Below are 57,671 nucleotides of genomic sequence, written 5' to 3'. Positions count from 1 at the left end.
CACAGATGCTCGGAGAGCACCTCCATGACCCGGCCGTCGCGGGCGAGGTGCTCGTCGGTGGCGAGCGTCTGTGCCTGCCAGGCCTTGCCGGTGACGTCGTAGAGCGCCGCCAGGCGGTTGGACGCGGTCTCGTCGGGGCCCACGACACGGAAGTCGCGGCGCTCCGCGGTGGCGTCCATGACCGCTTCCAGCAGCCCGCCCAGCACCCGGGTCGGCTCGTGCAGCGCGCTGCCGCGCTTGTCGACCTCCACCGCGTACCGCTCCAGCGGCGGCAGCGGCAGGTCCCGCACCAGCAGCCCGCCGTTGGCGTGCGGCGAGGCACCGAGCCGGCGCGTCCCCTCGGGCACACACGCCAGCACGTCCGGGCGCGGCCGGCCTTCCTCGTCGAACAGCTCCTCCGGCCGGTACGAGCGCAGCCACTCCTCCAGCTGCCGCAGATGCCCGGCGTCGTCCCGTACGCCGGGCAGCGGGACCTGGTGGGAGCGCCAGGTGCCCTCGACGGGCTGCCCGTCGACCTCGTGCGGACCGGTCCAGCCCTTGGGGGTGCGCAGCACGATCACGGGCCAGCGGGGGCGCTCGGTGACGCCCTCGTCGCGGGCCCGGCGCTGGATCGCGGCGATCCGGTCCAGGGCGCTGTCCAGGGCGGCGGCCAGCGCCTGATGGACCGTCGCCGGGTCGTCGCCGGTGACGTGGAGCGGGTCATGGCCGTAGCCGTGCAGCAGGGCGTCCAGCTCGTCCCGGGGGATACGGGCGAGCACCGCCGGGTTGGCGATCTTGTAGCCGTTGAGGTGCAGCACGGGCAGCACCGCGCCGTCGTGCACCGGGTCCAGGAACTTCGTGGCGTGCCAGGACGCGGCGAGCGGCCCGGTCTCCGCCTCGCCGTCGCCGACCACACAGGTGACCAGCAGCTCCGGGTTGTCGAACGCCGCGCCGTAGGCATGGGTGAGGGAGTAGCCCAGCTCGCCGCCCTCGTGGATCGAGCCCGGCGTCTCCGGCGCGACATGGCTGGGCACCCCGCCGGGGAACGAGAACTGCCGGAACAGCCGGGCCATGCCCGTGCCGTCCCGGCTGACGTCGGGGTAGGTCTCGGAGTAGGTGCCGTCCAGCCAGGAGTTGGCCACCACGGCGGGCCCGCCGTGCCCCGGCCCCCATACGCACAGCGCGTCCAGGTCACGGGCCTTGATGACGCGGTTGAGGTGGGTGTGCACCAGGTTCAGGCCGGGCGAGGTGCCCCAGTGGCCCAGCAGCCGGGGCTTGATGTGCTCGGGGCGCAGCGGCGTCTCCAGCAGCGGATTGGCCATCAGATAGATCTGCCCGGCGGACAGGTAGTTGGCGGCCCGCCAGTGGGCGTCGAGCCGGCGCAGCTCGGCGGCGTCGAGGGGGCCCGCCGTCGCCGGGGCCCCTGTCGTTCCGGCCGGGGATTCCGCGTCGTGCATGCTCAGCTCCTCCTTGAGGGGGCGTGCATCGGGCGTGTCACCGCGGGCACGGTGCGGGCGGCGGCCCGGGGCAGGGCGGTACCCCGGCCGTGCGCCCGGACGGCCGTGCCCGGTGTCAGTCGGGTGGCTCGGGCGCCGGGGGGTCGCCCGGCTCCGCGCCGGGCGGCTCCTTTGGGGCCGGTGCCGGCTCGTCCGGTTCCGGCGCGGCGGGGACCGGCTTGCCGGGGCCCGGGTCGTGCGGCACCGGTTCGGGTTCGCTCGGCACCGGCCCCGGCCCCTCGGGCTCCGGTTCGGTGGTCATGGCGTCAGCGGTCATCAGGGTCATAGCGCTCTCCTTCCTCCCCATCGTCCGTCCAATGCCCGGGGGCGGCCCGTTCAGGACATCAACGCGGGGGCGTGCGCAGGAGCCGGGCGCCGGCACGGGGGAGACCGCCGGGCGGGCGAACGGCCGGTCAGGAAGGGCGCGTTACGGCGGGGCGGGCCCGTGGGCGGCTCAGTACACGTCGCGGACGTAGCGCTTGTCGGCGGCGAGCTGTTTGACGTAACCGGCGGCCGCCTCCTCCGGCAGGCCGCCGTGTGCGACGGCGATGTCCCGCAGCGCACGGTCGACGTCCTTGGCCATCCGGGACGCGTCACCGCACACATAGAAGTGGGCGCCGTCCTGGAGCCAGGACCACAGCTGGGCACCGTGCTCGCGCATCCGGTCCTGGACGTAGACCTTGGCCCGCTGGTCGCGGGAGAAGGCGGTGTCCAGCCGGGTGAGCAGCCCGTCGCGGCGCAGCCGGTCCAGGGCGTCCTCGTAGTAGAAGTCCGTGGCGCGCCGCTGCTCACCGAAGAACAGCCAGTTGGGGGCGCGGTGCCCGCGGGCGCGCCGCTCTTCCAGGAAACCGAGGAAGGGCGCGACGCCGGTGCCGGGGCCCACCATCACCATCTGGGTGGCCGGATCGGCCGGCGGACGGAAGTGGGCGCTGCGCTGGACGAAGACCGGGGCCGGGCTGCCGGGCGCGGCATCGGCCAGAAAGGTGGAGGCCACGCCCTTGCGCGGACGGCCCTGCCGGTTCTCGTAGCGGACCACGGACACCGTCAGCCGGAGCAGACCGGGATCGGTCAGCGGGCTCGACGAGATGGAGTACAGGCGGGGCTGCAGACGGGGCAGCAGGCCGGCCCACTCCGCCGCGCCGGCCCGGACCGGGTACTCGGCCAGGACGTCGACGGCCTGCCGGCTCCAGGTCCACTGAGCCAGCTCGCCCTTGTTGTCGGGCCGCAGCAGCTTCCTGAGGACCCGGTCACCGGTGCGTTCGGCGACGAGCCGGAGGAGCGCCGGGGTGATCCTCGTGAGGTCGAGATGGCGGTGCAGGGCCTCGCCCAGCGGCACCGCGCCCGGACCCTTGAGGTCGACGGCGGTGGCGGGGTCGAGCCCGGTGACGGCCAGCCACTCCGCGACGAGGTCCGGGCAGTTCCGGGGCAGCACCCCGAGCGCGTCCCCCACCTCGTACTCCAGTGGGGTGCCGTCGCCGTCCCGGGTGTCGAAGGTGAACTGCCGCACCTCCTTGGTGGCCCCGGCCCGGCTCAGCAGGTCGTTGCCGACGAGGCGGGCGGTGGCGGGGGCGGCCTTGGAGGGCCGGGAGGCCTTGCCGGGTGCCCGGTCCGGCTCCGGGGGAGCCGGGACGGCCTCCGGCGCGGCGGCCACGGCGTCCGCCTCCCCGCCGGTGTCCTCCTGCGCACCGCCGTCCTGCTCCGGGCCGGCGTCGTCCAGGGCCGTGAGGACCTGGTCGAGCCACTGGCCGGCCGGCTGCTCGTAGTCCGGTTCGCAGTCCGTACGGGGCGCCAGCCGCTCCGCGCCCAGCTCCGCCAGCCGGGCGTCGAGCCGGCGGCCGTGGCCGCAGAAGTCGTCGTACGAGGAGTCGCCCAGCGCGAGGACGGAGTAGCGCACCCCGTCCAGCCGCGGGGTGTCCGGCGCGTTGAGGGTCTCCCAGAAGTCCGTCCCGTTGTCGGGGGCGTCGCCGTCGCCGAAGGTGCTGGTGACGATCAGCAGATCGGCGCCGCGCGGCAGGGCGGCCGGTGCGCTGTCGGCCATGCTCAGCAGCGTCGCCGTCCGTCCGCTGCCGGTCAGCCGGCGGGCCGTGTCGGCCGCGACCTCCTCCGCGTTGCCGGTCTGGGAGGCCCACAGGACCAGGACCGTACGGGCGGACGCGGCGTCGGCCGCGTCGGCGGGAACCTCCGCCGGGTCCGCCGCCGTCGCCTGCCGGGGGGCCGGAGCGCGCGAGAACATCCCGGCCAGGACGCCGTTGACCCACAGGGCGCTCTCCGGGCTGAACGGGGCGTGCGCGGGCAGCACCGGAGTGCCGGCGGCGGGCCCCGAGTCCAGCCCGGTGAGAAAGCCGGACAGATAGCGCCGTTCGTGCGCGGCCAGCACCGGCGGGGCGGCCTCGCCGAGCCCGAACACCCCGGCCAGCACCGCCGTCGCCCCGCCCGCTTCGCCGTCCCGGCCGGAAGCGGCGCCGCCCGCGTCGTCCGTCCGCCCGGCGCCCGGATCGCCCTGCGGCTGCCCCGGTGCGGCCGCGACCCGGGCCAGCGACACCGCGCAGGCCTTGAACTCGGGCTGGAAGGAGACCGGGTCGACCGCGTCATGGGTCACCGCGTTGACGCTGAGGTACTCCCCGAACAGGTCGTTCCAGTGGAACGGCGCGAAGCAGTCGCCCGGCCGTACCCGGTCGGTCACCACGGCGGGCAGCACCGCCCGGCCGCGCCGCGAGGCCACCTCCACCGTGTCGCCCTCCGTCAGGCCCAGCGCCGCCGCGTCCCGCGGATGCAGCTCCACGAACGGACCGGGGTTGAGCCTGGTCAGCTTGCCGACCTTGCCGGTCTTGGTCAGGGTGTGCCACTGGTGGGGCAGCCGGCCGGTGTTCAGCACGTACGGGTAGTCGTCGTCGGGCAGCTCCGCCGCCGGGAGGTGCGGCCGGGCGAAGAACACCGCCCGGCCGGTCGCGGTGGGGAAGGAGAGCCGGGGCCGGGTGCCGTCCGGGCGCTCGTCCAGGGTCTGGCTGACACCGTCGTTGAGGTAGCGCACCGGATTGCGGTCCGGCCCGTCGACGGCCGCGCTGGGCCACTGCACGGGGGTGTCCCGCAGCCGCTCGTAGGTCACTCCGCGCAGGTCATAGCCGGTCCGCGGGTTCCAGGCGCGTTTGATCTCCTCGAATATCTCCTCCGCGCTGTCATAGGTGAAGGCGTCCTCGTAGCCCATCTCGCAGGCGATCCGGGCGATGATCCGCCAGTCCGGCCAGGCCTCGCCCGGCGGGTCAGCGGCCTGCCGTACGAGCGTCAGACTGCGCTCCGAGTTGACCATCACGCCCTCGGACTCGGCCCACATGGCGGCGGGCAGCACGACATCGGCGTACGCGTTGGTCTCGGTCTCCGCGAAGACGTCCTGCGCGACCACGAACTGCGCCGCCTCCAGCCCCTCGATGACGGTCCGCCGGTTGGCGACCGAGGCGACCGGGTTGGTGCAGATGATCCAGCACGCCTTGATGTCGCCGTCCGCCATCCGCCGGAACATCTCGACCGTTCCCCGGCCGGGCTCGTCCGCCCGCAGCGTCCCGGGACCGAGGCCCCACAGCTCCTCCACGAAGGCCCGGTCCTCGGCCACCAGCGTGGACCGCTGGCCGGGCAGCCCCGGCCCCATGTAGCCCATCTCGCGGCCGCCCATCGCGTTGGGCTGGCCGGTGAGCGAGAACGGGCCGCTGCCGGGGCGGCAGATCGCACCGGTCGCCAGATGCAGGTTGACCAGGGCGTTGGTGTTCCAGGTGCCATGGGTGCTCTGGTTCAGGCCCATGGTCCAGCAGCTCATCCAGTCGTCCGCGGCACCGATCCACCCGGCGGCCCGGCGGAGGTCCTCCTCCGGTATCCCGGTCAGCTCCGCGACCCGCGCGGGCGGATAGTCCTGGAGGAAGGCCGGCATCGCCTCCCAGCCCTCGGTGTGCTCGGCGATGAACTCCGGGTCGGTGGCGCCGTTTTCGACCAACAGGTGCAGCAGGCCGTTGAGCAGCGCCAGGTCCGTGCCCGGCGCGATCTGCAGGAACAGGTCGGCCTTGGCCGCGGTGGCGGTGCGCCGGGGATCGACCACGATCAGCTTGGCGCCCGCCTTCACCCGCTCCATCATCCGCAGGAAGAGGACCGGGTGGCAGTCGGCCATGTTGGAACCGATGACGAGGAAGACGTCGGCGTGCTCGAAGTCCTGGTACGAGCCGGGCGGGCCGTCCGCCCCCAGGGACAGCTTGTAGCCGCTGCCCGCGCTCGCCATGCACAGCCGGGAGTTGGACTCGATGTGCCGGGTGCGGACGAAGCCCTTGGCGAGCTTGTTCGCCAAGTACTGCGCCTCCAGCGTCATCTGGCCGGAGACATACAGCGCGAGGGCGTCCGGACCGTGGGTGTCGACGATCTCGCGCAGCCGCCCGGCGGTCCGCCGGACCGCCGCCGCCATCGGCTCGGCCGCCGGTTCGTCGCCGCGCTCCGCGCGCACCAGGGCGGCCGACAGCCGCCCCGGCGCGGCGAGCAGCTCGGCGCTGGTCGCGCCCTTGGTGCACAGCCGTCCGCCGTTCGCCGGGTGGGCCTTGTCACCGGCCGCCCCGCGGACCGTCCGCCGCCCCTCCGGGTCCGTCGCGACATCCAGCACGATCCCGCAGCCGACCCCGCAGTACGAGCACGCCGTCCGTACCTGCGTGATGCTCTCTGCCAGCGGTTCCGGTGCGGTCACGGACGGTCCCCTTCGTGGTCGGAAGCTCGCTCCGACCCTACGAACGGCCCGTTAACCGGGTGTCACGGCAAGCGATCACCCGTCGTTACGGCGGCCACACAGTCACCCGGGGCGCACCGTGAGAACCGGGTCGCCGCAGCTCAGGGCAGCAGTTCGGTCAGCGGCACGGCCGGATCGGCCAGCCGCTCGGGGTCCACCGCCCGCCCGCTCGTCACCAGCGCCCGGATCGGCTCGGTGACGTCCCAGACGTTCACGTTCATCCCGGCCAGCACCCGCCCCTCGGTGAGCCAGAAGGCGATGAACTCACGGGCACCGGGGTCCCCGCGGAGGACGACCCGGTCATAGCCCTCCGGTTCGACATAGCCGGTGTACTCCATGCCCAGGTCGTACTGGTCGGTGAAGAAGTAGGGCAGCCGGTCGTAGCGGACGTCCTGTCCCAGCATGGCCCGGGCGGCGGTCCGCGGCTGGTGCAGGGCGTTGGCCCAGTGCTCGACGCGCAGATGCCGGCCCAGGAGCGGGTGGTAGGCGTTGGCGACATCGCCCGCGGCGAAGACGTCCGGGTGGGAGGAGCACAACCGCTCGTCCACCACGACGCCGTTGTCCACCTTGAGCCCCGCCGCGGCGGCCGCCTCGCTGTTGGGGGTGATCCCGACGCCGACGATCACCGCGTCGGCCCCGACAAGGCTGCCGTCCGCCAGCCGGACGCCGTCCACCACGCCGCCCGTGCCGGTGATCTCCGCGACCTGGACCCCGCAGCGCAGCTCGACCCCGTGGTCGGTGTGCAGGGTGGCGAAGACCCGGGCGACCTCGGGGCCCAGCACCCGCAGCAGGGGCAGCGCCGCGGCCTCCAGCACGGTCACCTCGGCGCCGGCCGCGCGGGCGGCGGCGGTGGTCTCCAGCCCGATCCAGCCGGCGCCGATCACCACGATCCGGGAAGCGGACCCGAAGACCTCCTTGAGGCGGTCGCTGTCCGCCAGCCGCCGCAGATAGTGCACACCGCCGAGGTCGGCGCCGGGCACCGGCAGCGGGCGCGGACTGGAGCCGGTGGCCAGCAGCAGCTTGGCGTAGCCGAGCCGGCTGCCGTCCGCGAGCGTCACCTCGTGGCCGGCCGGGTCGAGGGCGGTGACGGCCTGGCCCAGCCGCAGTTCGACCTCGTGCTCGGCGTACCACTCGGCCGGATGGACGAAGACCGACTCCCGCTCCTCGCTGCCCAGCAGATAGCCCTTGGACAGCGGCGGCCGCTCGTACGGCCGCTCGCGCTCGTCGCCCAGCAGCACCAGCGGGCCGTCGAAGCCCTCCTCGCGCAGCGTCTCCGCGGCCTTGGCACCGGCCAGCCCCGCGCCCGCGATCAAGAATGCCGTGTTCCGGTCCATCTCCCGCTCAGCTCCTTCGGACGATCGGATATCCCGTCATCCGTTCCCGGCCGGGGCCCCGGCCGGTACCGCCGATGGTGTTGCCGTCACTCCCGGCCCGCGGTCCGCGCCAGATGCCCGCGCAGCGCCCGCGCCGTCAGATCACGGTCCTCGCCCACGACGAACGCCGTGACACCGTCGGCCCGCCACTGCGCGCGGCGCTCCGGCGTGGTGGACATGGCGCAGAACGGGACGTCATGGCGGGCGCAGGCCGCACGGAGGGTACGGACCGCCTCCTGGACACGGGGGTGGCGGACCTCCCAGGGCACCCCGTACGACTGCGAGAGGTCGCCGGGGCCGGGCAGCACGAGGTCGACGCCACCGGGGGCGAGGATCTCGTCGATCGCCGTGACCCCCTCGGCGTCCTCCAGCAGCGCGATGACCATGATCTCCGCGTTGGCCCGGCGCAGGTACTCGGCCGGGTCGATCCGGCCGAACCCCGGGCCGCGCCCGCCGTTGAGGGACCGCATCCCCTCGGGGGCGTAGCGGGCGGCCCGGATCGCGGCGTCGATGTCCGCGCGGCTCCGGACGTGCGGGACGACGATGCCCATCGCCCCGGCGTCCAGGGCGCGCAGCACGGCGCCGGGGTCGTCCTCGGGCACCCGGACGAAGGGGGTGAGCCCGGTCGTCTCGGCGGCCCGGATGAGGTTCTCCAGCCGCTGCGGGTCCACGAGGGTGTGCTCGGTGTCCAGGATGACGAAGTCGTACCCGGCGCAGCCGATCATCTCCACCATCGTGGGCTCGGGAAGCGTGCTGAACAGCCCGTACACCTCCTCGCCCGCACCGATCCTGCGCCGGACCTCGTTGGGGCGCAGCACCTCAGGCCTCCCCTGCCGCGCCGGACTCCGCACCGTCGAGGAAGTGGAAGCCGGGGCGCGGATGCATCAGGAAGTCGTGGTGCGAGATGTTCCAGGCGTACGCCCCGGCCACCCCGAACACCACCCGGTCACCGGCCCGCAGCCCCGGCGCCGGGACGTCGCGGGCGAGGACGTCCTTGGGGGTGCACAGCTGCCCCGTGACGGTGACCAGGCCGCCCTGCGCCGCCGACCGCGGCCAGGGGTGCGGCCAGGGCGCGTCGGACGGCAGCACCGTGCAGGGCTGGTCGTGGCCCTTGGTCGCGGGGGTCCGCAGATGGTGGGTGCCGCCGCGCACCACGGCGAACTCCTCGCCGTGGCTGTGCTTCACGTCCAGCACCTCGGTGGCGTACCAGCCGCAGTACGCGGTGAGCGCGCGCCCCGGCTCGATCCGCAGGGTGAGACCGGGGTGGGCCGCGGCGAGCCGGGCCAGGCCCGCGCCGTACGCGCGCCAGTCGAAACGGCGCTCCGGCGCGGCGTAGTCGACCGCCATCCCGCCGCCGACGACGACCTCGGACAGGGGGAACCGGTGATCGGCGGCCAGTCCGGCGGCCCAGGTCACGATGGCCTCCGCCACCGCCACCTGCTCCGGTGCCTCCAGGCCGCTCGCCAAGTGGGCGTGGATGCCGCGGAGTTCGAGCTGCGGGTAGGTGCCGTCGGTGAGGAGCGCGACGACCTCGGCGGCCTGGCCGGGGTCCAGCCCGAACGGGGTCGGGCGGCCGCCCATGGCGAGCGAACTGCCGTCCAGGGAACCGTCGTCGACCGGCAGGTTGAAGCGGGCCAGCACGGCGATCCGGCGTTCCGGGGCGAGCCGGGCGGCCAGGCTCGCGAGCAGGTGGATCTCGTACACGCTCTCCACGTGGAAGCGCTCCACCCCGGACTCCAGCGCCTGGGCGACCTCCGCGGGGGTCTTGCCCGGCCCGCCGAACGCGAGCGGGGCGCCGGGCACGGCCTTGCCGACGTGCGCCAGTTCGCCGCCCGAGGAGACCTCGTAGCCGTCGACGTACGGGCGCAGCGCGCCCAGCAGCTCCGGCTCCGGGTTTGCCTTGGCTGCGTAGTACAGCTCGATGCCCTCCGGCAGCGCGGCCCGGACCTCGGCCAGGTGGGTGCGCAGCGCCGCCAGGTCGTAGACGTAGGCGGGCAGTTCCTCGGGGGCGAGCCCCTGGACGCGGTCGCGGACCGCGGGGGTGGGGGCGAGGCCGGGGGTGGTCATCGTGCGCTCCAGGGGGTGGTGTCGTCGGCGCCGCCGGCGCCGGACAGGACGGCCTCGGCCAGCGGCGAGGGCAGCAGGACATAGCCGGCCTCGCGGTCGGCCTTGCGCGCCCAGCGGGTGAGCAGATTGGCCTTGGCGGGCAGCGGGACACCGGCGAGCAGGGCGGCCAGCCGGGGCGGGCAGCCGTACCGGTCGGCGTGGGTCCGCAGGGTGCGGCGGACCTGCGCCCACAGCTCCGTCTCGGTGTCCGGGTGCAGGTCGGCGAGCGCGGCGAGCATCTCGGCGACGTGGTTGACCAGCAGGCAGTACACGACCCGGTCCCAGCCGCGCTGGGCGTCGTAGGTCATCGGCGCCGCGACCTGCTCGGGCAGCGAGGCCAGCAGCTCGGCGTGGTGCTCGGGGACCAGCTTGGTGCCCTCCAGGTCGCGGAAGAGGACCTGGGCGGGCATCCCGTCGCCGTCGACGCAGACCAGCACGTTCTGCAGGTGCGGCTCCAGCACCAGGCCGTGGTCGAAGTAGGCGGCGAGCACCGGCGGGAGGAGCAGGTTGAGGTAGGCGGCCCACCAGTCCAGCGCGGCCTGCGGCCCGGCGCCGTCCAGGAGGCGGGAGATATGGGCCGGGCCGGTGGGGTACTCGTCGGCGACGGCGGCCGCCAGCAGCGGGGTGGTGCCGGGCAGCAGCCGCTGGGACAGGCCCTCGCGGACGATGACGCCGAACCCTTCGAGCAGCTCGGTGTCCGGCCGGCCGTCGGCGCCGGGCAGCGCCAGGCTGCGGTAGGCGGGCTCACGGAGCACCGCGCTGCCGGGGAAGCGGGTGGCGAGATCGGCGAGCGCGGGCGCCAGCAGCCGGGTCAGGGCCACCGCCCCGGACAGCTCGTAACTGGCGTTCTTCCGCAGGCAGTTGGTGATCCGGACGTTCAGGCTGAACTTGAGGAACGCGTCACCGTCGTAGAGCGTGCGCACCGAGGCGGTGGCCGCGAACGGCGTCCCGCCGGTGCCCAGGACCCGGATGTCGTCGCGGTCCAGGGCCTCCCGCAGACCGGCGTGGTCGCGCAGCAGCTCGTACTGCCAGGGGTGGACGGGCAGCAGCCGGTAGCCCTCCGGGACCTCGGTGTGCAGCGCGTCCAGCGGGGCCGTGGCCCCGTCCTCGGCCGCCTCCTCGGCGATCAGCTCCTCGCGCACCGCGAGCAGCAGCAGCGGGAAGGCGGCCCCGGCCTCCGGCGCGTACGACTCCCAGGCGGCCGGGTCGCCGGTACGGGCCTTGGGCGTCGGGTGGAAGCGGTGGCCGAGGATCAGCGACTGCTCGGAGCTGACATAGGTGGTCTGCCAGTCCTCCTCGCCGTACGCCCCGGCGGCCGGCCGGTGCTCCGTACGGGCCGCCAGCGCCACCGAGACGGCCTGGTGGCTGGAGGCGATCTGCGCCAGGAACTCCTCGTTGTCCACACCGGTCCGCAGCGACAGCTCGGCGTGCACGTACTCGGCCAGCCGGCGCCAGCCGACCTCGGCCCAGCCGTCGGCGGTCTGCTCGGACACCGGGCCGGTGAAGCGGTGCGCGCCGAGCAGCGAGGTACGGCGCAGCGCGACCCGCAGCAGCACCCCGCGGCGCGGCAGCCGGATCAGCAGCCGCCCGTCGTCGACGGCGGTCTGGTGCTCGGGTCCGGACACCTCGCGCAGCAGGCAGTTGAGGAGGGTGTGCGCCACGGCCTGGTCGGCGGTGGGCAGACCGGCGGGGGCGGCGCCCGCCGCGGTGGTGCCGGGGGAGTTGGTCAGCGAGGGCATCGGGGGCTCCTGCGGGTGCGGAGAGTACGGGGAAGGCGGGGGACGGCGGTCGCGAGCACGGTGACCAGCGCTATCGCGGTACCGGTCAGGACGGGCGCGGTGGGACCGAACCAGTCGTTTCCGATCGCGGCGGCCACACCGGCGGCGACGGCACCGGCCTTGGAGAAGAACTCGATGGAGCCGAACAGCCCGCCCGGGGCACGGCCCTTGGCGCAGTCGGCGGCCAGCATCGACATACAGACCAGGCCCAGGGTGAGGCCGGCGCCGAGGACCAGCCGGACCGCGACGAAGGCGGTGAGTGAGTCGGCGAGGCCGTGCCCGGCCAGGCCCAGCGCGATACAGCCGAAGCCGAGGGATATGCCGAGCCGGGGGCGGCGCCGGAAGAGGGAGTGCACCGCGATCGCCGCGACCAGATAGCACAGGTGCGGCAGCGCGAACAGCACACCGGAGACCATCGGCCCGGTGCCCGGTATGCGCTCCTTGATGAGGGAGATCAGGTACGGGAAGGAGATGACGGTGGAGAAGACGAAGGCGAACTCCAGGGCGTACAGGGCCCGCAGCGACGCGTCCGGGGAGCGCCGGGACGGCCCGTCCCCGGCGGCCTCGGCCGCGGCCGCCTCGACCGCCGACGCCCCGTCCGTGTCGGCCTCCGCGGTCGCGGCCCGCGGCGCGGTGGGTTGGTGCCGCGGCGGCTCCGGGAGCGCCGCCAGCATCACGGCGGCGGTCAGCGGCAGCACGGCCAGCAGGGCGTACTGGCGGTGCGGCGACAGCCAGGGCGTCAGCGAGCCGACGACGATCGGCGCGCACACCAGGGCCGCCCGCGCGGCGCCCTGCATCAGCGTCAGCGCACGCGAGAGCGCATGGCCCTCCAGCGCCGCGCCCAGGTAGCCGTTCGAGGCGGCGAAGGTGCCGCCCAGCACGCCCTGGATCACCAGCGCCGTGGTGAAGGTGGCGAGCGAGTCGGCCCAGCCCGCCAGCAGGAACGCCGCGGCGAGCCCCAACTGCGCCCGCAGCAGCAGCCGTTTGCGGCCGAAGCGGTCGGCCAGCCGCCCCCACAGCGGCGCGCCGATGGCGCCGAAGATGGTGGGCACGATGTACAGCAGACCGGCCCAGCGGGCGGCGCCGTCGCCCAGCTCGGGCAGGATCTCGGTCAGGTACGGCGGCAGGCCCAGCGCGGCGAACGACGCCACGAAGTAGCAGCCGGCCACCGCGTACACCTGGCGGCGGGCGAGGCCCGGGCGGACCTTGGTCTCGACGGAGGCGGGTTCGATCCGGTGGGAGGTGGCGGTGCGCATCAGGAAGTCCCCAGCGGAAGCAGGTAGTTGGGGCCGGTGGTGTAGTGCTTGTTGATGTCGGCCGCGCCGGAACGCTCCTTCGACAGCAGGCTGCCGGCGCTGACCATGGCCTTGACCGGCAGCTCCGGGGCGTCCAGGACGTGCGCGCGCAGTGCGGCGCCCGGCTCGCCCGGCGCGGTGCCCAGGCGTGCCACGGCCTCGGCGAGCCGGTCGCGGACCAGGTCCAGCAGCCGGCCCAGCGGGGCGCGTCCGTGCCGGGCCAGCCCGAAGGCGTAGGAGCCCGCGCACAGATGGACGGTGATGGTGGTGAACAGGTCCAGCACCGGCCGGTCGTCCTCGGCGAAGATCCGCGGGTCGGCGAAGTCCGCGGGGTCCGGGGCGTCCGCGCCCAGCGTCTCCCGCAGCCGCCCGGTGTGGAACCGCGGCGCGTCGTTGTCCTTGAACAGCAGCCGCAGCCGGGTGCCGTCCGCGGCCCGGTCCAGCACCAGCGAGATGTTCTGCTGGTGCGACTCCAGGCCGATGCCGTAGCCGAACAGCGTGGTCTGCCAGTCGAAGAGCAGCGTCAGCAGGGCGTCCAGCAGCGCCAGCGGATCGCCGCCGTAGAAGCGGTCCGCGAGCTGGTCGATCACCAGCCGTCCGCCGGGCGCCCGGCCCAGCAGCGCGGCCAGCGGCACCACGGCGCTGCCGTCCAGACCGGCCGGGTAGCGGCGGCACAGCACGGCGAGCAGCTCGTGCCCGGCGTTCGCGTAGACCGTCTCGTCGGCCTGCAGGACCGACTCCGCGAACCGCGGCTCGCGGGCGATCACCCGCTCCAGCAGCCGCTGGCCCTCGGCGCCGTCGATGAGCGTACGGGGCTTGATGGTGCGCCGGTTGCGCAGCCCCAGCGTCGCGGTGGCCAGCGGCAGCTTCAGATGCAGCCGGGGATCGGCGGCCACCGCCACCGTCCGCATCGACAGCGTCGGCACCGTGTCGAGCAGCGCCCGCCCGGACAGCACCGCCGTGCCCTCCAGGCCGGTCTCCCGCAGCGCCTCGTCCAGGGGCGCGCCGAGCGTCAACGGGTGGACGGGCAGCGCGAGATGGCTGCCGCCGAGGTCCGGCAGGCCCAGCTCGGCCGGGGACGGCCAGCAGCCGGGCAGCGCCGCCTCGCCGCCGCCCGCCACGGTGAGCGCGGACCGCGGCACGGCCAGCCAGCGCAGCGCGAAGTCCGGACGGAACTCCGGTGCGTACGCCCGCAGTTGGTCCTCGTCGAGGCCGGAGCGGCCGCGCGCGGTCGGGTACACGGGGTGGTCCAGGCGGGCGGCCAGCGCGTCGTACGCCAGACCGCCGTCCAGGCCCGGCCAGCCCTCGGCCGCCGCGCCATGACGCTCCGTCAGTCTCTGCTCGAACTCGTCCCGGGTACGGGCGTGCAGCCGCATCGTCGCCAGCGTCTGGCGGCACTCCTCGGCGAAGGCGTCGAAGCCGGAGCGGTCGGCCGGGTCGGCCAGTTCCCGCAGCGCGGCGAGGATCTCGTCGGCCGTGGTCAGCCGGGCGCCGTCGGACTCGCGGACCAGCAGCGGCAGCCGGGCCGCGTGGGTGCTCTGGTAGCCGTCCGGGCCCAGCGGCAGCAGCAGGGCACCGGCGTCCGGGCCTGCGGGCAGCCGCAGCCAGGGGCCGTCCGGGCGTTCCCGCAGCGTGCCGCGGGAGCGCAGCCCGACGACGTCCTCCCGCAGCAGCGCGCTCAGCACCCGCAGCAGCAGCTCGGACTCCTCGGCCTCCTGCGCGGCGGGGCCGGCGGTGGTGTCGAGGGCGGTGGTCACGAGGTGATCTCCCAGCGCTCGGTGGCGAAGAAGCCGTCCGCGGCCCGGTCCAGGGCCTGCCGGTCGGTGCCGGTGGCCCGCAGCACGCCCAGGTAGTCGCGGTTGGTGCGGTACAGCGGGTGCTCGGTGCCGGTCGCCCGCAGCGGCCGGTAGCGCAGCCGTACGCCGTCCTCCTCGCGGTCCGTGGCGGCCGGCGCCGCGGTGAGCGTCCCGGCCCGGTCGGCGAGGGCGTACTCGACCCGGCCCGCACCGTCCTGCCGCGCGCCGAGATCGGCGGGCAGCGGCTCGCCCAGATGCGTACGGAGGATGTGCTCGAACAGCTCGATGCCCAGCACCTGCGCCAGCAGCAGATCGCACTGGTCGCCGATGACGCGGTAGTTCACCTCGATGAGCCGCGCCCGGCCCTCGTGCACCACGAACTCGGTGTGACAGGCGCCGAACCCGACGCCCAGCGCGTCGAGCTGGGCCAGCACCTGGTCGACCACGGGCTCCGGGGGGACGGCGACGAAGTCGTGCCGCTCCTCGATGAAGGCGGGCGGTGCGGAGACCGTGGTGTGGAAGCCGCCCAGGACATGGCGCCGGTGGCCGTCGCCCAGGGTCTCCAGGGTGTAGAGCTCACCGGCCAGGAACTCCTCGGCGACCAGCGCCGCCTGAGGGCGCCGCGCCTGGATCTCCTCGGCCCGCGCGATCAGTTCGTCCGGCCCGGTGGCCAGCATCACGTCCTCGCTGGCCACGCCCTCGCGGGGTTTGACCACGCAGGGGTAGGGGAGCTCGGCGGCGGTGAGCGCGGCCGGGTCCTGGCCGGGCGCCAGCTCGGCGGAGCGCACGGTGTCGGCGCCGGCCGCGGCGAGGTGGCGGCGCATCTCGGCCTTGTTCTTGGCGCGCAGCGCGGCCCGCCAGTCCTTGCCGGGCAGCCCGAAGTAGTCGGCCGCCAGGGCAGCCTGGGTCTGCAGATGGTCGCTGTTGGTGAAGACCGCGGCGGCCGGGTGGTGGGTGGCTATTCGGGTGATGACGGCGCGGAAGTCATGGACGTCGCACTCCAGGACCTCGGTGCCGGGGGAGGTGCGCCGGTGCGCTTCGGGCTGGTCCGTCAGGACCGTGATGTCGAGACCGAGGCGGGCGGCGGCGGGGAGGAATCCCTCGGTGACCGAGTCGGTGGGGTTGAGGGCGAGCAGGTACATCCGCATGAGCGGGACCCCTTCGGGAGCAAGGGTGGTGCGGGGGGACTGGCCGGCCCGGCGGACGGTGGCCGGGCCGTGGGGGCGGGCCGGGGGACGGCGGCCCACCCCCTGGTGGTTCAGCTCTTCGGCAGCTTCACGCCGGCGGCCTTCGCCACGTCGGCGAGCATGTGCTCGGCGGCCTGGATACCGATGCCGGACATCCAGGTCTCGTCCGGCACGTCGAAGACCTTGTCGTCCTTGACGGCCTTCAGGTCCTTCCAGACCGGGTTGGACGTGACGTCCTTCTGCTGGGTCTTGTCCGGGTCGTCCGCGACGGTCACGAACACCAGGTCGGCGTCGGCCTTGTCGATCTGCTCCGGGCTGACGTCGAGCATCGTCTTGACCGGGTCGGTGGAGCTCTGCGACTTCGGCCGGGCCAGGCCGATGTCGTTCAGGACCACGCCGCTGTAGGAGGACTTCTGGTAGAGGCGGGTCGGGCCGGCGACGAAGCGCACCACGGACGCCGAGGGCATCTTGCCGTGGTTCTTCTTCTTGATGGCCTCGCCCAGCGCCTTGGCCCGGCTCTCGTACGCCTTCAGCTTCCGGTCCGCCTCCTTCTCCAGGCCCAGGGCCTTGGCGTGGACCTTCAGGTTGGCCTTCCAGGGGCCGCCGGTGGTCTCGGTGAAGACGGTCGGCGCGATGGCCTTGAGCTTGTCGTAGATCTTCTCGTGCCGGACCTTGGAGGACAGGATCAGATCGGGCTTCAGCATCGCGATCTTCTCAAGGTTCGGCTCCAGGAGCGGGCCGACGTCCTTGACGCCGCCGATCTCGTCCTTGAGGTACGAGGGGAAGCCGCCCTCGGTCTTCATGTGCGGGGAGACCGCGCCGACCGGCTTGATGCCGAGCGTGGCGACATCGTCCAGCTCGCCGGTGTCCAGGACGACCACACGCTTCGGCTTGGCGGGGATCTTCACGTCGCCGCCGAGGACGCTCTTGACGGTGCGCGGGAAGCCGGCGCCGCCCTTCGCCGCGTCGTCGCCGTCCTCGGCGGCCCCGCCGCCGCACGCGGTCAGGGTCGCGGCACCGACGGTGGCGGCGAGCAGGGCGGCCGGCAGCCGGCGGCCGGAGAGAACAGATCTCGTGAACATGAGGGTTCGACTTCCTTGAGGGGAGAGGAGAGCGGAAAGGGAAGGGCTTGTGGGGGAGCGGTGCGGGTCAGGCGGAGACGGCGGGGTGCCGTTTCGCGCTGCCCTTGGGGACGACCAGCGGGGTGCCGGTCTCGGGGTCGGGGATCACCCGGCAGTCCACGTCGAACACGGACTTCACCAGCTCCGCGTCGAGGACGTCGGCCGGTGCGCCGGAGGCCGCCAGCTGCCCGTCCTTGAGGACCACGAGATGGTCCGCGTAACGGGCGGCCTGCCCGAGGTCGTGCAGCACCATCACCACGGTGCGGCCCGCCTCGGCGTGCAGCGCGGCGACCAGGTCGAGGACGTCGAGCTGGTGCCGCAGATCCAGGAACGTGGTGGGCTCGTCGAGCAGCAGCAGATCGGTGTCCTGGGCCAGCGCGAGCGCGATCCAGGCACGCTGCCGCTGGCCGCCGGAGAGCTGGTCGACGGGCTGGTGGCGCAGTTCCACGGTGCCGGTGCGCCGCAGCGCCTCCTCCACCGCCTCCTGGTCCGCCGTCGACCAGGGGCTCAGCAGCCGCTGGTGCGGGTAGCGGCCGAGCCGTACCAGCGCCTCGACGGTGATCGCGTCGGGGGTGACCGGCTGCTGGGGCAGCAGCCCCATCCGCAGGGCCAGCGCACGGGCCGGCATCCGGTGGATATCGGCGCCGTCCAGCGCGACGGTACCGGCGGCCGGCGCCAGCAGTCGCGTCAGACCGCGCAACAGGGTCGACTTCCCACAGGCGTTGGGGCCGACGACGGCGGTGACGGCGCCGCCGGGCAGCACCAGATCGAGGCCGCCGACGATCAGCCGGTCGCCATAGCGCAGATCGAGTCCGTGGGTGGAGAGCTGGTTGGCGGTCATCGGACACTCCTGTTCACGGAACTGCTCTGACGGATCATCAGCACCAGCAGCCAGGGCGCCCCCAGAGTGGCGGTGACCACTCCGACCGGCAGGCCGCTGACCGGCAGCAGATACTGCGCGACGAGATCGGAGGCGAGCAGCAGGACGGCACCACCGAGGGCGGACAGCGCCAGCGTCCCGGCGGTCGGCGGCCCCGCGAGGAACCGCACCATGTGCGGGACGGCCAGTGCCACGAAGGCGACCGGGCCGGTCAGCGCCGCGGCCAGCGAGGCCAGCACGATGGCGACGACCAGGATCTGCAGCCGGGCGGTGTGGGTGTTCAGGCCGAGCGTGCCGGCCGAGTCGTCGCCCAGGTCGAGGACGGCGAGCCGGCGGTTCAGGGGGAAGGCGAGGGCGAGGCCCACGGCCACCGCACCGCCCGCGGACCACACCTCGGTCCAGGTCCGCCCGTACAGCGAGCCCGTCTTCCACTGCACGGCTGAACCGGCCAGCTCGGTGGGGAAGCTGACGATCATGAAGTTGACCGCCGCGGTCAGCCCGGCCTGTACGGCGAGACCGACCAGCACCAGCCGGGTCACACTGGTGCCGGAGCGCCAGCCGAACACCCCCAGCAGCACCGCCGCGAGCAGCCCGCCGCCGAGCGCGGCCAGCGGCACCATCACTTGCGAGGCCCCGGCGGCCAGCATCGCCACCGCACCGAACGAGGCCCCGCCGGTCACCCCCATCACATCGGGGGAGGCGAGCGGATTGCGGAACAGTCGCTGCAGCAGGGCACCGCCCACGGCCAGGCCCGCCCCCGCGACGATCGCCGCGGCCATCCGCGGCGCCCGGAACTCCTGGACGATCAGCACCGTGCCGGCGTTTCCGGCGCCGAACAGGCCCTTGACCGCCTCGAGAGGCGGTAGCGGCATCTCACCGTTGGCCACGGACACCGTCACCAGCGCGCCGAGCACCAGCAGACCGGCCAGGCCGAGCAGCGGGGTCCGGCCGCGTCCGGGCCGGCGCCCGGCGCCCGGGGCCGCCGACGGGGAGCCGAGCGGCGTCGCGCTTCGTATGACCTCGTTCATCGGGCCACCTTCCGGGCCAGCAGCGCCAGCAGCGGCGCGCCGAGGAACGCGCTGATGATGCCGACCTGCAGCTCGGACGGCCGGATGACGAGCCGTCCGAGGATGTCGGCGGTGAGCAGCAGCAGCGGTCCGGCGATCAGACAGCCGGGCACCAGCACCCGGTGGTCGGAGGTGCGCAGCAGCTGGCGGACCAGGTGTGGTGCGGCCAGCCCGATGAAGGCGAGCGGACCGGCCACCGCCACCGCGGACGCGGCGAGCAGCACGACGGCCAGGCCGCCGACGGCGCGGATGCGGGACACCGGCACCCCCAGCGCCTGCGCCGAATCGTCGCCCAGCGCCAGGGCGTTCAGGGAGGGAGCCAGGGCGAACGCGAGGATCAGGCCGATCACCAGGGTCGGCAGCACCGGGTAGAGCACCGCCAGCGGGCGCTCGGCCAGTGAACCGGCCAGCCAGAAGCGGGCCTCGTCCAGCGACCGCTTGCTGGCCAGCATGACCGTCGACGTCCAGGAGAGCAGCACGAGTTGCAGCACGGTGCCGCCCAGCGCGAGGCGTACCGGGTCGAGGTCACCGGCCCGCCGGGCCAGGGCCTGGGCGAACAGCGCGGCGGCCGCGGCGCCCGCGAACGCGAACCAGAGGTACTGGACGGGCCGGGTCAGATGCAGTGCGTAGATCGCGGTGACCACCGCGAAGCCCGCGCCCGCGTTGATGCCGAGCGTCGTGGGGGAGGCGAGCGGGTTGCGGGTGATGCCCTGGACGACCGCTCCGGCGACCCCGAGCGCGGCGCCCACCGCGAGTGCCACGACGGTCCGCGGTACCCGAAGTCCCGTCACCACCAGGGCGTCCGGTCCGTGGGTGGCGCCGGTCAGCGCCTCCCACACGGTGGAGAGCGGTACGGAGCGGGCACCGAGGGCGAGGCTCAGAGCGGCACAGACCGCCAGTGCACCGAGCCCGGCCACGAACAGCGGGACGCGCCGCAGGGCGTTCGCGGCGGGACGCGGGTCGGGCACAGGGGGTGCAGTGGCAGGTGGTTTGGTCGTCGACACGCGTCGTTACATTAGGTTAGGCATACCTAATACTGCAAGCGCGCGGTTCGGTAAACGGTCAACTATCCCATTTGTCGGCCGACCAGCGCCTCGCCGCGCCCCGGGCCTCCCGAGGGGGCGCCCTGGCCTGGGGTGACCTACCCGCTCTCCGCCCGCCCACGCGCCGGACCTCCTGATGACGGCTCGTCAAGAACTTTCGAGCATTCTGGGTTGAGTCAGCCCGAAAACGTCTCGATTGCACCTCATATACCCCTGTGGTCTTCTGGGGAGAGGCTGTGATCCCGCCCGGCCGAGGAGCGTCATGCACCCCACCCCTCCGCGTATCGCGATCATCGGCGCCGGCCCCGGCGGGCTGCTCTGCGCCCGGGTGCTCCAGCGGAGCGGCATCCCGGTCACCGTCTTCGCCCATGAGACGTCGGTCGCCGGCGATCCCCAAGGCGCCGTCCTGGAACTGCGGATGACGACCGCTCGGCCCGCGCTCCGGGCGGCGGGCCTGTACGAGGAGTTCACCGACCTCGCCCGCCCCGTCGGCCAGGGAATGCGGCTGCTCGACCACACCGCGACGGTGCTCCTCCAGGACATCCCCGAGGTGCACGAGGCCCCCGACGCCTCCGACGGACCCGACCGCGCCGAGGTCGACCGGGCCGGACTGCGCGGTCTGCTGCTGGCCTCCCTCGCCGAAGGGACCGTGCGCTGGGGCAGCTATCTGCGCACCCTGCATCCGTGCGGCGACGGCCGCCACCGGGCCGAGTTCGACGACGGCCACACCGAGACCTTCGACCTGGTCGTCGGCGCCGACGGCGCCTGGTCCCGGGTGCGGCCGATGCTCTCCGACGGCACGCCCCACTACTCCGGTGTCACCTTCGTCGAGACCGGCCTCGCGGACGCCGGCCGTCGCCACCCGCACCTCGCGGAGCCGGCCGGCGCCGGCGGCCTGCTGGCGCTGTCCGCCGGCAGGGGGCTGATCGCCCGCCGGCACGGCCGCGGTCGTCTCCAGGTGTACGCCGGTTTCCGCGGCTCCCAGGACTGGGCCCTGGAGGCCGGGGTGCGGATGACGGACACCGAGGCCGTCCGGGCCGTCCTGCTCGACGGGTTCGCGGGGTGGGACGACCGGCTGCGGGCGCTGCTGGAGGAGAGCGACGGCGGGTTCGTCAGCCGGCCGCTGTTCGCGCTCCCGGTGCCGCACGCCTGGGCCCACACCCCGGGCCTGACCCTGCTCGGCGACGCCGCGCACCTGATGGCGCCGCTCTTCGGCGGGGGCGCCGGCCTCGCCCTGCTCGACGGCTGGGCGCTCGCCCGGTCCCTGGCCGGGGGCGACGATCCGGACACGGCGGTACGCGCCTACGAAGCGGCCATGCTGCCCCGCGCCGCCCAGGAAGCCGGATACGCCGCCCGCGCGCTGGCCGCGGCCTTCGCCCCCGACGCCCCGGACAGCGCCCTGCGCTTTCTGCGCGCCGCCCGGGAGTGACCCGCCACGGAGGGGTGTCCGCCCTCCGGTTGCGGCCCCGCCGTGCCCGGCGGACGATCGGCAGCGTACGGACACCGGATCGGCGGCGTACCGAGACGAGCGCCGCACCGCCCGGCCGGCGCCCCGGCGCAAAGGGACGGAACACACCGTGAAGATCACTGAGCCCACGCCCGGCGCGCCCTGCTGGGTGGAGCTGGGGACCTCGGACGTGGACGCCGCCACGGTGTACTACCGCCAGGTCTTCGGCTGGCGCGCCGAGACCGACCCGCGCGAGGCGGCGGGCGGCTACACCATGCTGTATCTGGGCGACGACCCGGTCGCCGCACTGACCCCTCTCTACGCCCCCGGTCAGCCCACCGCCTGGACCGTGTCGTTCGCGGTCCGGGACGCCGATGCGACGGCCACGGCGGTCGCCGGGGCGGGCGGGCGGCGGCTGACGGGGCCGATGGACGTCTTCGACGTGGGCCGCTTCGCCGTACTGGCCGACCCGGAGGGCGCGGTCTTCTCGGTCTGGCAGGCCCGCTCGTTCGCCGGTGCCACGCTGTTCAACGCGCCGGGCTCACTCGGCTGGGTCGAGCTGGCCACCCGGGACGCCGAGGCCGCCAAGGCGTTCTACACGGGGGTCTTCGGCTGGACCGTGGGCACCCACGAGGACTATCCGCAGTGGGGTGTCGACGGCGCCGACTTCGGGGGCCTGAGCGCGCTGGACGAGTTCTACCCGGAGGACGTCCGGGCGCACTGGCTGCCGTACTTCGCGGTCGCCGACGTCGACGCGACCGCCGCCCGGGCCGCCGAGTCCGGCGGGATGCTGCTGGTGCCCCCGACGGAGGTCCCGCACGGCCCGAAGGTCGCGGTGATCCGGGACCCGCAGGGCGGCTCGTTCGGCATCCACCGCGTCGGCACCGAGGGCTGACACCCGGCCGTCACCGGTATACGGGCCGAGAGGTGACGGCCCGTGATCCGGGCACGCCCGCCCCGTCACACGATCGGCGGCCTGTTCGTCGTTTCACCACATCCCCATGGTGGTTTGCGCGTAATGTCCACTTCCCACCAGTGGGTGGTACTGCGCGTCAAGAACAGGAGACCCCTATGTCCACGACCGACATCCTCGCGGCGCGAGGCAGACAGCTGGCAGCCGGGACGGGCGCGCTGGTCACGGCCGTCGCCCTCGGTGCGACGCTGTTCGCCGCGGCCCCGGCCCAGGCGACGCAGGGCCCCGCCAAGCCCTACGGCGTGGTCACCGCCAAGGCGGGCCTGAGCGAGCGTCAGTACCCCAGCACGGACTCCTCCGTGCGGGGCTACCTCCGGCACCGCTCGCACGTCGGCCTGGTGTGCAAGGTGCGCACCCAGAGCGTGGGCGGCAACTCCGTCTGGTACCTGACCCGCGAGGGGCGGGGGGCCTGGGTCGCGGCGAAGTACGTGACCAACAGCGGCCTCGTCAAGTACTGCAAGGATGTCCGCCGCACCCGGGTGCAGCCGAGCCACCCGACGAAGCACACCGTGGGCTGATGGAGCCCCGGGGAGGCCCGGTCCGGTACCGCAGCGGTACCGGACCGGGCCTTCGTGTGTGCGCGTGAGCGGTCCCCGTCCGCCGCCCGTCGCCCCGGCCGTACGCGGGGCCGGCACCCTTCCGTATTACTGGAACAAGTTCTACTGTGCCCTCGATCCGGCAGTCGACGGCCCGTCAGCTTCACGGGCCGCCCCGGAACCGGACGACCGGACCGGACGAACTGGAGGGGACGTGCACCTCGAATACACCCCCGAGCAGCAGCAGTTGCGCGCCGAGCTGCGCACATACTTCGCCTCGCTGGTGCCGGACAACACCTACGCCCGGGACCCCGAGGGCACCCGGGGCGCACCCCTCACCGACCCCGCCGCCCAGAAGCGCTTCTACCGTGAGACGGTGCGCCGGCTGGGGGCCGACGGCTGGCTCGGCGTGGGCTGGCCCAAGGAGTTCGGCGGCCGCGGCCTGTCCCCGATGGAACAGTTCCTCTTCTTCGACGAGGCGGCCCAGGCAGGGGTCCCGCTGCCGCTGATGGCGCTGAACACCGTCGGCCCGACGATCATGCAGTTCGGCACCGACGAGCAGAAGTCCTTCTTCCTCCCCAGAATCCTCTCCGGCGAGATCGACTTCGCCATCGGCTACAGCGAACCGGACGCCGGCACCGACCTGGCCGCCCTCAAGACCCGCGCCGTACGGGAGGGCGACGAGGACACCGGTCACTACGTCGTCAACGGGCAGAAGATCTGGACGACCAACGGTGACACCGCGGACTGGGTGTGGCTCGCGGTGCGCACCGACCCGGACGCCCCGCCCCACAAGGGCATCACCATGCTCCTCGTCCCCACCAGCGACCCCGGCTACTCGTGCACCGTGATCAACACCCTCGCCTCGCACGACACCACCGCCAGCTACTACGAGAACATCACCGTCCCCGCCTCCCGCCGCGTCGGCCAGGAGAACAAGGGCTGGCGGATCATCACCAACCAGCTCAACCACGAGCGGGTCACCCTCGCCGCCCACGGCACCATGGCCATCCGTGCCCTGCACAACGTCCAGCGCTGGGCCGCCGACACCGCACTCACCGACGGCCGCCGGGTCATCGACCTGGGCTGGGTACGCGGCCGGCTGGCCCGCACCCACGCCCGGCTGGACGCCATGAAGCTGCTGAACTGGCAGATGGTCGACGCCCTCCAGCAGGGCACTCTCACCCCGCAGGACGCCTCGGCGGTCAAGGTCTACGGCTCCGAGGCCCGACGCGACGCCTACGCCTGGCTCATGGAGGTCGTCGGCGCCGCGGGCCCACTCAAGGAGGGCTCGGCCGGCGCCGTCCTCCACGGCGAACTGGAACGCGGCTACCGCTCCGCCGTCATCTTCACCTTCGGCGGCGGCAACAATGAGATCCAGCGCGAGATCATCTCGTGGATCGGCCTGGGAATGCCGCGGGTGCGGCGCTGAACCGCCGGCAGGAGGTGTGGTGACGGCAGACGACCCGGGGCTCTTCGGGCCCCGTTCCGTGACCTGGCAGATGCACGCGGACCCGATGATGTGGATCGCGGGAATCCGTGCGCTGTACCTCCAGGCGCTGCACCCGCGCGCGGTGCGCGGCGTGTTCCAGAACTCCGCCGCCTTTCAGATGAACCGGCAGGGCAGACGGGACGCCTGGGGCCGGCTGATGCGGACCGCGGACTTCGTCGGCACGCTCACCTACGGCACCACCGAGGCCGCCGAACGGGCCGGCGCGGCGGTCCGCGGTATCCACCGCCGGCTGTCCGTCACCGATCCGGCCACCGGCGAGCGCTACGGCGTCGACGCACCGGACCTGCTGCTGTGGGTGCACTGCGCCGAGGTGGACTCCTACCTGCACGTACTCCGCCGCTCCGGCTACCCCGTCAGCGCCGCCCAGGCCGACGCCTACCTCGACGAACAGCGCGCGAGCGCCCGGCTCGTCGGCCTCGACCCGGACGGGGTGCCCGGCAGCCGGGCCGCGCTCGCCGCCTACTTCGAGCGCGTACGGCCCGCCCTGGCGCCGACCCCCGAGGCCCGTGAGGTGGACGCGTTCCTGCGCCGGCCGCCGACCCCGGCCGTGCTCGTCCCGGCCCGCGCCCTGATCTGGCGGCAGGTGGCCCAGCTCGCCTACGGCGCACTCCCGGCGTCCGCACACGAGCTCTACGGGCGCCCCGCACCTCCGCCGGACGCCGTCACCCGCCGGCTGCGCGCCACCGGCCGTCTGCTGCGCGCCGTTCCGCCCGCGGCCCGCTGGCGGCTCCCACCCCGCCACATCCCGCGCGCCGTCGCACGGCTCGGCCCCGGCGCCCGCCCAGCGCCCTACAAGCTCCGCCGCTCCGCCGCCATACTGGACGGGCAGGAGGGCACGCAGGGGGAGCTGCGCGGCTGACCGCGGGGAACGGGGACGGGGGCGGCGATACACGGTGGCGGAAAACAGACTGATTCAACAGCGGTACCGGCTTCTCGACACGATCGGGCGCGGCGGGATGGGGGAGGTGTGGCGGGCCCGCGACGAGTCGCTGGGCCGGCAGGTGGCGGTCAAGTGCCTCAAGCCGCTGGGCCCGCGGCACGAGCCCTCGTTCCTCCAGGTTCTGCGCGAACGTTTCCGCCGCGAGGCCCGGGTCGCGGCCGCGCTCCAGCACCGCGGCATCACCGTCGTCCATGACTTCGGCGAGGACGAGGGCACCCTCTTCCTCGTGATGGAGCTGCTCAGCGGCCGCAACCTCAGCCAGCTGCTGGACGACAACCGCCGCCAGCCGCTGCCCGTACCGGACGTCATCGAGATCGCCGAACAGGTCACCGCCGCGCTCGCCTACACCCATGAACAGGCGGTCGTGCACCGTGACCTGAAACCGGCGAACATCGTGCGGACCGCCGACGGCACGGTCAAGATCTGCGACTTCGGCATCGCCCGGCTCGGCCATGACATCGGCTTCACCGCCCGCCTCACCGGCACCGGTGTCGCCATGGGCAGCCCGCACTACATGTCGCCCGAGCAGATCGGCGCCCACGGGGTCGACCACCGCAGCGACCTCTACTCGCTGGGCTGTGTGCTCTACGAGATCGCCACCGGTGTGCCGCCGTTCGACCTGGGCGACGCCTGGGCGGTGCTCGTCGGGCACCGCGACCTGGCGCCGGAGCCGCCGCGTACGCTCCGCCCCGACCTGCCCGAGGCCCACGAGCGGATCATCCTCGAACTCCTCGCCAAGGACCCCGACGACCGCCCCCGGGACGCCGGCGAGCTGGGCAAGCGCCTCGCCGATGCCCGCCATCCGCACCCCGCCCGGGCCACCGCGGCCGCCAATTCCGAGGAGGCGACGGTCCCCGCCTGGCAACTGCCGCCCTGGACCCACGGGATGCGGCCCGGCTCCGGCGCGGGAGCCACCCGGTGGCCGCAGCGGTATCCGGCCGGCGCGGCCACCACGGTCCTCACCGGCAGCTGGACCGGCGGCACCGACCCGCGGGACGGCGGCGCGTCCCCGGCCGCCGGTATCGCCAGCCCGGCGCCGCCGGACGACCGCCGCGCCACCCTCGCCGAGCTGGCCGGACGGCACACCGCCGCGCTGGACCTCGGCCGGCTGGGCCGCTGGGAGGAGGCGGGGGAGGCACACCGCGCGCTCGCCGCCGAGCGCGAGCGGCTGCTCGGCCCCGACCACCCCGACACCCTCACCAGCCGCCTGGAAGCCGGCCACGCGCTGGGCCGCCTCGGCCGGCACTTCGAGGCGCACCAGGTCTACGCCGAGGTGCTGGCGGGCCGCGAGCGCGCGCTGGGCCCGGACCACCCCGACGCGCTGAGCTGCCGCCACCACGTCGCCCGCAACCTCGGCCGGCTCGGCCGGCTGGAGGACTGCCGCGCCCTGTCCCAGGAGGTCGCCGCCGCCCGTGCCCGGGTGCTCGGCGCACAGCACCCCGACACCCTCGCCACCTGCTGTGAACTCGCCCATGTGCTGGGCAGGTTGGGGATGTGGGCGGAGGCGCTGTACACCTACCAGGAGGTCGTGGCGGCCCGTACCGCCACGCTCGGGCCCGATCACGAGGACACCCTCGCCGCCCGCTACGAGGTCGGCATCGGCCTCGGCCGGCTCGGCCGCAGCGCGGACGCCCTGGCCCTCTACCGCGGCCTGGTCGCGGACCGTACCCGCGCCCAGGGCGCCGACGACCCCGAGACCCTGCGCGCCCGGCACGGTCTGGGCGTCAACCTCGGGCGGCTGCACCGCTGGCAGGAGGCGCTGGTGGAGGCCCGTGAGGTCGCCGCGGCCCGCGCCCGGGTGCTCGGCCCCGACCACCCCGACACCCTGGTCAGCCGCCGGGAGACCGCGGTGGCGCTCGGCTGGCTCGGCCGCTGGAGCGAGGCGCTGGACCTCTACCGCCAGGTCGCCGACGCCCGCGCCCGGGTCCTCGGCGCCGCCCACCTCGACGCGCTGGCCAGCCAGGGCGACCTCGCCCAGTGCCTGGAACAGCTGGGCCGCGGCGACGAGGCGGCCGCGCTCCACCGCCGGGCCGCGGTGCTGCACCAGGAGCGCGCGGCACACCGGCGGGGGAAGCGGGACGGCAGCTGAGGGCCGGCCGGATCAGTCCGGGGTGACCCGGTAGAGCACGGTGCCGTGCGGCGGCACCTCGCGTGCCTCGATGGTCCGCCCGGCGTGCGTACGGCGGCCGGTGACCAGGTCGTGCAGCCGGTAGGAGCCGGCCTCCGGCAGCCCGGCCCGCCCGGCCGTGACGGACAGCGTGCGCGGGGTGGCGCCCGCGTTGAACAGCGCGATCGCCCGGTCGCCGTTCTTCAGCGGCTTGGACAGCACCGCGGAGCCGTCGTCCTGGGCGACGACGCGCCCCTGGACGCCGAGCGCGTCCTGGTCGACGGCGATGATCCGCTCGTTCCCGAGCACCTCGCGCGCCGCCGGGGGCAGATTGCCGACGTCCGTACTGGAGATCAGCGGGGCGGCCATCACCGCCCACAGCGACATCTGGCTCTGCATCTCCTGCCGGGTCAGGCCCGACGCCCCGGCCAGCAGGAAGTCCGGGTCGTTCCAGCGGCCGGGCCGCTGGAGGCCCGCCAGGCGGGAGTTGTAGCGGAAGTTGTAGACGATGGAGGACCACTTCGCGGCCGGGGTGTTCTTCTGGAGGGCCACATCGCGGCCGCCCCGCCACAGGTTGCCGACCTCGGCCGACCAGCCGATCACCCGGTGCCAGACGCTGTCCCCGGCGAACTGGAAATAGGCCGGTGCCGACACCGAGAAGGTCATCGGGCGGCCGGTGGCGTGCAGCGCCCGGCTCATCCGCCCGTACAGGTCCCGGTAGGTCTCCTCCTTGGTGTGTCCCGGCGCGACCGGCACATTGCAGCCGTCCGCCTTGACGTAGTCCACCTTCCAGCGGGCGAACTGCTCGGCGTCCTGCCGGAAGTGCCCCAGGCTGCCCGGGAACTTCTCACAGGTGTGCGTGCCGACGTCCGTGTAGATCCCGAACTCCAGCCCCATCCGGTGCAGCTGCCGCCCCAGATACGCCATGCCGTGCGGGAACCTCGTCCGGTCCGCCAGCAGTTGCCCCTTGGCGCCGCGCTGTCTGCTCATCCAGCAGTCGTCGACGGTGACGGTGCGGTAGCCCTTGCCGGCCAGCCCCGTACGGACCAGCGCCCGCGCGTTGTCGAGGACGGTCTTCTCGTCGAGGTCGCACATGTAGTACGACCAGTTGTTCCAGCCCATCGGGGGGCGCGGGGCCAGGTTCGGATACGTCCCGCTGCGCGGGGCGCCGGGGGCGCGGGCCGGGTCGGGGGTGGCGGAGGCGGGTTCGGGGGCCGCGAGCAGCCCGGCCGAGCAGGCGGCGACGGCGGTCAGTCCGGCGACGGTGCGGCCGATGCGGGGTACCGACGGATGGGGCACGGGTCACCTCACGGGTGGGCGGGACGGCTCGCGGAGCGGACGGCGGGAGCGGTGGCCGGGGCGGAGCACGGCCGGTGACGCTAGGAGCCGCCCTGTGCCCGGTCAAGAAGCCGCACCGCCCCGGGCGGAGGTTTCAGCCGCCTGCACCTGGCGACCGGGATCACCGCGTGCTACCAAGGGGCATGCCGGAACGGACTTCGTATGACGCGGTCATCGTCGGTGGCGGGCACAACGGACTGGTGGCCGCCGCCTATCTCGCACGTGCCGGGCGCAGCGTGCTGTTGCTGGAGCGGCTGGACCACACCGGTGGTGCGGCCGTGTCGACCCGGGCGTTCGCCGGGGTCGACGCCCGGCTGTCCCGCTACTCCTACCTCGTCAGCCTGCTGCCGCCGAAGATCGTGCAGGACCTCGGGCTGCGGTTCGCGGTCCGCAAGCGCACGGTCTCCTCGTACACCCCCGCCGTACGCGACGGCCGCCCCACCGGACTCCTGGTCGGCGGCGGCGAGGCCAGGACCCGTAAGGCCTTCGCCGAACTCACCGGCTCCGACGCCGAGTTCACCGCCTGGCAGGGCTTCTACGGCCGTACGCAGCGGCTGGCCGAGCGGGTCTTCCCCACCCTGACCGAGCCGCTCCCCTCGCGCGGCGCGCTGCGCGCCCGTATCGACGACGACGCCCTCTGGGACGCGCTGTTCGAACGCCCCCTGGGTGAGCTGGTCGAGGAGACCTTCAGCGATGACCTGATCCGCGGGGTGGTGCTCACCGACGCCCTGATCGGCACCTTCGCCACCGCGCACGACCCGTCGCTGCGTCAGAACCGCTGTTTCCTCTACCACGTGATCGGCGGCGGCACCGGTGACTGGGACGTCCCCATCGGCGGCATGGGCGCCCTCACCGACGCGCTGGCCGACGCCGCCCGCCGGGCCGGGGCCGAGATCGTCACCGAGTGCGCGGTGACCGGCATCGCGACGGACGGCCGGACCGCCGAGGTGACCTGCGACCAGGGCACCGTCGGCGCCCGCCGGGTCCTGGTCAACGCCTCCCCGCGGGAACTGGCCCGCCTCATGGGCGAGGCCCCGCCGCCGCCCGCCGAGGGCGCCCAGCTCAAGGTCAACATGCTGCTCACCCGGCTGCCGCGGCTACGGGACACCCAGGTCGACCCGAGGGAGGCCTTCTCCGGCACCTTCCACATCGCCGAGGGCTACCGCCAGCTGGAGGAGGCCTACCAGCAGGCCGCGTCCGGCGCCCTGCCCACGGCCCCGCCCTCCGAGATCTACTGCCACTCCCTCACCGACCCCTCCATCCTCGGCCCCGACCTGGTCCGCCAGGGCTACCAGACGCTCACCCTCTTCGGTCTGCACGCCCCCGCGCGGCTGTTCGCCGCCGATACCGCCGACCACGCCGCCACCCGCGACCGCCTGCTGGCGGCCACCCTCGCCGAACTCGACAGCCACCTCGCCGAACCCCTCGCCGACTGCCTGGCCCACGACGCCGACGGCCGCCCCTGCATCGAGGCCAGATCCCCCCTCGACCTGGACCGTGAGCTGGGCCTGCCCGGTGGCAACATCTTCCACCGCGACCTGGCCTTCCCGTACGCGGAGGCCGAGCCCTCCGCCGAGGACACCGTCCCGGCCCGCTGGGGCGTGGCGACCGCCCACCCCACCGTCCTCCTGTGCGGCGCGGGCGCGCCGCGCGGCGGCGGAGTGAGCGGCATCCCGGGGCACAACGCGGCGATGGCGGTACTGGAGGAGGGGTGAGCGGCGGGCCCGGCGGCCGGCTCAGCGGAAGGCGTCCGCATGCTCCCGGGCCCACTGCCGGAACGTCCTGGCGGGGGAGCCGGTGACGCGCGGCACGGTGTCACGCACCCTCAGCAGGCCCTCGTTGACGTCCCCGCCGGTCAGATCGAGCACCGCGTCCGCGGCCCGCTCGTCCATGAAGGCCGCCAGCTGCCGGTGAGCCCGCTCCCGGCTGACGGTCACCGTGCGGTTGAGGTCAAGCGGTCGCCAGAATCGGTGAAGTCATAGCCCAGGACGAGTTTCTGACGCTGCATCAGAAAATCTCTTCCCTCGTGCGGCCCGCTGCGGCATCCTGCGCCCATGCAGACGGAGCTGAGCAACACGCTGGGAGCCGAGCACGCCGTCTTCGGGTTCACGCCCTTTCCCGCGGTCGCCGCGGCGATCACCCGGGCCGGCGGGTTCGGGGTGCTCGGGGCGGTCCGCTACACCGCGCCGGACGAACTGGCGCGCGACCTCGACTGGATGCAGGAGCACACCGACGGGCTGCCCTACGGGCTCGACGTGGTGATGCCCGCCAGGAAGGTGGCCGGCGTCAGCGAGGCCGAGGTCGAGGCGATGATCCCGGAGGGGCACCGCCGCTTCGTCGCCGACCTGCTGGACAAGCACCGGGTACCGGAGCTCGCGGCGGGCGAGACGTCCGGCTGGCGGATCACCGGCTGGATGGAGGAGGTCGCCCGTACCCAGCTCGACGTGGCCTTCGACTACCCGATCAAGCTGCTGGCCAACGCCCTCGGCTCACCGCCCGCCGATGTCGTACGGCGCGCCCACGAGCACGGCGTCCTCGTCGCCGCGCTGGCCGGCAGCCCCCGGCACGCCCGGCACCACCGGGACGCCGGTATCGACATCGTCGTCGCCCAGGGCTACGAGGCGGGCGGGCACACCGGGGAGATCGCCACGATGGTGCTCACCCCGGAGGTGGTGGCCGCCGTCGACCCGCTGCCGGTGCTCGCCGCCGGCGGCATCGGCACCGGGGAGCAGATCGCCGCCGGGCTCGCCCTCGGCGCGCAGGGCGTCTGGCTGGGCTCGCTCTGGCTGACGACCGAGGAGGCCCAGCTGCACTCCCGGCGACTGACCGCGAAACTGCTCGCCGCGGGCCCCGGTGACACCGTCCGCTCCCGCGCCCTGACCGGCAAACCCGCTCGTCAGCTGCGCACCGAATGGACCGACGCCTGGGACGACCCGAGCGGGCCGGGCGCCCTCCCCATGCCGCTGCAGGGCCTGCTGGTCGCCGAGGCCAACTCCCGTATCCAGCGGCACGAGGTCGAACCGCTGCTGGGCACCCCGGTCGGCCAGATCGTCGGCCGGATGAACAGCGAGCGCAGCGTACAGGCCGTCTTCGACGAGCTGACCCGCGGCTTCGAGCGGGCCATCGACCGGATCAACCGCATCGCCGGACGCGCGTGAACCCGAGGAGGACAGCGGAATGAGCACCGACTCCCCACCGCCCAACGGCTTCTGGGCGCAGGCCGCCGCCGACCCGGACCGTACGGTCCTGATCGCCCCGGACGGCGAGGAGTGGACCGCGGGCCGGCTGCACGCCGCGTGCAACCAGCTGGTCCACGGGCTGCGCGCGGCGGGCCTGGAGCGCGGCGACGCCTTCGCCGTGGTCCTCCCCAACGGTGTCGAGTTCTTCACCGCGTACCTCGCCGCGTCCCAGGCCGGTTTCTATCTCGTCCCCGTAAACCACCACCTGGTCGGCCCGGAGATCGCCTGGATCGTGGCCGACTCCGGGGCGAAGGTGCTGATCGCGCACGAGCGGTTCGCGCAGGCGGCCAGGGACGCCGCGGACGAGGCGGAGCTGCCCGCCTCCCACCGCTACGCCGTGGGTACGGCCGACGGCTTCCGGCCGTACGGCCAACTCCTCGGCGGGCAGCCGGAGTCCGCGCCCGCCGACCGCACCCTGGGCTGGGTCATGAACTACACCTCGGGCACCACCGGACGCCCGCGCGGCATCCGCCGCCCACTGCCCGGCACCCCGCCCGAGGACTCCCACCTCGGCGGCTTCCTCGGCATCTTCGGCATCACCCCGTTCGACGACAACGTCCACCTGGTCTGCTCGCCGCTCTACCACACGGCCGTGCTCCAGTTCGCCGGCGCCTCCCTGCACATCGGCCACCGCCTCGTCCTGATGGACAAGTGGACACCGCAGCGCATGCTGGCCCTGATGGACGAGCGGCGCTGCACCCACACCCATATGGTGCCCACCCAGTTCCACCGGCTCCTCGCGCTGCCGGAGGCGACCCGGGCGGCGTTCGACGTGAGCGCGATGCGGCACGCCATCCACGGCGCGGCCCCCTGCCCCGACCACGTCAAACGCGCGATGATCGACTGGTGGGGCGCCTGCGTCGAGGAGTACTACGCGGCGAGCGAGGGCGGCGGCGCCTTCGCGACCGCCGAGGACTGGCTGAAGAAGCCCGGGACCGTCGGCAAGGCCTGGCCGATCAGCGAACTGGCCGTCTTCGACGACGACGGCAACCGCCTGCCCGCGGGCGAACTCGGCACCGTCTACATGAAGATGACCACCGGTGGCTTCCGCTACCACAAGGACGAGGGCAAGACCCAGAAGAACCGGATCGGTGACTTCTTCACCGTCGGCGACCTCGGCTACCTCGACGAGGACGGGTATCTCTTCCTCCGTGACCGCAAGATCGACATGATCATCTCGGGCGGGGTGAACATCTACCCCGCCGAGATCGAGTCCGCCCTGCTCAGCCACCCCGCGGTCGCCGACGCGGCCGCCTTCGGCATCCCGCACGACGACTGGGGCGAGGAGGTCAAGGCCGTCGTGGAACCCGCCGAGGGCCATCCGCCGTCGCCCGCACTGGCGACGGAGATCCTGGACCACTGCGCCCGCCACCTGGCCGGCTACAAGCGGCCCAGGTCGCTCGACTTCACCGCCGCCATGCCGCGCGACCCCAACGGCAAGCTCTACAAGCGGCGGCTGCGGGAACCGTATTGGGAGGGCAGGGAGCGCGCCCTGTAACCGGCGCACCCCGCCCGCCCGTACGGCCCGCCGGCGCCGGACGCCCCGCCGGGTGCCTTGACCCGGCGGGAGACGCGGCCCAGGATCGCGCCATGACGCAAGCGCGGAGCAACACGGTCGACGGAGTCCTGCGACGCAGCGCCCGCCGGGTGCCCGGACGGACCGCGGTGCGGTACGCGGACCGCTGCTGGACCTATAGCGAGCTGGACGACGCGGTGACCGCCGCGGCCCGGGTACTGCTGGCGGACGGCCTGCGGCCCGGCGACCGGGTCGCCTCCTACGGGCACAACTCCGACGCGTATCTGATCGGCTTCCTGGCCTGCGCCCGCGCCGGACTGGTGCACGTACCGGTCAACCACGGTCTGACCGGCGAGGATCTGCGCTACCTCCTGGACCAGTCGGGCAGCGCGCTGGTGCTCACCGACGTCGCGCTCGCGCACCGGCTGCCGGACTCCGTACGCGCCATGCCCTTCCACGGGACGTCCGGCGGACTGCTGGAGCGGCTCGCGGCCCGGCAAGAGGCCGCGGGCGACGGGCCGGTGGAGGCGGGGCCCGAAACCACGGACCCGGTGGCCGAGGTGCCCGACGACGCCCTCGTCCAGCTCCTCTACACCTCCGGAACCACCGCGCTGCCCAAGGGCGCGATGATGACGCACCGCGCCCTGGTGCACGAGTACACCAGCGCCGTCGTCGCCCTCGACCTGAAGGAGACGGACCGGCCGGTGCACTCGCTGCCGCTCTACCACTCCGCGCAGATGCATGTGTTCCTGCTGCCGTATCTGGCGGTGGGCGCGGAGAACACCATCCTGGACGGGCCCGACCCGGAGCGGATCTTCGACCTGGTGGAAGCGGGCCTGGCGGACAGTCTGTTCGCGCCGCCGACCGTGTGGATCGCGCTGGCGAACCACCCAGGCTTCACCACCCGGGAGCTGAGCGGACTGCGCAAGGCCTACTACGGGGCCTCGATCATGCCGGTGCCGGTCCTGGAACGGCTCCGCGCCCGGCTGCCCGGCCTCGCCTTCTACAACTGCTTCGGGCAGAGCGAGATCGGGCCGCTGGCCACCGTGCTCGGCCCGGAGGAGCACGAGGGCCGGATGGACTCCTGCGGGCGTCCGGTGCTGTTCGTCGAGGCACGCGTGGTGGACGAGGCGGGCCGGGAGGTGCCCGACGGCACCCGCGGCGAGGTCGTCTACCGGTCACCCCAGCTGTGCACCGGCTACTGGGAGAAGCCGGAGGAGACCGCCGAGGCGTTCCGGGACGGCTGGTTCCACTCCGGGGACCTCGCCGTCCGTGACGCGGACGGCTATTTCACCGTGGTCGACCGGGTCAAGGACGTCATCAACTCCGGTGGCGTCCTGGTCGCCTCGCGCCAGGTGGAGGACGTGCTCTACGAGCATCCGCAGGTGGCCGAGGTCGCGGTCATCGGGCTGCCGGACGAGCGCTGGATCGAGGCGGTGACGGCGGTGGTCGTACGGCGCGCGGACGGCGCGGACGGCGACGCGGTGGGGGAGCGGGAGCTGATCGACGCGGCCCGCGCCCGCCTGGCACCGTTCAAGGCCCCCAAACGGGTGGTGTTCGTGGACGCGCTGCCGCGCAACGCCAGCGGCAAGGTCCTCAAGCGCGAGCTGCGGGCGCGGTTCGGCGCGCCCTGAGCCGGGCCCGGCGCGGCGTGCGTGAAGGGCGGCTGTCAGTGCCCCCTGCCATGCTGAGAAACGGCGCGCACACCGCCGTGCACGCCGTGATCCGTGCAACGGAGGCCCCGCCATGCTGACCACCGACTACGTCCCGGGCACCCCGAACTGGCTCGACCTGGGAGCCCCCGACATCGACGCCGCCGTCTCCTTCTACTCCGCCGTGTTCGGCTGGAGCTTCCGGTCGGCCGGCCCGGACGCCGGCGGGTACGGCTTCTTCCAGCTGGACGGCCGCACGGTGGCGGCCATCGGCCCGCTGATGGACGAGGGCGCCCGCTCCGCCTGGACGGTGTACTTCCACACACCCGACGCGGACGCCACCGGCAAGGCGGTGGAGCAGGCCGGCGGCGCGGTGCGGGTCCCGCCGATGGACGTCTTCACCGCGGGCCGGCTGGCCGCCTTCACCGATCCGGCCGGCGGCGACTTCGCGGTATGGCAGCCGGGAGACGTCCAGGGCCTGGAGCGGGTGATGGAGCCCAACACCCTGTGCTGGACGGAGCTGTACACCACCGACGCGGCCGCGGCGAAGGACTTCTACCGCTCGGTCTTCTCCTGGGACTGTCAGGACATGCCGATGGGCGGCGACCTCGTCTACTCCGTGGTGTCCGCACCGGGCGGCGGCCGGGGGGACGACTCGGGGCAGGGCGGCATCATGCAGCTGCCGGAGGAGAACCTGCGGGCCGGCTCGACCTCGGAGTGGCACCCGTACTTCGGCGTGACCGACTGTGACGCCACCTTCGCCGCGGCCACCGGCCATGGCGCCACGGTCCTGATCCCGCCCACCGACGCCCCCGGCGTCGGCCGGCTGGCCATGGTCATGGACCCGGCGGGAGCCCCGTTCGCGCTGATCAAGGGCGACCCGACGATGACCTGACCCGGTCCGGCCTGCGCATCCGGCCGCTGCCGCTGCCTCCCGCCGAGCGGCCCCGGTCAGGCCGACTGCCGTCAGGCGGTGTCCCGCGGCCGGGTGTCCACAATGCGCTTGATCTTGCCGACCGAACGCTCCAGGGTCTCGGGGTCGACGATCTCCACCGCGACCGAGACCCCGATGCCCTCCTTGACGCTGCGCGCGATCAGCCCGACGGCTGCCGCGCGTTCCTCGGAGGTCGCCTCCGCCCGGGCCTCGGCCCGCACCGTCAGCCGGTCCATCCGGCCCTCCCGGGCCAGCCTGAGCTGGAAGTGCGGGGCGATGCCGGGGGTGCGCAGCACGATCTCCTCGATCTGCGCGGGGAAGAGATTGACGCCGCGCAGAATGATCATGTCGTCGCAGCGTCCGGTGATCTTCTCCATCCGGCGGAAGGCGGGGCGGGCGGTGCCCGGCAGCAGCCGGGTCAGATCCCGGGTGCGGTAGCGGATCACCGGCATCGCCTCCTTGGTGAGCGAGGTGAAGACCAGCTCGCCGTGCGCCCCGTCCGGCAGCACCTCACCGGTGAGCGGATCGACCACCTCCGGATAGAAGTGGTCCTCCCACACATGCAGCCCGTCCTTGGTCTCCACACACTCCTGGGCGACGCCCGGCCCCATGACCTCCGACAGGCCGTAGATGTCCACGGCGTCGATCGCGAAGCGCTCCTCGATCTCGCGGCGCATCTCCTGGGTCCAGGGCTCGGCGCCGAAGACGCCCACCCGGAGCGAGGTCGTACGGGGATCGACGCCCTGCCGCTCGAACTCGTCCAGCAGCGTGAGCATGTACGAGGGCGTGACCATGATGATCTCGGGGCGGAAGTCCTGGATGATCTGCACCTGGCGGGCGGTCATCCCGCCGGAGGCCGGAACGACCGTGCAGCCGAGCCGCTCCGCGCCGTAGTGGGCGCCCAGTCCACCCGTGAACAGCCCGTATCCGTAAGCGATATGGACGGTGTGACCGGGCCGGCCGCCGGCCGCGTACAGGGAGCGGGCGACCACCTCCGCCCAGTGCGCCAGATCGCGCTCGGTGTAGCCCACGACGGTCGGGCGGCCGGTGGTGCCGCTGGAGGCATGGAGCCGGCGCACCTGCTCCTTGGGGACGGCGAACATCCCGAAGGGGTACTGGGCGCGCAGATCGTCCTTGACGGTGAACGGGAAACGGGCGAGATCGCCGAGCGAGCGGCAGTCCTGCGGATGCACCCCGGCCCGGTCGAAGGACTCCCGGTAGAACGGGACGTGGTCGTAGGCATGCTGCAACGAGGCGCGCAGCCGGGTCAGTTGCAGTGCGTGCAACGCGTCCCCGGAGAGCCGTTCCACCTCGTCGAAGGTCTCATGGCCCGTCGTCGCTTCCGGCATGGAGTTCACCGCCTCGTGTCCCTACCGATCATTCGGTAGCCGCATGCTGATCCAAGTAATCAGCGCGCGGCGAACACGTCAAGGGGCGTGGCGCAGCCGGCTCACGGGTAGCGTCCAGCGCATGAGTGACGTCCAGAAAGTGCAGGTCGGTGCGGTCCAGCTGGCATACCGGGTCTGGGGGGAGGAGGAGGCGCCCCCGGCGGTGCTGCTGCACTGCCTCGGTGAGGACGGCGAGGACTGGCGCGGCGTGGTCGGACGGCTCGCCGGCACCCATCGGGTGTTCGCCCTCGACCAGCGCGGCCACGGCCACAGCGACTGGCCGGGCGACTACGGCGTCGCGCAGTGGCGGGACGACGTGATCGGCTTCCTCCAGGCGCTCGGTCTGGAGCGGGTGACCCTCATCGGGCACTCGCTGGGCGCGCTGGCCGCCCTGCTGGTGGCGGCGGAGCGCCCGGAGCTGGTGTCCCAGCTGGTCCTGGAAGAGGTGCCCCCGCCGCTGCCCGCCGACCCGCCGCAGGAGGTACCGGAGCCGCCGCGCGGCCCGCAGCCGTTCGACTGGCAGGCCAAGGTCGCGGTGGTGGCGGACCGCAACGCACCCGACCCCGTGTGGTGGGAGGCGCTGGGGAAGATCACCGCACCGACCCTGGTCATCGGCGGCGGCGAGACCAGCCACATCCCGCAGGGACACCTCGACGAGCTGGCCGAGCGGATTCCCGACGCCCGGCTGGTCACGGTCGAGGGCGCCGGGCACCTCGTCCATGAGGAGCGTCCCGGGGAGTTCCTCGCCGCGGTCAACTCCTTCCTCGCGCCGCGTCCGTAGCCTGCCGCGCGGTGCGCGGTGCGCGGGGCCCGTCCGCCCGGTTGTGCCCTACGCTCGCCGCCGTACGCCCTCCCCGCGGCCCCTCTCGGGCCCTGAGGTCCGAGAAAGGCCCGACCGTGCAGCTGACCCCCTCGATCTCGCTACGGAGCGCCCTGCTCGCCGGTGTCGCCGTGACCGCCCTCTGCGCCGGTGCCCCGGGGGCCGTCGCGGCGCCGGCCGCCCCGTGGTCCGCGGCCGCCCCGCCATCCGTGGCCGGCGCGCCGGCCACCGCCACCGCGCACGGCCCGTACGGCCGGCTCCGGCCGCTCGCCGCGCTGTCCGCCGAGCGGCTGGCCACCGGTGATCTGGTGGCCGCGGCGAAGTGGGGCACCGGCGGGCCGGTCGACGACCCGGCCCGGGAGCGGGAGGTGCTGCGGTCGGTGGCGGCACAGGCCCGGGAGCTGGGCGCCGATCCGGCGGCCACGGTGCGGATCTTCCGGGACCAGATCGAGGCGAGCAAGGTCGTGCAGCGTGGGCTGCACCGCGTATGGGAGGCGGACCCCGGCCGGGCGCCCACCGAGCGGCCCGATCTCGGTGAGGTACGGAAGGAGATCAACCGCGTCAACGGCGAGCTGGTCCGGGCCATCGCCGCTTCCCCGTCCGCCCGTTCGGCGCCGTACTGCGCTCCGCTGCTGACCACGGCCGCCGTGCGGGTACGCCATGAGCGGCATCTGGACGGGCTGCACACGGCCGCGCTGGCCCGCTCCCTGCGGTCGGTCTGCGACGGGGGCTGAGGTCCGGGGTCGACGCACCCCCGGCCGGTCGGCCCGCCCGGTCGGATGGCCCCCGCCCGCTCACCCCGTCCGCTCGCCCGCCGCCACCGCCCTCGCCCAGCGGTAGTCCGCCTTGCCGCTGGGGGAGCGCCGGATGTGGTCGGTGAGGACCACGGTCCGCGGGATCTTGTAACCGGCCAGCCGCGTCCGGCAGTGGAGCTGGATCTCCGGGAGCGCCAGCTCTGCCGATCCCGGCCGGAGTTGGATCACGGCGGCGACCCGCTGGCCCCACCGCTCGTCCGGCACGCCCGCCACCAGCGCGTCATAGACGTCCGGATGCGCCTTCAGCGCCTGCTCGACCTCCTCCGGATAGATCTTCTCGCCGCCGGAGTTGATGCACTGCGAGCCCCGGCCGAGGACGGTGACGATGCCGCCCTCGTCGACGGTGGCCATGTCGCCCAGCAGCACCCACCGGTCGCCGTGCGCCTCGAAGAAGGTCTCGGCGGTCTTCTTCGGGTCGTTGTAGTAGCCCAGCGGTACATGTCCGCGCAGCGCGATCCGGCCCACCTCGCCGACCGTGACCGGCTCGTACGTCGCCGGGTCGACCACCGCCGTACGGGAGTTGACCTGGAGGCGGAAGCCCTTGTCGGGGCCGGAGTCCTCGGTGGCGGTGCCGTTGAACCCGGACTCGGAGGAGCCGAAGTTGTTGAGCAGCATGACGTCCGGGACCAGCGCGCTGAACTGGGCGCGTACGGTCTCCGAGAGGATCGCGCCGGAGCTGCTGACGCTGAACAGCGAGGAGCAGTCGGTGTCCCTGAGCGGCCCGCCGAGCGCGTCCACGAGCGGCCGCAGCATCGCGTCGCCGACCAGGGACACGCTGGTGACCCGCTCCCGCTCGATGGTCCGCAGCACCTCCTCGGGCACGTACTTGCGGTGGATGACCACCTTCTGGCCGAAGTGGAAGGCGATGAACGCGGTGAGGGTGGAGGTGCCGTGCATCAGCGGGGGCGTGGGGAAGAAGACCAGGCCGTCGCCCCCGGCCGCGACCCGCTCGGCCAGCTCCTCCGGCCGGCTGACCGGTTCGCCGGTCGGCGCCCCGCCGCCCATCCCGGAGAAGAAGATGTCCTCGTGGCGCCACATCACGCCCTTGGGCAGACCGGTGGTGCCGCCGGTGTAGATGACGATCCGGTCGTCGGCGGAGCGCGGGCCGAAGCCGCGGGCGGGGGAGCCGGCGGCCTCCGCGTCCGCGAGGGCGACGGGCGCGATCCGCGGCTCGGGGGCGCCGTCCGGCGGGGTGCCGACCCGGACGAGGTGCCGTAAACCGGGGGCCTGGGGGAGGGCGGCGGCCACCCGCGCGGTGAACTCCGCGTCGAAGACCAGCGCCGCCAGGTCCGCGTCCCGGTAGAGGTAGGCCAACTCCTCTTCCACATAGCGGTAGTTGACGTTGACCGGGACGGCGCGGATCTTCAGGCAGGCGTAGGCGGCCTGGAGGTACTCGACGCCGTTGTAGAGGTGCAGTCCGACGTGCCGGCCGGGGCCGATGCCGTGATCGGCGAGGTGATGGGCCAGGCGGTTGGCGGCGCGGTCCAGCTCCGCGTACGTCAGCCGCCGCTCGGCGCCGGTCCCGGGATGGTCGGCGTACACCAGCGCCTCGCGGTCGGGGACCGTGTCGACGATCGACTCGAAGAGGTCGGCAAGGTTGTACTCCACGTCTCCTCCAGACCGGGCGGGCGTCGGCTTGGCGGTCATTAGAGCGCCGCCGCGAGGAGCAGGGAAGGGCCCCGGACAAGAAATCTGACTGTCTGTCAGAAAAGCCTTGAAGTCGCCGTGCGGCTACTGCAACCTGTTCTCGTCGTGAGACGGGAGGACGGAACATGGGTGGTACGGAACATCTCTCGGTGGAGCGCGTCGGCGCGACACTGGTGCTCACCCTCAACCGGCCGGAGGCGAAGAACGCGCTCTCGCTGCCGATGCTGGTGGGCCTGTACGACGGCTGGATCGCCGCCGACGAGGACGACGCGGTCCGCTCCATCGTCCTCACCGGCGCCGGCGGCACCTTCTGCGCCGGGATGGACCTCAAGGCCCTCGCGGGCGACGGGATGGCCGGCGAGGGGTACCGCGACCGGCTGCGCGCCGACCCGGACCTGCACTGGAAGGCGATGCTGCGCCACCACCGCCCCCGCAAACCCGTGATCGCCGCCGTCGAGGGGCACTGCGTCGCGGGCGGGACGGAGATCCTCCAGGGCACCGACATCCGGGTCGCCGGGGAGAGCGCCACCTTCGGGCTCTTCGAGGTCCGGCGCGGACTGTTCCCGATCGGCGGCTCCACCGTCCGCCTCGCCCGCCAGATCCCCCGCACCCACGCCCTGGAGATGCTGCTCACCGGCCGCCCCTACACCGCGGACGAGGCCGCGCGCATCGGCCTCATCGGCCATGTCGTGCCGACGGGGACCGCACGCGACAAGGCCCTGGAGATCGCCGAACTGATCAACGGCTGCGGACCGCTGGCCGTCGAGGCCGTCAAGGCCTCCGTCTACGAGACCGCCGGGATGACCGAGTCCGACGGGCTGGCGGCCGAACTCGCCCGCGGCTGGCCGGTCTTCGACACCGCCGACGCCAAAGAGGGCTCCCGGGCCTTCGCGGAGAAGCGCCCGCCCGTCTACCGGCGGGCCTGAGCCTAGGGGGTGTCGTTTGGATCAGGGCGGATCAGGGAGCGGGGTCTGGTGCGTGCGATCGCAAGGCGGAGGAGGGAGTCGACGCGGAGCGGTTGGGGCCTCCCCTGCTCGAGCGAAGCCGAGAGCTTGGGGAGGAGTGACGACAACGCGGCGAGCGTGCGTGCCAGACCCCGCGAGCCCGCCATGATCCGAACGACACCCCCTAGGAGTCCCGTATGTCCGAGGCCCTCACGGCCCCCCTCGTCGTGGAGTTCCCCTTCACCCGCTCGCTCGGCCCCGTCCAGAGCGCCTTCCTCACCGGGCTGCGTGAGCGCACCGTCCTCGGTGTCACCGGGAGCGACGGCCGGGTGATCGTGCCGCCCACCGAGTACGACCCGGTCACCGCCGAGGAGATCCGCGAGCTGGTCGAGGTGGGCAGCCGCGGCACCGTCACCACCTGGGCCTGGAACCCGTCCCCCCGCCGCGGCCAGCCGCTCACCACCCCCTTCGCCTGGGTCCTGGTCCGGCTCGACGGCGCCGACACCGCGCTGCTGCACGCGCTGGACGCCCCCGGCCCCGACGCCGTGCACACCGGCATGCGGGTCCGCGTCCGCTGGGCCGCCCACCGCACCGGCGCGATCACCGACCTCGCCTGCTTCGAACCGGACGACCGACCTGGCAGCGACGGCGAACCGGCCCCGCACGGCGGGGAGTTCGCCGACCCCGTCACCGGCATCACCGCCCCCGCCCGGCTCGACTACACCTACGCGCCCGGCCGTGCCCAGTCCCGCTACCTCCAGGCCCTCGCGGACCACCGGATCACCGGCGAACGCTGCCCCTCCTGCCACAAGGTCTACGTCCCGCCCCGCGGCGCCTGCCCCACCTGCGGCCTCGCCACCGACACCCAGGTCGAGGTCGGCCCCCGCGGCACCGTCACCACCTTCTGCATCGTCAACATCAAGGCCAGGAACCTCGACATCGAGGTCCCTTACGTCTACGCCCACATCGCCCTGGACGGCGCCGACCTGGCCCTGCACGCCCGGATCGGCGGCATCCCGTACGACCGGGTCCGCATGGGGCTGCGGGTGGAACCCGTATGGACCGGGGACGGCCGCTTCCCCGACCACTACCGCCCCACCGGCGAACCCGACGCCGACTACGACAGCTACAAGGAGCTGATCTGATGCGCGAGGTCGCCATCGTCGCCTTCGGGCAGAGCGATCACGTCCGCGACAGCGCGGAGACCTCCGAGGTCGAGATGCTGATGCCGGTCCTGCACGAGGTGCTGGACCGGACCGGCCTGGCGGCCCGGGACATCGGCTTCACCTGCTCCGGCTCCTCCGACTACCTCGCCGGCCGCGCCTTCTCCTTCACCATGGCCCTGGACGGCGTCGGCGCCTGGCCGCCCATCTCCGAGTCCCATGTCGAGATGGACGGCGCCTGGGCGCTGTACGAGGCCTGGGTGAAGCTCCTCACCGGCGAGGCGGACACCGCGCTGGTCTACGCGTACGGCAAGTCCTCGCCGGGCGACGTCCGCGAGGTCCTCACCCGCCAGCTCGACCCCTACTACGTGGCGCCGCTGTGGCCCGACGCGGTCGCGCTCGCCGCCCTCCAGGCCCAGGCGCTGATCGACGCGGGACTGACCGACGAGCGCGAGCTGACCGCGATCGCCGCCCGCAGCCGCGCCGACGCCGGCGACAACCCCCATGCCCAGCTGCGCGGCGCGGTCCCCACGGGAGAGCAGCTGGTCGCCCCGCTGCGCGCCGGCCACTGCCCGCCCATCGGCGACGGTGTGGCGGCCGTCGTGCTCGCCGCCGGTGACACCGCCCGCCGGCTGACCGACCGCCCCGCCTGGATACGCGGCCTCGACCACCGCATCGAGGCACACGGCCTGGGCGTCCGCGACCTCACCGACTCACCCTCCACCCGGCTCGCCGCCGAGCGCGCCGGGGCCTTCCAAGGGCCGGTCGACACCGCCGAGTTGCACGCCCCGTTCGCCTCCCAGGAGGTCGTGCTGCGCCGGGCACTCAAGCTCGACGCGCCGGACAGCACGGTCCGGATCAACCCGTCCGGCGGCGCGCTCGCCGCCAACCCCGTCATGGCCACCGGGCTGATCCGCCTGGGCGAGGCCGCCGCCCGCATCCAGAGCGGCGCGTCCGACCGCGCCCTCGCGCACGCCACCTCGGGGCCGTGCCTGCAGCAGAACCTGGTCGCCGTCCTGGAGGGTGAGTGATGAGCAAGGAGCCCGTGGCCGTCATCGGCATCGGACAGACCCGGCACGTCGCCGCCCGGCACGACGTCTCCCTCGCCGGACTCGTCCGCGAGGCCGCCCGGCGCGCCCTGGACGACGCCGAGTTGACCTGGGCGGACATCGACGCCGTGGTGATCGGCAAGGCCCCCGACTTCTTCGAGGGCGTGATGATGCCCGAGCTGTACCTCGCCGACGCCCTGGGCGCCGTCGGCAAACCCATGCTGCGGGTGCACACCGCCGGCTCGGTCGGCGGCTCCACCGCCCTGGTCGCCACCAATCTCGTCGCCGCCCGCGTCCACCGCACCGTCCTGACCCTCGCCTTCGAGAAGCAGTCCGAGTCCAACGCCATGTGGGGCCTGTCCCTGCCGGTCCCCTTCCAGCAGCCGCTGCTCGCCGGCGCCGGCGGCTTCTTCGCCCCGCACGTCCGCGCGTACATGAGGCGCACCGGAGCCCCCGACACCATCGGCTCCCTCGTCGCCTACAAGGACCGCCGCAACGCCCTCAAGAACCCCTACGCCCACCTCCACGAGAAGGACCTCACCCTGGAGAAGGTGCAGGCCTCGCCGATGCTCTGGGACCCGATCCGCTACTCCGAGACCTGCCCGTCCTCCGACGGCGCCTGCGCCATGGTCCTCACCGACCGCGCCGGGGCCGCCCGCGCCCCGCACCCGGCGGCCTGGGTGCACGGCGGCGCCATGCGCAGCGAACCCACCCTCTTCGCCGGCAAGGACTTCGTCTCCCCGCAGGCCGGCAAGGACTGCGCCGCCGACGTCTACCGGCAGGCCGGGATCACCGACCCCCGGCGGCAGATCGACGCGGTGGAGATGTACGTCCCCTTCAGCTGGTACGAGCCGATGTGGCTGGAGAACCTGGGCTTCGCCGAGGAGGGCGAGGGCTGGAAACTCACCGAGTCCGGCGTCACCGAGATCGACGGCGCGCTCCCCGTCAACCCCTCCGGCGGGGTGCTGTCCACCAACCCCATCGGCGCCTCCGGCATGATCCGCTTCGCCGAGGCCGCCCTCCAGGTACGCGGCCGGGCCGGCGAGCACCAAGTCGACGGCGCCCGCACGGCGTTGGGACACGCCTACGGCGGCGGCTCGCAGTTCTTCGCGATGTGGCTGGTGGGCGCCGACACGCCCGGCGGCTGACCGCGGCCGGGGGCGGCGCGCCCGGCCGGTGCGCCCGCCCCCGGATCACCACTCCACCGCCTCGCCACGTCCTCTGTCCGTCTCCGGACACAGTGGTTAGGCTGACCGCGGACGACGAACCGGGAGGTGCGGGACAGGTGACCGACAGCATCACGGAGCAGCGGCTCGTGGGTGGGCCCAGGCCCGATCTCGACCTGGCGCAGGCCGAGTGGCAGTCGAGCCCGCAGGGGGTGGGCGGTGTCCAGATCGCCTTCGTCGAGGGCTATGTCGCGATGCGCAACCGCCGCAGCCCCGAGATCCCGCCGGTGATCTTCACCCCGGCCGAGTGGCGCGCCTTCGTCCTCGACGCGCGCGAGGGCGAGTTCGACCTCACGTAGGGCGTGTCTCCCGCTCACCCCGGGCGTGTCTCCCGGTGTCTTCCGGAGCGCAGGACACGCCGTGACACCGGGACACGAGGGGCCGCGGTGGTCAGGTGAGCACCACGCACCCCCGCTCGCGGAGCGCCAGGACCGGTTCCGCCCCGTCCGGCACGGCGTTCCAGCGCAGATCGAGCTTCTCCAGCGACGGCAGCTCCGTGATCCAGGGCGGCAGCTCCGTGATCCGGTTGCCGCGCAGATCGATCCGGCGCAGCAGCGGCAGGCCGGACAGTGCTTCGGGGACGTGGCGGAGGGCGTTGTCCCGCAGTTCCAGCACCCGCAGCGCACCCAGCCCCGCGAGGCTCCCGGGCAGCGCCGTCAGCGCGTTGCCGCCCAGCCACAACTCCCGCAGCCGCCCGAGCCTCCCCAGCGACTCCGGGATCTCACCCAACTCCGCCCGCTGCACCCGGAGTTCGACCAGCCCGCTCATCCCGCCGAGCGCCACCGGCAGCCGCCCGAGCGGATTCTCGCCGACGTTGAGATAGCCGAGCCGGTCCAGCCCGCCGAGGCTCTCCGGCAGCGCGGTGAGCCGGTTGTCGTGCAGGTAGAGGAAGCGGGTCAGCCCGGTGAGTTCACCGAGTGCGTCGGGGAGCGCGGTCAGCGCGTTGTGGCCGAGGTCGAGGGTGTGCAGCGCCCGCAGCCGTCCGAGCGCCGCCGGGACCTCGGTCAGCGCGTTGTCGGCGAGGATCAGCACCTCCCAGTCCGTGCGCCGCCAGACCTCGGGCGGCACCGCCCGCAGACCCGCCTTCCAGAGGTTGAGTACGGGCGGTCGGCCGGGCTCGTCGTGCGGCATGGGCAGGATTCCTTCCGGAAGGCGGGGCCCGGCGGCTACGGCCAGTCGAGCAACTCGGGCAGCGGGGCCACCGCCCCCGACCGGCGGCAGTCGAGCGGCTGGTCCGGCCGGCGGCCGGCCAGCCAGGCCGCGAGACCGGTGAGCGGACCGCGCACGGTGACCTCCGGCGCTCCGTCGGGACCGTACCGCCGTGCCGGCGTGCCGTCCGTGGCCGTCAGGACGAGGCGCAGGTCCCCGGGGACGCGGGGCGCCAGGTGGTCCAGGAGGTGGTGGCACAGCTCCCGCGGCCAGTCCCGCGGGCCGTGGCCGATCCGCGCGTCCGCCGTGTGGATCTCCAACTCCCGCCACCAGGCCAGCAGTGCGGCGCGCAGATCGCCGTTGCGATGCGCCACCGGCCGCGACCAGTCGGCCGGCCCGACCGCCGCCCAGGCCGCGGACGCCTCGGCCAGCGCGGCCCGTACGGCCTCCCGCAGCGCCGCCGCGTCCCGCAGCGCTCCGGCCTCGATCGCGGCGGCGCGCGCCGGACGGCCGCCGTCGTACGGCTCGATCAGCTCACCGCGCAGTCCGTAGCGGGCCTGCCGGGCCAGGGCCAGACCGACCCCCTCGATATGCGACAGGACATGGGCACGGGACCAGCCGGGCAGCTCGCTGGGCTCCCGCGCCGCCTCGTCGGTCAGCGCGGGCAGCAGGGCCCGCAGCCGCTCCTGGCCCGCCTCGATCCCGGCCCATACCACCTCGGCCGTCCTCGCGTACTCCGTCGTCGTGGTCACCGCAGCTCCTTCGTCCTGTCGGGCGGCTCGGGGCCGCGCCCGTCCGGCGCCGAGAGGCCAGGCGTCTCACCGGGCGCCGGGCGTGGAGCGCATCCGGGCCGCCCGCCCGCGAACACCCGGAGAACGCACGGCAGTTGACGTAAGCCGGTCATGCCGCCCCCTCCACCGACTAATGGTTGAGTGAGGAAGCTACCATTAGCTCCATGACCGCACCACGGCTCGCCCTCGACCTCGCCGTCACCATCCGCCACGACGGACACGGAGGCGTCGCCGACGACCTGGCCGACCGGGAAGGGCTCGCGGCCTGGGCGCGCGAGAGGGCAGCGCCGCTGGACTGCGCCGGGCAGCCGGTCACCGTGGACGCGGCGCTGCACACCGCCGTACGGGAGGTGCGGGCCGCGGTCCGGTCGCTGTTCGCCCGCGCCGTCCGGCCGGGACCGCCCAGCTCCGCCGACGCCCACCGGCTGCTCCCGGAAGCGGAGGCGCTCGCCCGGCTGAACACCGCCGCGGCCCTGGTGCCCACCGTGCCCCGGCTCAGCTGGGAGCCGGACGCCCGGCCCACGCTCCGGCTGCACCCGGCCGGCTCCCCGCCGCCCGCCGACCGGATCGTCGCCGCGCTCGCCCGCGCCGCCCTCGCCTTCCTCGACGGGCCGGACCGCGCCCTCCTGCGGGCCTGCCCCGCGCCGCGCTGTGTGCGCTACTTCGTCAAGGACCACGCCCGCCAGGAGTGGTGCACCCCCTCCTGCGGCAACCGCGCCCGGGTCGCCCGCCACCACGAACGCCGCAGGGAAGGCCGGGACGGCGCCCCGTAGGCTGGTGCCATGACGGGTGAACGCGATCTCCGGACCCTGCTGAGCGCGATGCGTCCCGAACGCAACGAGGGCCGCTATGTCTTCGCCGGCGTCCCCGGCGCGGTCCCCGAAGGGCTGACGCCGGTGGTCACCGTCACCGAGCCCGAGGGCCGCACCCTCGTCGTCCACCAGGAAGAGGCCGACCGCGCCGGCCTGGCCTACGACTACGTCGCCGCCTGGATCACCCTCCGGGTGCACTCCGCACTGGACGCCGTCGGACTCACCGCGGCCGTCTCCACCGCACTCGCCCAGGCCGGCCTCAGCTGCAACGTCGTCGCGGGCTTCCACCACGATCACCTCTTCGTGCCGTATGCCGCGGCCGACGAGGCGCTGCGCCGGCTGCGCGCCCTCGCCGACCAGGCCTGAGACCACCGGCCACCGGGCGGCCGACGGCGCCGCGCACCGGGTGTCGCCGACCCCGACGTCGGCGCGGCGCGCCCGGCCGGGCCACGTACGATGGCCGCATGTCCTTCCTCCGCCGCCGCAGCGCAGCCACGCCCGCCGGGCCTGACTTCGACGTCCTCGCCATGGACCCCGGGGACTGGCCGGGCAACCTCGGAGCCGGGCTGCTGCCCGCGCCCGACGGAAGCTGCCAGGGCGTCTTCCTCCGCTACGACCTGTTCGGCGGCCGCGGTCCCGCGATGATCATCGGCAATCTGCCGGAAGGCTCCCCGGCCCGCGAGCTCGACGACGACCAGGTGCCCTTCGAGGTCGCCCAACTCCTCGCCGCGCTCGGCAACGACGAACCGGTGACGGTCGTGGAGACCGAGGACACCCCGGTGATGCACGAGGACAACCTGCTGATCGTCAAGCGCGTCAAGTGCTCCGAGAGCCGGATCTCCTGCGCCCAGTTCGACCGCAGCGACGGTGTGCTGGTCACCATCGCGAGCTGGGACCGGCCGATCACCGACGACCTCTACGCCCTGCTCAAGCCGCTGCCCGCGGAGCTCTTCCAGCAGGGCTGAACCCCGGCTCGGCACCGGAGCGGACACGGTCGCGCCCGGTGGACGGTTCCCCCGTCCACCGGGCGCGACGCGCTCACCCGCCGGCTCCTACGAACCCGAGTTCCGCACCTCGACATCGGCCGCCCGCACATAGCCGACCCGGTGCCCGAGCTGGATCTCGTAGTAGACGTCCTTGCCGCGCACGACCGCGTGCTTGGTGACGTCGAAGGTCGGTGAGTAGAAGTACTCGCCCCGCATCCGGCCCCCGACCGCGTACTGCTGCCCGGCGGTGAGCTTGTACGGTAGCGGGGAGACCGCCTGGTACGGGACCCCGGCCGGATAGGCCTCCTTCTCCGGGTACGCCCGGCCGTAGACCGGGATCTCCTGCCGGCCGTCCTTCGGCGTGACGATCTGCCCCTTGGCGTGCACCGCCACCGGCTCGTCCGACGGGTTGTGGAACCACGCCTTCTGCCCGAGGTACCAGATCGCCGTCCAGTCGCCGGTCCGGCCGGCCACCGCGAACCGCTGCCCCGTCGTGGCGCGGGCACCCGTGTCGTTCACCCCGGTCGTCGAGGCGCTGCCGTCCGGGTGCAGTCCGACGTCCTTGACCAGCGGCGCGTCCTCGTCCGGCGCGCTGTACAGCCGGACCGCCGTGGAACCGTGCGGCGCACAGGTGTCACCGGCCTTGGTGCAGCCCGTGTACACCGGCTGGTGCTCGTCGTAGTCGGGGCGGATGGTGACCAGTCCGCCTCGCTGGCCCGCGGTGGCCTTGAACGGCTTGCCCAGCAGGGTGAAGTAGTGCGCCCAGTCCCAGTACGGGCCGGGGTCGGTGTGCATGCCCGGGATCGTGGCCGTCGTCGTGCCGGGCACGTTGTCGTGCCCCAGGATGTGCTGCCGGTCCAGCGGCACGTCGTACTTGCGGCTCAGATACTTCACCAGCCGGGCCGAGGTGCGGTACATCGCCTCCGTGTACCAGGCGTCCGGCGCGGCCAGGAAGCCCTCGTGCTCGATGCCGACCGAGTGCGAGTTGATGTACCAGTTGCCCGCGTGCCAGGCGACGTCCTTGGTGGGGACGTGCTGGGCGATCAGACCGTCCGCGGAGCGGATCGTGTAGTGCCAGGACACATAGGCCGGGTCCTTGATCAGCTTCAGCGTGGTCTCCCAGGACCCCTCGGTGTCGTGGATGACGATGGCGCTGACCCGCTGGTCAGCGGGCCGGTCCGCCTTGTCGTGGTTGCCGTAGTCACCGTCCCCGAACTCCTCGTACGGGGCCGGGACCGACTCGCAGGCCACGTTCCGCGGGCACTCCAGCCGGCGGGCCGCGGCCGCCGGGGCCTGGGCGCCCGGCGCGCTGAGACGTTTCTGCTGCCCGCTGTCCGGTGCGAGACCCGGCGCGGCGGCCAGGGCGACCCGCTGCCCCGCGTCGGTGGTGCGCGCCTGGCCCTGCCGCATCACCGCGTACACCTCGTCCGCGAAGGCCCGGCCGCTGCGCGCACTGTCCTGGCCGCCGTAGCGCGCCACCGCGGCGTACCACCGCGCCGGGTCGGCGACGGCGGCCGTGCCCAGCTTGCGCTGCTCGGCGGCGAGCAGCGCCGCACCGCCGAGCACGTTCGCCGCCGGGTCGGTGCGCAGCTTCCCGGCCGGAATCCCGGTCAGCCGTGCGGCCGTCGGCAAGGTACGGAGCCGCGCGGGGAGTTCGGCGGGCAGCGCGGCCCGCTGCGCCGCGCCGGACGGCACCCGCTTACGGCCCCGTGCCGCGTCGCCCCGCGCGTCCTCGTCGCCCTCACTGAACTCCGGTGTCCGGGTCAGGGCCGTACGGGCGTCGGTCAGATGCATCGGACCGTAGCCGCCCGAGACGCTGGGCGCGCCGCCGTGCCCGTCCCAGCGCGACTCCAGGTACGAGACGCCGAGCAGCACACTGCGCGGCACATGGAAGCGGGCGGCGGCGTCGGTGAAGGCCTGTTGCAGCGCGTCCGTCCGGGGCTGCCCGGCCTGCGCGGACGGCGCTCCCGAGAGTGGCAGCAGCAGTACCGCGGCAGCGACGGCGGTGGCGGATCTCCGCAGCGCGGGGCGGCGGACTCTCTTCTCGTCTTCCGGGGCGGATTCGTGCAAAGCAACCTCCTCGAGCCGGCCCGAGCCGGGACGGTGTGACGGTGGGTGCGCAAACGGCCGCACGGGCGGGACCCGAGACTAGAGCCCCTGTCGGCTCAGAGCCATACGTCTGCCGACAGTCCGTCAATCACCATGCCCGTTCGGGATTCCGCATGTCAGGGCGTCTCCAGAGGAGCCTTCCCCCAGCGGTGCCGGGCCCGCGGAGCGTCAGTGGAATGGACCAATGACCCGGCTCCCGCGGACGGTAAGGAGAAGAGCCGGTGAGGGACCGGCGGACATGGGTGAGCGGCGCACCCCGTGCCCGGGCGCGCCGCTCACAGTCCCCCCTCGGCGGTCAGCGGGTGCCGACCGCCGCCCTTACCGCACGCCGCGCCATCTGGCAGTCGTCGTGCAGTCGGCGCAGGAGCAGCCGCTGCTCCTCGCCCGCCGCCGGTACACCAGGTTGTCCCGGAACCGGTGCGCCCGTCGGCGTGGGCTCGCGCATGGTCCGCTGGACCGCGGTCTCGTAGCGCCGGATCTCGCGGGTGAGCACCAGCATCAGATTCACCAGGAAGGCGTCCCGGGAGGCCGGTCCGGCGTTCTGGGCGAGCTGGCTGATGTGGCGGCGGGCCACCGGCGCGTCACCGAGGACCGACCACAGCGTCGCCAGGTCGTAGCCCGGCAGGTACCAGCCCGCGCTGTCCCAGTCCAGCAGCACCGGGCCGGCGGGGGACAGCAGCACGTTGTTCAGCAGCGCGTCGCCGTGACAGAACTGGCCCTGGGTGTGCGACAGACCGTGCATCAGCTTCTGCAGATCGCCCAGGTCCCGGTCGGTCAGCAGCCCCAGGTCGTGATAGCGGCCGATCCGGCCCGCGTAGTCCAGCGGGGTGTCGAACAGCCCGGCCGGCGGACGCCAGAGGTTGATCCGGCAGATCGCGCTGAGCGCTGCCCGCACATCCGCACGGGGCGGGGCCTCGGACGGGTGCCGGGTCAGGGCCGCGACCCGGCCGGGCATCCGCTCCATCACGAGCGTGCAGTTGTCGGGGTCGGCCGCCACCAGCCGCGGCACCCGAACCGGCGGACGATGCCGGACGAATGCGCGGTATGCACTTATTTCCTGCTGGAACCGCTCGGCCCAGGCCGGGGAATGGTCCAGTAAACACTTGGCGACCGCGGTCATCCGGCCCGTCGTCCCCACGAGCAGGACGGATCTGCCGCTGCGGCGCAGCACCTGCACCGGGTTGAACTCCGGGCAGATGCGGTGCACCGAGGCGACGGCGGCGCGCAGCTGGGCGCCCTGGGGGCCGGACAAGTCGAGCCGGCCGCTGAGCGGTTGGGCGCTCGTCCCCTGTACCCGCCGCGTACGGCCGCCGGGGAGACCGCTGACCGCGGTGCCCGCGGACGGTGACGGGTCGAGGTACGGCCCGCCTCCGGTCGGATGCGGGCGGTGCGGCCGGGTGGGGGTGGTCACGGCGGACGATGCTGCATACATGGGTGAGACAGATCCCTTCGTGCGCCGGCGAGTTGCGTGCGCTCCCCGGCCCGGTGGTGAGAACCCGTGAACGGGCCCCGTGCAGAAGGCCGATCCAGGGTCCCTGTGAAGGGCGCGCACCCTGGGGAATGCGGTCCCGCCACCAGGCCGGGGGCGGCATGTCTACAGAACACGTGGCTGCGGGTGGCAGACCATCTGGCGCAGGGTGGCGAACCCTGGCGAATGGACACAGCCCATGTCACCGGCCGTTACTGTCAACTCAGTCGAGGAACCTGGGGGCTTGACGTGGACAGGCAGCCGAACACCCGTCTCGCGGACCTTTTCGGCCTGGCCGGCTGGTCCAAGGGAGAGCTGGCGAGACTGGTCAACCGGCAGGCGGCGGCCATGGGCCATCCGCAGCTGGCGACCGACACCTCACGAGTGCGGCGCTGGATCGACATGGGGGAGACCCCGCGCGATCCGGTGCCGAAGGTTCTGGCTTCCCTGTTCACCGAGCGCCTCGGCCGTGTCGTAACCATCGAGGACCTCGGGTTCGCGAGAACAGGCCGCTCGGGGAAGCGGCAGGCCATGGACGGTCTGCCGTGGGCTCCCGAACGGACCGCCGCGGTCCTCACGGAATTCACGGGAATGGACCTCATGCTCAACCGACGCGGCTTGGTGGGTGCGGGCGCTGCGCTCGCCGCGGGTTCCGCACTCACCGGCGCCATGTACGACTGGCTGCACACCGACCCGACACCGGCCGGCGCCCCACGCCACGACAACCCGTTCGCTTCCGACTCCGTCCACGAACTCGACCAGATCGGCCTCGACCGCTATGAGGCGGCCCCCGTGGGGTCGCAGGAGATCGACGCCCTGGAGCGCTCGGTCGAGGTCTTCCGTGCCTGGGACGCGGCCCGCGGTGGCGGGCTCCAGCGCAAGGCCGTGGTGGGCCAGCTCAACGAGGTCGGCGGCATGCTCGCCTACCGCCACCCCGACCATCTCCAGCGCAGGCTGTGGGGAGTGGCCGCCAACCTGGCGGTGCTGGCCGGCTGGATGTCCCATGACGTGGGCCTGGAGCCCACCGCCCAGAAGTACTTCATCATCGCCGCCCACGCGGCCCGCGAGGGCGGCGACCGCCCCCGTGCCGGCGAGGCGCTCTCCCGTGCCGCCCGTCAGATGGTGCATCTGGGCCGCCCGGACGACGCGCTCGATCTGATGAAGCTGGCCCAGTCCGGTTCCGGCGAGGAGACCCTGCCGCGCACCCGCGCCATGCTGCACACCATCGAGGCCTGGGCGCAGGCGTCCAAGGGGCACGGCCAGGCGATGCGCCGCACCCTGGGCGAGGCGGAGGACCTCTTCGTCTCGGACAAGGGCGATGTGCCGCCGCCGAGCTGGATGCAGATGTTCGACGAGGCGGATCTGCACGGCATGCAGGCGCTGGCGTTCCGTACCCTCGCCGACCACGACGCCTCGGCCGCCCGGGTCGCCCAGCACCACGCCAAGCGGGCGCTGACGCTGCGGGAGAACGGCCGCCAGCGGTCGCAGATCTTCGACTACATCTCGATGGCCTCGGCCTGCTTCATTGGCAATGACCCCGAACAGGCCGACCGCTACGCCCGGCTGGCGCTGGTGTCCATCGGGGAGAACTCCTCGCACCGGACATGGGACCGGCTCCGCGAGATGTTCCGGCTCACGGGGCAGTACGCGAACTACGCCAAGATCCAGGACCTGCGGGAGGAGATCCAGCATGTCCTGCCGAAGGCGAAGCCCAAGTCGAAGGGTTCGGGCCTGGGCCCCGGTATCGGGGCGGGCGTCGGAACGAACCTCTCGGCCTGAGGCGGGCGGCGACGCGGAGGGTGACGGTGCGTCATCCGTCTCCGCAGAGGGCGAACCGTCCTCCGCGGCCCGGCCGCCTCAGCCCACCGACGGTCCGCCGACGGACGTCACCGGGGTAGCCGTCACGGCACCGGTCCGGCCTCGGCCGGCTCCGACACGCCCCCGGAGGTGTGTCAGCCGCCGACCCGGGCGACCAGCACACAGGCGTCGTCCTCGCGCTCGGCCGTGCCGAACTCCTCGACGACGATGCGGACGCTGTCCTGGGCAGTGCGCGCGGCGGCGAACCGCGGCGCCAGGGCAAGGAGCCGCTCGGCACCCTCATGAGCGGTGTCCGCGCTCTGCGGACGGCGCGGGACGAGGCCGTCGGTGTGCAGGACGAGGAGGTCGCCGGGTTCCAGCTGCTCGGTGTGCTGGGTGTAGGCCGCACCCGAGGTCGCGCCGAGGAGTACGCCCTCGGGCGGGTCCAGCGCGCGCCCCGTGCCGCCGCGGAACAGCAGCGGTGCGGGGTGCCCCGCCTGGGCCCACTCCAGCGTCCGCGCCGTGGGGTCGAACCGGCCGCACACCGCGCTGCCCAGCGCCGGCTGGGTCGCGGTGTCCAGCAGTTGGTTGAGGAAGCCCATCAGCGGGCCCGGCCGGTGTCCGGCGACCGCCATCCCGCGCAGCGCGCCGAGCACCATCGCCATCCCGGACGTGGCGGTGACGCCGTGCCCGGTGAGGTCGCCGACGCTCAACAGGGTGCTGCCGTCCGGGAGTTGCAGTGCGTCGTACCAGTCCCCGCCGATCAGGGCGCGGGTGCCGGACGGCAGATAGCGCCCGGCGAGGTCGAGGGCCACCGGGCCGCCGTGCGGGAACCGCAGGGAGCCGCGCCACGGCGGCAGCACGGCCTCCTGCAGCTCGACCGCAAGCCGGTGCTCGGTCTGCGCGATCTGCCGCTCGCGGTGCAGCGAGTCACGGGTCTCGTGTACCGCCTGCTGGCTGCGGCGCAGCTCGCTGACGTCCCGCAGTACGGCCCACATACAGGCGGTACTGCCGTCGGCGTCGAGCACCGGCTCGCCCACCATGTGCACCGTGCGCAGGCTCTCGTCCGGACGCACGATGCGGAATTCGCCGTCGATCGGCCGGCCGTCCACCAGGCAGTCCGTGACCATCGTGGCCAGCCCGTCCTGGTCCTCGGGGTGCACCAGGGACGGCAGCTCGTCGAGGGTGAGGGGGCCGTCGGACGGGGCCCGGCCGAACATCGCGAACAGCTCGTCGGACCAGCTGACCTCGTCGGTGAGCAGGTTCCACTCGGCGCTGCCCACCCGGCGCAGCAGCGAGCCCCGCTCATGGGGCGCGGGCTCCGGCGGGGCGGCCGGCGGCTCGTCCGCCGCCGGGTCGTCCGCACTCTCCGTGGGCAGACCCTCGCGCAGCTGGTCGAGATGGCCGCCGAGGTCGTCGAGGTGGTGCACCGCGAGATCGCACAGGGCGCGCTGCCAGCGCAGCTGGGGGTCGGCGGCGAGGCCGGTGTCCACCGAGGACTCCCGGCGGACCGCGTCGAGGCCGCCGCGCAGGCGGCGGGCCTGCGTGATGAGTGCCTCGACCGTTTCACGCTCGGGGGGCCGGTCGGCTGAGTGATCCGCGAAGAGAGGGGACGGCATGACGTACTCCGTGATCAGGCGGCGCCGGGCTGAGGGCCGGTAACGACTGTTGCACAGGCGGCGACGGTCCGTAAGGGATTTGGCACTACCCGATACGGTGGTGCACCCGGCATATGCCGCCGGCCCTGCTGGGGCAACCCCGGGGCGAATCGGCGGAATAACAGCTTCCACGCTAGGCTTCGGCCGCCGTACGCAGGCGTTCCCGTCGATCCATGGTGGGAACGAGGCATACGGCCCGCGGTCACCGGCAAGAATGCCGGTCAGCGGAAATCCCGTTGCCAGCCTGCCCCCCGCACCGGATGCTGACCTCATGTTCGATCCAGACATAGCGCCCAGTGGCACCCTGCTCGGCCTCCTTCAGCGAGGCCGCGGCGACGGGACCCTGCATGCCCTCGCGGCGCCGCGGGCCGAGGCGCTCGCGGCACTCAACGACAGCGTGCTGCGCGACCCCCGGCGCGACTGGCAGGTCGAGAACCGCTCGCTCTACTACGCCCGCCTCTACATGCAGCTCGACGGCGGCCTCGAGCAGATCGAACGCCACCTCTTCCACCCCGACGACCTCGTCGACACCGGCGAGGAGCGCACCGGCCTCGCCCTCGCCGTCCTCGGTCACCTCGCCGCGTACGGCAGGGACGCCGCCCGGCTGCTGCTGCGCAGCTACGCCGCGGCCGGCAGCAACTGGCGCTGGGCTCTGGACGAGCTCGCGCTGCGTGACGACGACGCCGGGCTGATGACCCTCGCCCACCCCGTGCTGGCCCGCTTCCCCGAGACCGAGCACGGCGAGGCCGAGCTGGCCGCCGCCGTCCGCGACGCCTTCGAGCCCCGGCCCTGGCGGCTGTGGGCCGAGGACCCCCGCTACGGCGCGCGCCTGGCCGCCGCCGGGGAACAGGGCTCCTTCGACCGCTGGCAGCGGCAGCTGCGGCCCAGCGGACCGCGCCCCGGCTGGAGCGTGACCGAGATCCTGGAGTGGGCGCAGCAGGGGCCCGGGCGGGAGCCCGCGGAGCAGCGGCACCACGCCGCGGCCCGCTGCCTGGGGGCCGTCGTCGGCCCCGAGGACCGCCCCGAGCTGCTGCGTGCCGCGCGCACCGGCCCCGACGCGGCCCGCGCCGCCGTGCTCCACCACCTCGCCGAGCGTGGCGACCCGGACGCCTTCGAACTGATCGAGACCGCGGTGGCCGACCCCTTCTCCTCCGAGCCCCTGGTCTCCGCCGCGCTCGCCGCGTTCACGCGGATGCGCAGTGTGGCCGCGGTCGGGCGGGCCCGCCTCTGGGCGGCGCGCGCCGACCGGCTGGGTGCGGCCGCCGCCGCGGTGCTCGCCCGCCGCGGCGGGCGGGCCGACGCCGAGCTGGTGCTGGCCGCGCTGCGCAGGACCGTACGCGAGGAGGGGCCGGACGCGGACGGCCTGTGGGAACTGGTGGACGGCACCGGCCGCCTCGGCGTCACCTGTGCCGCCCCCGTCCTGCGGCACATCTACCGAGAGACCTCCTCCTCCCACCTCCGAGGCCGGGCCGCCGGGGCGCTCGCCGCCACCGACCCCGGTTTCGCGGCCGGCTTCGCCGTCGAGTGCCTGTGGGACTGCGAGGAGTCCACCCGCGAACTAGCCGCTCGGAACGCTGCCACCGGCGACGACCGGGTCGTCGAACAACTCCGTCGGCTCGCCGCCGACCCCGCCGAGGAGGACGAGGTCCAGACGGCGGTCCGCAGCCGAATCGGACCCGAGGGGTCCTAGTGACCTGAGTCAGAGATTCGGTGGCAGTAGGCCGCGACTTTGTCGAGGATCTCGTCGGCGGTCTTGGTCCAGATGAATGGTCTGGGGTGG

At 73.7% G+C, this 57,671-nt stretch carries 45 protein-coding genes and 1 pseudogene (1 of these 46 running past the window's edge); 23 read left to right on the top strand and 23 right to left on the bottom strand.

Annotation, left to right across the window (positions count from 1 at the left end; translation table 11 throughout):
• The 14 genes from ACWC9R_RS26765 to ACWC9R_RS26700 form a co-directional block, all read right to left on the bottom strand.
• Positions 1–1,436 carry the 5' portion of a phosphoketolase family protein gene (locus ACWC9R_RS26765; protein WP_450735239.1) on the bottom strand. It extends 1,012 nt beyond the left edge of the window, so only the first 1,436 of its 2,448 coding nucleotides appear in the window; the start codon lies at positions 1,434–1,436; the stop codon falls past the left edge of the window.
• Between the two features lie 115 nt (positions 1,437–1,551).
• Positions 1,552–1,761: a hypothetical protein gene (locus ACWC9R_RS26760; RefSeq protein ID WP_450735238.1), complete on the bottom strand. Its 210-nt coding sequence runs from the start codon at positions 1,759–1,761 to the stop codon at positions 1,552–1,554.
• Between the two features lie 168 nt (positions 1,762–1,929).
• Positions 1,930–6,189 carry a molybdopterin-dependent oxidoreductase gene (locus tag ACWC9R_RS26755; protein WP_450735236.1) on the bottom strand — a complete coding sequence of 1,420 codons (4,260 nt, stop codon included), beginning with the start codon at positions 6,187–6,189 and terminating at the stop codon, positions 1,930–1,932.
• Between the two features lie 140 nt (positions 6,190–6,329).
• Positions 6,330–7,562 (bottom strand): NAD(P)/FAD-dependent oxidoreductase, encoded by a 1,233-nt coding sequence (locus tag ACWC9R_RS26750; RefSeq protein ID WP_450735235.1) that lies wholly within the window; start codon positions 7,560–7,562, stop codon positions 6,330–6,332.
• Between the two features lie 86 nt (positions 7,563–7,648).
• Positions 7,649–8,419: an HpcH/HpaI aldolase family protein gene (locus ACWC9R_RS26745; RefSeq protein ID WP_450735233.1), complete on the bottom strand. Its 771-nt coding sequence runs from the start codon at positions 8,417–8,419 to the stop codon at positions 7,649–7,651.
• Position 8,420: 1 nt separating this feature from the next.
• The gene (locus tag ACWC9R_RS26740) at positions 8,421–9,668 is read right to left on the bottom strand and encodes a type III PLP-dependent enzyme (protein ID WP_450735232.1); all 1,248 of its coding nucleotides are present in this window, start codon (positions 9,666–9,668) and stop codon (positions 8,421–8,423) included.
• Complete coding sequence (locus tag ACWC9R_RS26735; RefSeq protein ID WP_450735230.1) at positions 9,665–11,446, bottom strand: IucA/IucC family protein; 1,782 nt, start codon at positions 11,444–11,446, stop codon at positions 9,665–9,667. Before ACWC9R_RS26735 ends, ACWC9R_RS26740 begins: the two co-directional genes overlap by 4 nt.
• Positions 11,434–12,741: an MFS transporter gene (locus ACWC9R_RS26730; protein ID WP_450735228.1), complete on the bottom strand. Its 1,308-nt coding sequence runs from the start codon at positions 12,739–12,741 to the stop codon at positions 11,434–11,436. The genes ACWC9R_RS26735 and ACWC9R_RS26730 overlap by 13 nt, the downstream gene beginning before the upstream one ends.
• Entirely contained in the window at positions 12,741–14,537 is a 1,797-nt protein-coding gene (locus tag ACWC9R_RS26725; RefSeq protein ID WP_450735226.1) for an IucA/IucC family protein, read from the bottom strand. Before ACWC9R_RS26725 ends, ACWC9R_RS26730 begins: the two co-directional genes overlap by 1 nt.
• Positions 14,534–15,724, bottom strand: coding sequence for an ATP-grasp domain-containing protein (locus tag ACWC9R_RS26720; protein WP_450735224.1), 1,191 nt, complete (start codon positions 15,722–15,724; stop codon positions 14,534–14,536). Before ACWC9R_RS26720 ends, ACWC9R_RS26725 begins: the two co-directional genes overlap by 4 nt.
• A 110-nt stretch (positions 15,725–15,834) precedes the next feature.
• Positions 15,835–16,845 carry an ABC transporter substrate-binding protein gene (locus ACWC9R_RS26715; protein WP_450735222.1) on the bottom strand — a complete coding sequence of 337 codons (1,011 nt, stop codon included), beginning with the start codon at positions 16,843–16,845 and terminating at the stop codon, positions 15,835–15,837.
• A gap of 67 nt (positions 16,846–16,912) precedes the next feature.
• On the bottom strand, positions 16,913–17,725 hold the full coding sequence (locus ACWC9R_RS26710; RefSeq protein ID WP_450735220.1) for an ABC transporter ATP-binding protein: 813 nt from the start codon (positions 17,723–17,725) through the stop codon (positions 16,913–16,915).
• Positions 17,722–18,792, bottom strand: a complete 1,071-nt coding sequence (locus tag ACWC9R_RS26705) for a FecCD family ABC transporter permease (protein WP_450735218.1) — start codon at positions 18,790–18,792, stop codon at positions 17,722–17,724. The genes ACWC9R_RS26710 and ACWC9R_RS26705 overlap by 4 nt, the downstream gene beginning before the upstream one ends.
• Entirely contained in the window at positions 18,789–19,799 is a 1,011-nt protein-coding gene (locus ACWC9R_RS26700) for a FecCD family ABC transporter permease (RefSeq protein WP_450735216.1), read from the bottom strand. Before ACWC9R_RS26700 ends, ACWC9R_RS26705 begins: the two co-directional genes overlap by 4 nt.
• Before the next feature lie 337 nt (positions 19,800–20,136).
• Between ACWC9R_RS26700 and ACWC9R_RS26695 the strand changes: the two genes are divergently transcribed.
• The 6 genes from ACWC9R_RS26695 (at position 20,137) to ACWC9R_RS26670 (ending at position 27,372) form a co-directional block, all read left to right on the top strand.
• On the top strand, positions 20,137–21,303 hold the full coding sequence (locus ACWC9R_RS26695; protein WP_450735214.1) for an FAD-dependent oxidoreductase: 1,167 nt from the start codon (positions 20,137–20,139) through the stop codon (positions 21,301–21,303).
• Between the two features lie 148 nt (positions 21,304–21,451).
• Complete coding sequence (locus tag ACWC9R_RS26690; protein WP_450735212.1) at positions 21,452–22,216, top strand: VOC family protein; 765 nt, start codon at positions 21,452–21,454, stop codon at positions 22,214–22,216.
• Positions 22,217–22,392: 176 nt separating this feature from the next.
• On the top strand, positions 22,393–22,812 hold the full coding sequence (locus ACWC9R_RS26685) for an SH3 domain-containing protein (protein ID WP_450735210.1): 420 nt from the start codon (positions 22,393–22,395) through the stop codon (positions 22,810–22,812).
• Positions 22,813–23,044: 232 nt separating this feature from the next.
• On the top strand, positions 23,045–24,262 hold the full coding sequence (locus ACWC9R_RS26680; RefSeq protein ID WP_450735209.1) for an acyl-CoA dehydrogenase family protein: 1,218 nt from the start codon (positions 23,045–23,047) through the stop codon (positions 24,260–24,262).
• A 70-nt stretch (positions 24,263–24,332) separates the two neighbouring features.
• Positions 24,333–25,202 (top strand): oxygenase MpaB family protein, encoded by an 870-nt coding sequence (locus tag ACWC9R_RS26675; protein ID WP_450735244.1) that lies wholly within the window; start codon positions 24,333–24,335, stop codon positions 25,200–25,202.
• 34 nt (positions 25,203–25,236) lie between these two features.
• Positions 25,237–27,372: a protein kinase domain-containing protein gene (locus ACWC9R_RS26670; RefSeq protein WP_450735208.1), complete on the top strand. Its 2,136-nt coding sequence runs from the start codon at positions 25,237–25,239 to the stop codon at positions 27,370–27,372.
• Positions 27,373–27,384: 12 nt separating this feature from the next.
• On the opposite strand, the gene ACWC9R_RS26665 is transcribed toward ACWC9R_RS26670, so the two are convergent.
• The gene (locus tag ACWC9R_RS26665) at positions 27,385–28,689 is read right to left on the bottom strand and encodes a glycoside hydrolase family 27 protein (RefSeq protein ID WP_450735207.1); all 1,305 of its coding nucleotides are present in this window, start codon (positions 28,687–28,689) and stop codon (positions 27,385–27,387) included.
• A 182-nt stretch (positions 28,690–28,871) separates the two neighbouring features.
• Here ACWC9R_RS26665 and ACWC9R_RS26660 point away from each other — a divergent pair, with 182 nt between their 5' ends.
• Complete coding sequence (locus ACWC9R_RS26660; RefSeq protein ID WP_450735205.1) at positions 28,872–30,443, top strand: phytoene desaturase family protein; 1,572 nt, start codon at positions 28,872–28,874, stop codon at positions 30,441–30,443.
• 21 nt (positions 30,444–30,464) lie between these two features.
• On the opposite strand, the pseudogene ACWC9R_RS26655 reads toward ACWC9R_RS26660, so the two are convergent.
• A pseudogene (locus tag ACWC9R_RS26655) lies at positions 30,465–30,653 on the bottom strand (capsule biosynthesis protein CapD); the annotation flags it as partial.
• A gap of 129 nt (positions 30,654–30,782) precedes the next feature.
• Between ACWC9R_RS26655 and ACWC9R_RS26650 the strand changes: the two are divergent.
• The 4 genes from ACWC9R_RS26650 (at position 30,783) to ACWC9R_RS26635 (ending at position 36,030) form a co-directional block, all read left to right on the top strand.
• Positions 30,783–31,886, top strand: coding sequence for an NAD(P)H-dependent flavin oxidoreductase (locus ACWC9R_RS26650; protein WP_450735203.1), 1,104 nt, complete (start codon positions 30,783–30,785; stop codon positions 31,884–31,886).
• A gap of 19 nt (positions 31,887–31,905) precedes the next feature.
• A complete protein-coding gene (locus ACWC9R_RS26645) occupies positions 31,906–33,465 on the top strand; it encodes an acyl-CoA synthetase (RefSeq protein WP_450735202.1) in 1,560 nt (519 codons plus the stop codon).
• A 92-nt stretch (positions 33,466–33,557) separates the two neighbouring features.
• Entirely contained in the window at positions 33,558–35,117 is a 1,560-nt protein-coding gene (locus ACWC9R_RS26640) for an acyl-CoA synthetase (protein WP_450735200.1), read from the top strand.
• A gap of 112 nt (positions 35,118–35,229) precedes the next feature.
• Positions 35,230–36,030: a VOC family protein gene (locus ACWC9R_RS26635; protein WP_450735199.1), complete on the top strand. Its 801-nt coding sequence runs from the start codon at positions 35,230–35,232 to the stop codon at positions 36,028–36,030.
• A 71-nt stretch (positions 36,031–36,101) separates the two neighbouring features.
• Here the strand turns inward: ACWC9R_RS26635 and paaK are convergent, their stop codons facing one another.
• Positions 36,102–37,418 (bottom strand): phenylacetate--CoA ligase PaaK, encoded by a 1,317-nt coding sequence (gene paaK, locus ACWC9R_RS26630; RefSeq protein WP_450735198.1) that lies wholly within the window; start codon positions 37,416–37,418, stop codon positions 36,102–36,104.
• Positions 37,419–37,539: 121 nt separating this feature from the next.
• On the opposite strand from paaK, the gene ACWC9R_RS26625 reads away from it, so the two are divergent.
• Both ACWC9R_RS26625 and ACWC9R_RS26620 read left to right on the top strand, forming a co-directional pair.
• Entirely contained in the window at positions 37,540–38,238 is a 699-nt protein-coding gene (locus ACWC9R_RS26625; RefSeq protein ID WP_450735196.1) for an alpha/beta fold hydrolase, read from the top strand.
• Positions 38,239–38,354: 116 nt separating this feature from the next.
• The gene (locus ACWC9R_RS26620) at positions 38,355–39,011 is read left to right on the top strand and encodes a chorismate mutase (RefSeq protein WP_450735194.1); all 657 of its coding nucleotides are present in this window, start codon (positions 38,355–38,357) and stop codon (positions 39,009–39,011) included.
• A gap of 60 nt (positions 39,012–39,071) precedes the next feature.
• Here ACWC9R_RS26620 and ACWC9R_RS26615 read toward each other — a convergent pair whose 3' ends face one another.
• On the bottom strand, positions 39,072–40,700 hold the full coding sequence (locus ACWC9R_RS26615; RefSeq protein ID WP_450735192.1) for an acyl-CoA synthetase: 1,629 nt from the start codon (positions 40,698–40,700) through the stop codon (positions 39,072–39,074).
• A gap of 164 nt (positions 40,701–40,864) precedes the next feature.
• Between ACWC9R_RS26615 and ACWC9R_RS26610 the strand changes: the two genes are divergently transcribed.
• From ACWC9R_RS26610 to ACWC9R_RS26590, 5 genes are all read left to right on the top strand, one after another.
• Positions 40,865–41,665, top strand: a complete 801-nt coding sequence (locus ACWC9R_RS26610; protein WP_450735191.1) for a crotonase/enoyl-CoA hydratase family protein — start codon at positions 40,865–40,867, stop codon at positions 41,663–41,665.
• A 215-nt stretch (positions 41,666–41,880) separates the two neighbouring features.
• Positions 41,881–42,828, top strand: coding sequence for a Zn-ribbon domain-containing OB-fold protein (locus ACWC9R_RS26605; protein WP_450735189.1), 948 nt, complete (start codon positions 41,881–41,883; stop codon positions 42,826–42,828).
• Positions 42,828–43,877, top strand: coding sequence for a thiolase domain-containing protein (locus ACWC9R_RS26600; protein ID WP_450735188.1), 1,050 nt, complete (start codon positions 42,828–42,830; stop codon positions 43,875–43,877). The genes ACWC9R_RS26605 and ACWC9R_RS26600 overlap by 1 nt, the downstream gene beginning before the upstream one ends.
• Entirely contained in the window at positions 43,877–45,043 is a 1,167-nt protein-coding gene (locus tag ACWC9R_RS26595; RefSeq protein ID WP_450735186.1) for a thiolase domain-containing protein, read from the top strand. Before ACWC9R_RS26600 ends, ACWC9R_RS26595 begins: the two co-directional genes overlap by 1 nt.
• Positions 45,044–45,180: 137 nt before the next feature.
• The gene (locus ACWC9R_RS26590) at positions 45,181–45,420 is read left to right on the top strand and encodes a DUF397 domain-containing protein (RefSeq protein ID WP_450735184.1); all 240 of its coding nucleotides are present in this window, start codon (positions 45,181–45,183) and stop codon (positions 45,418–45,420) included.
• 91 nt (positions 45,421–45,511) lie between these two features.
• Here the strand turns inward: ACWC9R_RS26590 and ACWC9R_RS26585 are convergent, their stop codons facing one another.
• A complete protein-coding gene (locus ACWC9R_RS26585; protein WP_450735182.1) occupies positions 45,512–46,252 on the bottom strand; it encodes a leucine-rich repeat domain-containing protein in 741 nt (246 codons plus the stop codon).
• Positions 46,253–46,287: 35 nt separating this feature from the next.
• Positions 46,288–47,022, bottom strand: a complete 735-nt coding sequence (locus ACWC9R_RS26580) for a maleylpyruvate isomerase family mycothiol-dependent enzyme (RefSeq protein ID WP_450735180.1) — start codon at positions 47,020–47,022, stop codon at positions 46,288–46,290.
• Between the two features lie 203 nt (positions 47,023–47,225).
• Here ACWC9R_RS26580 and ACWC9R_RS26575 point away from each other — a divergent pair, with 203 nt between their 5' ends.
• From ACWC9R_RS26575 to ACWC9R_RS26565, 3 genes are all read left to right on the top strand, one after another.
• Entirely contained in the window at positions 47,226–47,834 is a 609-nt protein-coding gene (locus ACWC9R_RS26575; protein WP_450735179.1) for a CGNR zinc finger domain-containing protein, read from the top strand.
• A gap of 9 nt (positions 47,835–47,843) precedes the next feature.
• A complete protein-coding gene (locus tag ACWC9R_RS26570) occupies positions 47,844–48,239 on the top strand; it encodes an ACT domain-containing protein (RefSeq protein ID WP_450735177.1) in 396 nt (131 codons plus the stop codon).
• A 98-nt stretch (positions 48,240–48,337) separates the two neighbouring features.
• Positions 48,338–48,838 (top strand): hypothetical protein, encoded by a 501-nt coding sequence (locus ACWC9R_RS26565; protein ID WP_450735176.1) that lies wholly within the window; start codon positions 48,338–48,340, stop codon positions 48,836–48,838.
• A gap of 87 nt (positions 48,839–48,925) precedes the next feature.
• Here ACWC9R_RS26565 and ACWC9R_RS26560 read toward each other — a convergent pair whose 3' ends face one another.
• Entirely contained in the window at positions 48,926–50,929 is a 2,004-nt protein-coding gene (locus ACWC9R_RS26560; RefSeq protein WP_450735175.1) for an N-acetylmuramoyl-L-alanine amidase, read from the bottom strand.
• A gap of 334 nt (positions 50,930–51,263) precedes the next feature.
• Positions 51,264–52,400: an aminoglycoside phosphotransferase family protein gene (locus ACWC9R_RS26555; RefSeq protein WP_450735174.1), complete on the bottom strand. Its 1,137-nt coding sequence runs from the start codon at positions 52,398–52,400 to the stop codon at positions 51,264–51,266.
• A 285-nt stretch (positions 52,401–52,685) separates the two neighbouring features.
• Here ACWC9R_RS26555 and ACWC9R_RS26550 point away from each other — a divergent pair, with 285 nt between their 5' ends.
• Positions 52,686–54,215, top strand: coding sequence for a DNA-binding protein NsdB (locus ACWC9R_RS26550; RefSeq protein ID WP_450735173.1), 1,530 nt, complete (start codon positions 52,686–52,688; stop codon positions 54,213–54,215).
• 173 nt (positions 54,216–54,388) lie between these two features.
• On the opposite strand, the gene ACWC9R_RS26545 is transcribed toward ACWC9R_RS26550, so the two are convergent.
• Positions 54,389–55,852: a PP2C family protein-serine/threonine phosphatase gene (locus ACWC9R_RS26545; RefSeq protein WP_450735171.1), complete on the bottom strand. Its 1,464-nt coding sequence runs from the start codon at positions 55,850–55,852 to the stop codon at positions 54,389–54,391.
• A 310-nt stretch (positions 55,853–56,162) separates the two neighbouring features.
• On the opposite strand from ACWC9R_RS26545, the gene ACWC9R_RS26540 reads away from it, so the two are divergent.
• Positions 56,163–57,581: a HEAT repeat domain-containing protein gene (locus ACWC9R_RS26540; RefSeq protein WP_450735169.1), complete on the top strand. Its 1,419-nt coding sequence runs from the start codon at positions 56,163–56,165 to the stop codon at positions 57,579–57,581.
• Positions 57,582–57,671: the final 90 nt, after the last annotated feature.

This window comes from Streptomyces sp. NPDC001219, from assembly GCF_053597915.1.
Note: the sequence above shows the minus strand (reverse complement) of the source record. Positions and strands in the feature narration are given on the sequence as shown.

What these genes read in the sequence shown, in the direction of transcription:
- ACWC9R_RS26640 (WP_450735200.1), top strand. Translation starts at nt 33,558, where the DNA reads ATGACGCAAGCGCGGAGCAACACGGTCGACGGAGTCCTGCGACGCAGC.
- ACWC9R_RS26570 (WP_450735177.1), top strand. Translation starts at nt 47,844, where the DNA reads ATGACGGGTGAACGCGATCTCCGGACCCTGCTGAGCGCGATGCGTCCC.
- ACWC9R_RS26635 (WP_450735199.1), top strand. Translation starts at nt 35,230, where the DNA reads ATGCTGACCACCGACTACGTCCCGGGCACCCCGAACTGGCTCGACCTG.
- ACWC9R_RS26740 (WP_450735232.1), bottom strand. Translation starts at nt 9,668, where the DNA reads ATGACCACCCCCGGCCTCGCCCCCACCCCCGCGGTCCGCGACCGCGTC.
- ACWC9R_RS26595 (WP_450735186.1), top strand. Translation starts at nt 43,877, where the DNA reads ATGAGCAAGGAGCCCGTGGCCGTCATCGGCATCGGACAGACCCGGCAC.
- ACWC9R_RS26675 (WP_450735244.1), top strand. Translation starts at nt 24,333, where the DNA reads ATGCACGCGGACCCGATGATGTGGATCGCGGGAATCCGTGCGCTGTAC.
- ACWC9R_RS26760 (WP_450735238.1), bottom strand. Translation starts at nt 1,761, where the DNA reads ATGACCCTGATGACCGCTGACGCCATGACCACCGAACCGGAGCCCGAG.
- ACWC9R_RS26735 (WP_450735230.1), bottom strand. Translation starts at nt 11,446, where the DNA reads ATGCCCTCGCTGACCAACTCCCCCGGCACCACCGCGGCGGGCGCCGCC.
- ACWC9R_RS26585 (WP_450735182.1), bottom strand. Translation starts at nt 46,252, where the DNA reads ATGCCGCACGACGAGCCCGGCCGACCGCCCGTACTCAACCTCTGGAAG.
- ACWC9R_RS26730 (WP_450735228.1), bottom strand. Translation starts at nt 12,741, where the DNA reads ATGCGCACCGCCACCTCCCACCGGATCGAACCCGCCTCCGTCGAGACC.
- ACWC9R_RS26650 (WP_450735203.1), top strand. Translation starts at nt 30,783, where the DNA reads ATGCAGACGGAGCTGAGCAACACGCTGGGAGCCGAGCACGCCGTCTTC.
- ACWC9R_RS26545 (WP_450735171.1), bottom strand. Translation starts at nt 55,852, where the DNA reads ATGCCGTCCCCTCTCTTCGCGGATCACTCAGCCGACCGGCCCCCCGAG.
- ACWC9R_RS26660 (WP_450735205.1), top strand. Translation starts at nt 28,872, where the DNA reads ATGCCGGAACGGACTTCGTATGACGCGGTCATCGTCGGTGGCGGGCAC.
- ACWC9R_RS26575 (WP_450735179.1), top strand. Translation starts at nt 47,226, where the DNA reads ATGACCGCACCACGGCTCGCCCTCGACCTCGCCGTCACCATCCGCCAC.
- ACWC9R_RS26715 (WP_450735222.1), bottom strand. Translation starts at nt 16,845, where the DNA reads ATGTTCACGAGATCTGTTCTCTCCGGCCGCCGGCTGCCGGCCGCCCTG.
- paaK (WP_450735198.1), bottom strand. Translation starts at nt 37,418, where the DNA reads ATGCCGGAAGCGACGACGGGCCATGAGACCTTCGACGAGGTGGAACGG.
- ACWC9R_RS26720 (WP_450735224.1), bottom strand. Translation starts at nt 15,724, where the DNA reads ATGCGGATGTACCTGCTCGCCCTCAACCCCACCGACTCGGTCACCGAG.
- ACWC9R_RS26540 (WP_450735169.1), top strand. Translation starts at nt 56,163, where the DNA reads ATGTTCGATCCAGACATAGCGCCCAGTGGCACCCTGCTCGGCCTCCTT.
- ACWC9R_RS26645 (WP_450735202.1), top strand. Translation starts at nt 31,906, where the DNA reads ATGAGCACCGACTCCCCACCGCCCAACGGCTTCTGGGCGCAGGCCGCC.
- ACWC9R_RS26625 (WP_450735196.1), top strand. Translation starts at nt 37,540, where the DNA reads ATGAGTGACGTCCAGAAAGTGCAGGTCGGTGCGGTCCAGCTGGCATAC.
- ACWC9R_RS26695 (WP_450735214.1), top strand. Translation starts at nt 20,137, where the DNA reads ATGCACCCCACCCCTCCGCGTATCGCGATCATCGGCGCCGGCCCCGGC.
- ACWC9R_RS26685 (WP_450735210.1), top strand. Translation starts at nt 22,393, where the DNA reads ATGTCCACGACCGACATCCTCGCGGCGCGAGGCAGACAGCTGGCAGCC.
- ACWC9R_RS26705 (WP_450735218.1), bottom strand. Translation starts at nt 18,792, where the DNA reads ATGAACGAGGTCATACGAAGCGCGACGCCGCTCGGCTCCCCGTCGGCG.
- ACWC9R_RS26605 (WP_450735189.1), top strand. Translation starts at nt 41,881, where the DNA reads ATGTCCGAGGCCCTCACGGCCCCCCTCGTCGTGGAGTTCCCCTTCACC.
- ACWC9R_RS26555 (WP_450735174.1), bottom strand. Translation starts at nt 52,400, where the DNA reads ATGTATGCAGCATCGTCCGCCGTGACCACCCCCACCCGGCCGCACCGC.
- ACWC9R_RS26600 (WP_450735188.1), top strand. Translation starts at nt 42,828, where the DNA reads ATGCGCGAGGTCGCCATCGTCGCCTTCGGGCAGAGCGATCACGTCCGC.
- ACWC9R_RS26710 (WP_450735220.1), bottom strand. Translation starts at nt 17,725, where the DNA reads ATGACCGCCAACCAGCTCTCCACCCACGGACTCGATCTGCGCTATGGC.
- ACWC9R_RS26750 (WP_450735235.1), bottom strand. Translation starts at nt 7,562, where the DNA reads ATGGACCGGAACACGGCATTCTTGATCGCGGGCGCGGGGCTGGCCGGT.
- ACWC9R_RS26565 (WP_450735176.1), top strand. Translation starts at nt 48,338, where the DNA reads ATGTCCTTCCTCCGCCGCCGCAGCGCAGCCACGCCCGCCGGGCCTGAC.
- ACWC9R_RS26610 (WP_450735191.1), top strand. Translation starts at nt 40,865, where the DNA reads ATGGGTGGTACGGAACATCTCTCGGTGGAGCGCGTCGGCGCGACACTG.